This window comes from Ensifer sp. Root278 (assembly GCF_001429285.1).
In the GTDB taxonomy this organism is placed as follows: domain Bacteria; phylum Pseudomonadota; class Alphaproteobacteria; order Rhizobiales; family Rhizobiaceae; genus Ensifer.
In genome coordinates, this window is record NZ_LMJJ01000011.1 from 1 (window position 1) to 57,671 (window position 57,671).

The window sequence follows — 57,671 nt, forward strand, 5'->3', positions numbered from 1 at the left end:
TACCGCCGTCATGCGAAAGCTCATCATCATCGCAAACGCATTGCTCAGGGATGGCCGCATATGGGAACCAACCCGTACTTGACCAACACGGATACTCTAGCGAAAGTGCTTGTAGTAGGAGGAAATCTGCGCCGCCGTGTTGGACGACAGATTGAGCTTGATGCCGATCTTGTCGCCGCGGTACCAGCGTACCATGCCGGTCAGGAAGCCCAGTTCCTCGCTCCTGATCGTCACTTCCTGCCCCGTCTTGGCGCCGATGTCGAAATAGAGCTGGAAACAGATGCCTTCGTCCGAAAGGTCCTTGACGACGCCGTTGCTGGACCCGGTCTTGCAGGTGACCATGCCAGTGATCTTCGTCTGTGTGCGTGCTCCCGCACGCTCCGTGCTGTCCTTGTAGGCCATGTGATCCTCGAACCTGAATTGACAGGCCCGGATCGTCACACACGATCACTGAATATCGCGCTAAAAGAAATGCCCGCATTTGAGCGATGTGCGCCAAATGCGGGCATATTCATGAGGTGCAACGCGGGCGTGTGACCCGCGCACTGTCAGGCTCAGCCGAAGACGCGCTTGAAAATCGTGTCGACGTGCTTGGTGTGGTAGCCAAGATCGAACTTCTCGCGGATGTCTTCCTCGGAAAGCGCCGCACGGACTTCCGTATCGGCCAGCAGTTCCTCAAGGAAGTCCTTGCCCTGTTCCCAGACCTTCATGGCGTTGCGCTGCACGAGGCGGTAGGCATCCTCACGCGATACCCCTGCCTGGGTCAGCGCCAGCAGCACGCGCTGCGAATGAACCAGACCGCGGAACTTGTTCATGTTCTTGATCATGTTCTCGGGGTAGACGAGCAACTTGTCGATCACGCCGGTCAGGCGGGCAAGCGCGAAGTCGAGCGTCACCGTCGCATCCGGTCCGATCATGCGCTCGACAGAGGAGTGCGAGATGTCGCGCTCGTGCCAGAGGGCAACGTTTTCCATTGCCGGTACCGAGAAGGCGCGGACCATGCGGGCGAGACCCGTCAGGTTCTCGGTCAGAACAGGGTTGCGCTTGTGCGGCATTGCCGACGAGCCCTTCTGGCCCGGCGAGAAATACTCTTCGGCTTCGAGCACTTCGGTGCGCTGCAGGTGACGGATTTCCGTCGCCAGGCGCTCGATCGACGAGGCGATGACGCCGAGGGTGGCGAAGTACATGGCATGACGGTCGCGCGGGATGACCTGTGTCGAAACCGGTTCCGGCTTCAGGCCAAGCGCCTTGGCGACATGTTCTTCCACGCGCGGATCGATGTTGGCGAAGGTGCCGACGGCGCCGGAGATCGCGCAGGTGGCGACTTCCTCACGTGCGGCCAGCAGGCGTTGCTTGCAGCGGTCGAACTCGGCATAGGCAAGCGCCAGCTTGACGCCGAACGTCGTCGGTTCGGCGTGGATACCGTGCGAACGGCCGATCGTCACCGTGTCCTTGTGTTCAAAAGCGCGGCGCTTCAGAGCTTCGAGCAGATGGTCGAGATCCGCGAGCAGCAGATCGGTCGCGCGGACGAGCTGGACGTTGAAGCAGGTGTCGAGCACGTCGGACGAGGTCATGCCCTGGTGGATGAAGCGGCTGTCCGGGCCGACGAATTCGGCAAGATGCGTCAGGAAGGCGATGACGTCATGCTTGGTGACGGCTTCGATCTCATCGATGCGCGCGACGTCGAAGGTGGCAGCGCCGCCCTTCTCCCAGATCGTGCGGGCCGCATCCTTCGGGATCACACCGATTTCGGCAAGCGCATCGCAGGCATGAGCCTCGATCTCGAACCAGATGCGGAACTTGGTTTCCGGCGACCAGATGGCCACCATTTCCGGACGGGAGTAGCGCGGGATCATGGGCTTTAGCTTTCGTCGTCAGTGGAGGATGGCCGTGCCTCTAGCAAAGATAGCCGTGAAGCTCAACGCGTTTGGCTCGTGCGCTCGCTCGCCAGCCACAGGCTGACGCCGACGAGTATAGCACCACCGAGGGGCAGATAGAGGCGAAGCCCCATCACCAGAAACTGGTAGAACGCGATGAGCGAGGTGAAGGCGAGCTGGAAAAACCAGGTCCTGGTGCCGGCAGGCGCGTGCCATTGGGCGTAAAACTGCCGGTAGTCGAGAGCATAGAGCATCGCCGTCATCGCGACGGTGCCTAGCGAAAGGAAGAAGAAGTAAGCCGCAAAACGCGTTTCCGGCCGACGCCCCGAGGCTGCAAGTCGAGCCAGGAACAGCGATGGCGCCCAGGCCAGAAGCGCCCCGAAGCCGAAGATCAGAAGCAGCTCGGACAGATGAAAGGTGAGAGCACGCTCGCGAAGCCAGAGGCCACACCAGGCCGAAAGCACCATCGCGCCGCCCCAGAGCGGCGCACCGATGACAAGCGCCCGCATCGTCGGAAGGGATCGGGCGAACCGTCGTCGATGCAGGGCGCCTACTGGCGCCAGATCTGCTTTTGCCTCGACGCCGGCCGCCGCGTCGTTCATTTCGCGATCCGGGTCGGGATCGCGATCCAGCGTCCATCGGTTGTGCCTTCGAAGCCGAGCGACTTGACGAGAACCATGATGACGTGGGTTTCGGAGCCGTCGTCATTCCGATGGGTGACGGCGCCACCGACCTGATAGCCGGTGGGGCAGCGGCGGCTCTCGGGCAAGCGGCTATCGTCCTGCAGGATGTCTGTTGCCGGCTTGCCGGCCTTCATCGTCATCGACAGACGAAAGCCTTTGACCTCCTTCAGGAAGTCCTTGCAGATGCCTTCCGGCTCGAAGGTTTTCTCTTCGAGCGTTACCGAATAGGTCTCGCGGAACCCTTCGTCGGCCGCAAAGGAATCGTAGGTCAGCGCCAGCGGCTTGGCGTTCGCCTCGGTGATCGGATTATAGGCGGCAAGCAGCCCGGGCGCATCAGCCAGGCGATAGGCGTCGATCAAGGGTGCCGCACGGCGGCGTGCCTCGTGACGCGCCTTGGAGAGCGGGCTGCCATCCTCGCGGCTGACGGCGCGCACCGGCGCGCCGGGCAAGAAACTGTCATTGCGCGTATCGATCACATAGATGGTCGAATAGGGAAAGCCGGAGCCATCCTGAACGCCGTATTCCTCGAAGGCGAAGACATTGCCGTCGGCCGAAAAGCCGATCGGCTGGAGCGCGGCATAGTCGCCCGCCGAGGCCGGCGCTGCGGCTGCCGCAGCGCCCAGCAAAAGCACGCCGGGCAGTGCCGCGCGCGGCGTCATCGATAGGCCTTCTCTGCCGGCGTGCGGATCGCCTCGATCGCCGTGCGATAGGCTTCGACGGAGCCGCCCTTGAAGATCGCCGAACCGGCGACGAGAACGTTGGCGCCGGCGCCGGTTGCGAAAGCCGCCGTGTCGGGCGTAATGCCGCCGTCGACTTCGATCTCGATCGGACGATCGCCGATCATCGCCTTGATGCGGCGAATCTTTTCCGCCGTAGCTTCGATGAACTTCTGTCCGCCAAAGCCCGGGTTCACGGTCATGACCAGGATGAGATCAACCTGATCGAGCACGTATTCGATGGCGCTTTCCGGCGTTGCCGGGTTGAGCGAGACACCGGCCTTCTTGCCGAGCGACCGGACGGTCTGCAGCGAACGGTGAAGGTGCGGACCGGCTTCGGCATGCACGGTGAGGATATCGCAGCCGGCTTTCGCAAAGGCTTCGAGGAACGGATCGGCGGGCGAAATCATCAGGTGGCAATCGAACGTCGCATCGGTGTAGCGGCGCAACGACTTGATCACGTCGGGGCCGAAGGTGATGTTCGGCACGAAGTGCCCGTCCATGACATCGAGATGGATCCAGTCGGCGCCGGCATCGACGACGTCGCGGACTTCCTGTCCGAGCTTGGAGAAATCGGCCGCCAGGATCGACGGAGCAATGCGGATAGGATGGGTCATGGCGCACTCCAGCGTGTTTTCCGCGCAATAGCACCGGCTGGCCGCGCAAACAACATGCCTGCGATCAAAGCTGCGTCAGCTGAGCTGCGACCAACACGGCATGAGGTCGTTTTCGGCCGGGGCCGCGTCATGAACGCCACGGGCGATGGCGCGTGCCATCGTCGATGCCGCCACCGCGCCGAGGTCGATGAAATCCTCAAGTGTGGGGGTCTTGCCGCTGGCGCCGGTGGCAAGCGCAAAGATGAGATCGCCGTCGAGCGGCGTGTGCGCCGGCCAGAGCGCTCGGGAAAAACCGTCATGGGCGGCGATTGCCAGGCGCTTCGCTTCGGCCTTTGTGAGCACTGCATCCGTCGCGATGACGGCGATCGTCGTGTTGGCGGCTGCGGACTGCCGGTCGCGGAACTTGATGCGGATATCGGCGGCGTCAGCGGGCAGGGGATGCGGCAGGCCGAGCGCACCGAACTCGCCATCAAGCTCGAAGGGTGCGGACCAGAAATGCCTGCTATCTCCAACGGTCGCCGAGCCGAGCGCGTTGACCGCGACGAGCGCGCCGATGGTGATGCCGCTTGGCAGAACGGTCGATGCCGAGCCGAGGCCGCCCTTGAAGGCGGCGGTCAGAGCGCCGGTACCGGCGCCGGCGGTTCCGGTCGCGAACGACGGGCCGGCGCGACGAACCGCCTCGAAGCCGAGTTCGCGATAGGGCGGGTAACGTCCCCAGTCCTTGTCGCCGCCGTTGATCAGGTCGAACAGGATGGCGGTGGGCACGATCGGTATCCGGTGCGGACCGACGGCAAAGCCGCGGCCCATTTCTCTTAGCGCGGCCTGGGCTCCGGACGCAGCATCGAGGCCAAAGGCCGAACCGCCGGAAAGCACCAGGGCGTCGACTGTCTGCACCGTATTGTGCGGGTCGAGCAGATCGGTTTCCCGCGTTCCGGGCGCGCCGCCCAGCACCTGAACCGCAGCGGTTGCCGGGGGATCGCAGAGGATGGCGGTGACGCCGGATTTCAGCCGGTGATCCTCGGCATTGCCGACCGTCAGGCCCTCAACGTCGGTAATCAGGTTCAGCGGTCCGGTGCGCATCATTGGGCGGTTCCTTCGGCAGGCGCGGGCACGAAGCGGCTGCCTTGCCACTGCATCAGGCGATAGGGATTTTCGGCGCGCTCGTGCTGCGCGTTGAAGGCAATGGGGCCGAGCACGGTCGGATAGGGTCCTTTGGCGAATGCGTCGAGAAGGGGCTTGTCGTCCTTTTCCGCCTGGTCCTTGGCTTGCTCGAGCAGGGAGACCGCCGCAAAGGCGGACAATACGTAGCCATCCGGTTCGGTTCCGGCGGCGCGCAAGGCATCCGCGACCGGTTTGCCCTCGGGCGATTGCGATGCGTCCGGCAAGGTGACCGCGAAAACGCCATCGGCGAGCGGCACGGTGAGATCGGCGGCATTCAGCGCATCGCCGCCGAGCAAGGCGAGGCTCGCGCCTTCGCCTTGCGCATCGCGCGCGATCACCGCCGTGTCCTGCCTGTCGCCGCCGGTAAAGACATGGGTCGCGCCGCTCTTCACCAGTCGCCGCACCAGGTTGACCTGCTGCTCCTGGGCGGGCCGATAGGTGTCGGTGAAGACCGGTGTCAGCCCAATTTCGCCGAGGGCGGAGCGTACGCTTTCAACCAGTTCCCGGCTGTGGATGGTTCCATCGTCGATCAACGCGATCGGCTTGTCCTTCCAGCGCTGGACGATGGTGTCGACGATGCTGGCAGCCTCGGCGTTACCGCTCGGCGCAAGACGGAAGAGCGGCCACTTCTTCTTCAGCGCATCTTCCATCAGGACATCGGAACGCACACTGAGGGTGATGGCGGGAAGGCCCGCTTCGGCAAGTGCCGGAAGTGTGGCGTCCAGGCTTTCGGTGCAGAGAAACCCGATCGCTGCCTCGGCGCCGGCCGCAAGCAGCGCCTTGGTCAGCGCTTCATTGCCGGCCGTATCGCAACTCTCTGGAATGACGACGATCTCACTGCCGCGATCGCCGGCCTGGAACGCGGCGCCATCGATGATCTGCTTGCCGAGAGGTGCAAACGGGCCTTCGACCGGCGCGACGACGGCCACCTTGATGCCGGCTGCCGCGGCGGGTGCGGCCTGTACCAGTCCGGCCACGACAAGGCTGGCGACGATCGATCGAAGCATTCATTTTCTCCGCTGCCGCATTTTCCCCGGATCAGGAGGGATCCTGACCCTGCGGCGAGCCCAAACATTGCCTTATCCGTGCCGGTCGCGACGGGCGCGCGGCACGGTAGTGGCCGCATGTTTTAAGGATGTGCCCTGCCGCGTCAAAGGAAAAGATGTGACTTCGGCCGCGGATGGTTCTATCCGCGTCGCTGCCGTGTCGCAGATCTGCAAGATTCTCCTTGCAGCGGGTTTCATATTTCCCGGTACTGTCTATGTATGTGGCTGACTTCGCTCGGAGAAAGAATTGTTGGACAAGAGCCGGCTGGACCCCATCAGTTACCGCGACGCCATGAGTCGCCTGGCCGGTCACGTGCAGATCATCACCGTGGCCGATGGTGTCGAGCGGCGCGGTGTCACGGTCACCGCATCCTGCTCCGTGTCCGACAGTCCGCCGACGATTCTGGCCTGCCTCAACGGCGCCAATCCGCGCAATGAGATCTTCACGCGCAGCGACAGTTTCGCGCTCAATCTGCTTGGCGATGAACATCGCGCCATGGCACACGCTTTTTCCGGCCGCGATCAGCTCGACATGGATCTGCGCTTTGCCCTTGGCAAGTGGACCAAGCTGACGACAGGCTCTCCGATCCTCACCAACGCGATCGCTTCGTTCGATTGCCGGCTCATCGAGGTGAAGACGATCGCCACGCATCTGGTGCTTTTCGGCGAAGTCGTCGATGTCGCCATCGGACCGGCGCGGCCGCCACTCATTTATGTGGACCGCGGATACCACTCGCTATAAGTTTTACGTGGCGAGATTTCGTGCCCATCGAGACATGAGAAGATCGCCGTAAGCCTTTGAGTTGGAAGGGTGAGTTCATTCGCTTTTCAACATCAAGTTATCGATTCGAGCCGTGGCGGAGGAGACATGGCGACACAGGCGACCACAGCCCTGCCGCAGTCCATCGAGGAGACGATGGCGCTGCTGGAGGCGCATGACTATCTCGCGGGAACGGCGCTGGCGACGGTGCTGTTTCTGGCGCTCAGGATGAAGCGCCCGCTCTTTCTCGAGGGCGAAGCAGGCGTCGGCAAGACCGAGATCGCCAAGGTTCTGGCAAAGGCGCTCGATCGGCCTCTGATCCGGCTGCAATGTTATGAGGGCCTCGACGTCGCCTCGGCCGTCTACGAATGGAACTATCCGGCACAGATGCTGGAAATCCGCCTATCGGAAGCAGCCGGCAAGGTCGATCGCAAACGGATCGAAAGCGATATCTTTTCCGAACGCTTCCTGATCCGCCGCCCGGTCCTGCAGGCAATTTCTTCCAGTGCGGGCCGCGCGCCTGTCTTCCTGATCGACGAGCTGGACCGGACAGATGAGGCCTTCGAGGCGTTCCTGCTCGAAGTTTTGTCCGATTTTCAGGTCACGATACCGGAACTTGGAACAATCCGGGCGGACGAACCGCCAATCGTCATCATCACCACCAACCGCACCCGTGAGATCCATGACGCGCTCAAGCGACGCTGCCTCTATCACTGGGTCGATTATCCCAAGGCGGCGCAGGAGCTGGAAATTATCCGCCGCAAGGTGCCCGGCTGCAACGCGACGCTGTCGCGCGAGGTCATCGCCTATGTGCAGCGGCTGCGGACGGTCGACCTCTTCAAGAACCCGGGCGTTGCCGAAACGATCGACTGGGCAACGGCGCTGACGGAACTCGACCGACTGGCGCTCGATCCGGAAACGATCGCCGATACGCTCGGAACATTGCTCAAGTACCAAGACGACATCGCCAGGATAGAGGGTGCCGAGGGGCGCAAGCTGCTCGCCGAAGTCAAGGCGGAACTGCTGGCAGCGGGCTGACGATGGAGGTGCGGGAGCAGCACAGGGATGGTGCCATTGTCCCGCCGCCAGGGGAAAGCGACGGCCGGCTTGCCGACAACATCGTCTTCTTCGCACGCGCCCTGCGTCGCGCCGGCATCAAGATCGGGCCCGGGGCGATTGCCGATGCCATCGATGCGGTGGCGCTGATCGGGATCGGCGGCCGGGATGCGTTTTACGCCGCACTGCAATGCGTCTTCGTGAAGCGCCATGAGGACCAGCCGGTGTTCGACGAAGCTTTTCGGCTGTTCTGGCGCTCGCGCGGCCTCGTCGAGAAGATGATCGCGATGATGTCGCCGCTGGCGCCGGAGCGCGAAAGCGAGCGGCAACAGCGGCGGGCCGGCGAGACACGCGTCAGCGATGCGTTGCTTTCCGGGCACGAAGCGGATCGACCGCCACGTGAGGAACCCGAGATCGATATCGATGCGCGCTTCACGGTTTCGGGCCGCGAGCTCCTGCGTCGGGCCGATTTCGCGCAGATGAGTGCTGCCGAACTTGCCGAGGCGAAACGCGCCCTTGCCGCGCTGACGCTGCCGATGGACCGTGTCGTAACCCGTCGCTTCCGCCCATCGAAGAGGCAGATCCGCATCGACCCGCGCGCCACCGTGCGTGACGCGATGCGTTTCGGCGGGGAACTGATCCTGCCGCGGTTCCGGGAGCGGCGTGTGGTGCATCCGCCGCTCGTCGTGCTTGCCGACATCTCGGGCTCGATGAGCCAGTACACCCGCATCTTTCTGCATTTCCTGCATGCGTTGACCGAGGAGCGGCGGCGCGTGCACACCTTCCTGTTCGGCACACGGCTGACCAATGTCTCCCGCCAGTTGCGCAATCGCGATCCGGATGCCGCGATCGACGACTGCGTGGCTGCAGTGAAGGACTGGTCCGGCGGTACGCGCATTGGCGAAACGCTGCATGAATTCAACAGACGCTGGTCGCGGCGCGTGCTCGGACAAGGCGCCATCGTGCTGATGATCACCGATGGCCTGGAGCGTGACGATGTGGGCGATCTTGAAATCGAAATCGATCGACTGCACCGGTCCTGCCGCCGGCTGATCTGGCTCAACCCGCTGCTGCGCTTCGACGGCTTCGAGGCGCGTGCGCGCGGCGTCAGAGCGATGCTGCCGCATGTTGACGAATTCCGGGCGGTGCACAATCTTGAATCGATTGGGGAACTGGTGAAGGCGCTTTCCGGGCAGGGATCCCGGCAGGCTGACCCGCGGCGGTTCCTCGGATCTTGATCTGTCCGGCGGGAGGGTGGCAACATGCTGGAAGCTGCAAATGTTCTGGATCCGCTCGACATCGCCCAAGCCTGGATGAAGGAAGGGCGTAAGGTGGCGATTGCCACTGTGATCGAAACCTGGGGCTCGGCGCCGCGCCCCGTCGGCAGCCATCTGGTGATCGACGGCGACGGCAATTTTCAGGGCTCGGTTTCCGGCGGCTGCGTCGAAGGCGCCGTCATCACCGAAGCGGCAGATGTCATCGCTTCGGGCGCGCCAAGGATCCTCGATTTCGGCGTTGCGGACGAAACCGCCTGGCGCGTCGGGCTTTCCTGCGGCGGCAGGATTCGGGTCTTTGTTGAACGGGTCGAAGGCTAGCGATGGAACGGAGCATTCTTGAAGCACTCAATGCGGCGCGTTCGGCGCGTCGGGCGGTTGTCACTGTCAGCGCTCTCGCCGGCAGCAGCAGCCAGCTCTATTTTGAGGGCGATGACTGTCCCGACGCCTGGCGCGTTCCGGTCGCGCGAGCCCTGCAATCCGGCAAGGCCGGGATCGTGGAGACGGAGCAGGGCGCTTTCTTCCTCAATGTCTACTTGCCGCCGCCACGCATTCTCGTCATCGGCGCCGTGCATATTTCACAGGCTTTGGCCCAGCTGGCGCCCGTTGCCGGTTTCGACATGACGATCATCGATCCGCGTACGGCCTTCGCAACGCTGGAACGTTTCGCTGGCGTCGAGCTCATCGCCGAATGGCCCGAGGATGCCTTGAAACAAAGGCCGCTCGATCGCTTCACCGCCGTGGTGGCCGTCACCCATGATCCGAAGATCGACGACGAACCGATCCGCGTCGCCCTTGCAGCTGGCTGTTTCTACGTCGGCGCGCTCGGCAGCCGGAAAACCCATGCGACACGGGTCGAGCGGTTGCGACAGGCCGGTGTTTCCGATGCCGACATAGCCCGAATCCGCGCGCCGATCGGCCTCGATATCGGTGCGGCGAGCCCGGCCGAGATCGCCGTCGCCATCCTGGCCGAAATCATCGAGGCGCTACGGCGCCGCGATACCAGCCATGTCAAAGGAGTGATTGCGTGAGGTTCGGTCCAGTCAAGACCAGCGAAGCGGAGGGCGCCATGCTGGCGCATGCGGTCAAGACGGATGAGTTCCGGCTGCCGAAGGGTCACCGGCTTTCGCCCGCCGATATCGCCGCCTTGATCGCCTGCGGCACGCTGGAGGTGGTTGTTGCGCGCCTTGACCCCGGCGATCTCATGGAAGACGAGGCCGCAACGCGCATTGCTGCGGCAATCGCACCCGATCACCTGCGCTTCTCCCAGGCAGCAACCGGCCGGGTGAACGTCTATTCTCGGGTTGCCGGTCTCTTCGTCGCGACGCGCGACACTGTCAACCGATTGAACCGCATCGATCCGGCGATCACGCTCGCCTGCCTTGCCGACCATGTGCCTGTGCAGGCCGGCGACATGGTCGCAACGATCAAGATCATTCCACTTGCCGTGGCCGGTCAATTCGTCGAGGAAGCACAGAAGCTGCTCCGGAGCCATGCCGCCTTCGAAGTGAAACCCTTTTCCGCGCGACGCGCAGCGCTAATAGCAACTCAGTTGCCGACACTGAAGCCCCAGGTCATGGACAAGACGAGAACCATCCTGGCGGCCCGCCTGCGGCAGTCGGGAAGCGAGCTTGTGACCGAGCGACGCGTCGCACACACGGAAGGCGCGGTCGCCGCAGCAATCGACGACCTCCAAGCCGCCCATGACCTGCTGGTGGTCTTCGGGGCTTCCGCTGTCGCCGATCCGGATGATGTCATTCCTGCGGCTGTCCGGCGGGCGGGCGGCGTCGTCGATCATGTCGGCATGCCTGTCGATCCCGGCAATCTCCTCGTTCTTGGCCGTGTCGGCGAGATCCCCGTGATCGGGGCTCCCGGATGCGCCCGCAGCCCGCGCGAGAACGGATTCGACTGGATCCTCGACCGTATCCTCGCCGGCGAGTGGCCGAGCTTCGACGATATAACCGGCCTTGGCGTCGGCGGTTTGCTCGGTGAAATCCCGACCCGGCCGCAGCCGCGCGAAAAAGCAACGGCGTTGCCGTCGGGCCCGGTGGAGATCGTGGTTCTGGCCGCCGGCCGCGCCAGCCGGATGGGACCGGACGGCGGACACAAGCTGCTGGCGACCTTTGACGGCGTGCCGCTGGTTCGCCGCAGCGTCGAGGCGGCGATCGCAGCAGCGCCCGGCAGGGTTGTCGTGGTCACCGGCCACCGCGAGACCGATATCCGCGCTGCGCTGGAGGGCCTGCCGGCGGAGCTCGTCTCGAATCCAGACTACATGTCCGGAATGGCCTCATCTCTGACGACTGGACTTTCGGCCATCAACGAGCGATCCGCGGGCATGTTGGTCATGCTCGCCGACATGCCGGGCGTCAGCAGCGGCGATCTGCGCAGGTTGCTCGATCGTTTTGCGGCCGAAGGCGGCCGCGCCGTCATTCGGGCAACCGCCGATGGGCAACGCGGCAATCCGGTCATCCTGCCGCGGCAAACCTTTTCCGCTGTCCGTCTTTTGGTTGGAGACGTTGGCGCAAGGCACATCATCGAGAAGTGCGGACTGCCGGTCATCGATGTCGAGCTTGGTTCGGCGGCGCGGCTTGATCTCGACACGCCGGAGCAGATTGTGGCTGCCGGCGGTATCCTGGAGGAATGAACGCGTGGACAATGCTGCCATCGAGGAGATGTTCGAGACGCTGGGGCCGGTGACCATCAAGCGGATGTTCGGCGGCAAGGGGATCTATTGCCAGGGCATCATCTTCGCACTCGAGGTCGACGGAGAAATCCTCCTGAAGGGGGACGAGCAGACGGCGCCGACCTTCGAGGCGGCCGGCTCCCGGCAATGGGCCTATGATGGCAAGGGCAAGCCGGTGAAGATGCCCTATTGGAGCATACCGGACGACGCCTTTGACGACCCCGACGAGATGGCGCGCTGGGTGCGGCTTGCCTATCAAGCAGCGTTACGATCGAGAAAATAGAGGATAAACCCGCCAGCGGAGGCAATCCGCGACGACTGCGCCGCTAGAGCATCCCGCTCTCAAGTGGAATCACTGGAGGCGGAAAGATGCTCTATAATCAAAGTGCTAGAGCGTCCTTTGTGCCTTCGCTTGAACGCACGGCGCTCTTGTGCTCCAGCCTGCGCAACGCATCGACTGCGTCGGTCGTAAAACGTGACAGCGGCTGGGGCAGGGCATCGAGATCGAACCAGCCGAGAGCGGAAAGCTTGTCCGGCTCGGTGAGTTCAGGCTCACCGATAAAGTCCCGGGTCACATAGATCATCGAGATCCAGTGCTGGCGGTCAGCCTCGATCACCTGTTCGCTGAGGCAGAGGAACTCGCTCGAACGGATCTGGAGGCCGCTTTCCTCTTCGGCCTCGCGCCGCGCTGCGGCTTCCGAGCGTTCCATATGATCGACCTTGCCGCCGACGATGTTCCAGTGCTCGGCTTCAGGCGCGTTAACGCGCTTGTAGAGCAGGATCTTGCCGTCGCGCACGATTGCAAGTCCGCAGCCGAGACCCGGAAAATCGATGCCCGGCAGGCCCATAGGTTTAATCAGGCCTTGCCGGCAATCAGCATGAAAGCGGGGATTTCGTCGCCGAAGCCAACGGGCGTCGGGCCGTCATCATAGTCGCGGCGGTGACGGTTGCGGCGATCGCGATTGTCATCGTTGGCCGGGTTCGATGCGCGCACCGGACGATCGGCGCGGTTGTTCTGTCCCTGCTTGTTTTCTGCGCTGCGTGCCGGTTTCACCGATTCCGCCCTTTCCACGACTGTTTCAACTTCGGCCTCACTATCGACACGCACGGTATCGGATTTATGATCGGCGCGAGCCCTCGGGCCGCGTTCCCCATCTTTTTTCCGGTCCTTGCGGCCATCGCGATCGCGACCGCGATCGCGGCGACCGCTGTCGTGGCTTTCCATCGGCTCGGGCAAATTGGAAAGGTCGCCGTTCAGCCATTCGACCTTCTGGCCGATCAGCTTCTCGATCGCATCGGAGAACTTCGTGTCGCGCTTGGTCACAAGCGTGAAGGAGGCGCCAGAGCGACCGGCACGGCCGGTGCGGCCGATCCGGTGAACATAGTCTTCCGCATGGATCGGAACGTCGAAGTTGAAGACATGGCTGACATCGGGGATGTCGAGGCCGCGGGCAGCAACATCGGATGCAACGAGCAGCGTGATATTGTTGTCCTTGAAGCCGGCAAGCATGGCCATGCGCGAGCGCTGGTCCATGTCACCATGCAGGGCGCCGACCGAGAAGCCATGACGCTCGAGCGACCGAAAGAGGTCGGCGACATCCTTCTTGCGGTTGCAGAAGATGATGGCGTTCTTCAGATCGTCCTGGGCGCGAATCAGATCGCGCAGCACCGCGCGCTTTTCGTAATCCTTGGCGTGCGCCGCGACGAAGCGCTGTGTCACCGTCTGTGCCGTGGAGGCCGGGCGGGCGACTTCGACGCGCTCCGGGTTCTGCAGGAAGCGATCAGCGAGCTTCTGGATTTCCGGCGGCATGGTCGCCGAGAAGAACAGAGTCTGACGCGTGAACGGGATCATCTTGGCGATGCGTTCGATGTCGGGAATGAAGCCCATGTCGAGCATGCGGTCGGCTTCGTCGATGACCAGGATCTCGACGCCGGTCATCAGCAGCTTGCCGCGCTCGAAGTGATCAAGCAGGCGGCCGGGCGTGCAGATCAGAACGTCTGCGCCGCGCTCGAGCTTGCGATCCTGCTCATCGAACGAAACGCCGCCGATCAGAAGCGCGATGTTGAGCTTGTGGTTCTTGCCGTACTTGTCGAAGTTCTCCGCGACCTGGGCGGCGAGTTCGCGCGTCGGCTCCAGGATGAGCGTGCGCGGCATGCGGGCGCGGGCGCGGCCCTTTTCCAGCAGCGTCAACATCGGCAGCACGAACGAAGCTGTCTTGCCCGTACCTGTCTGGGCGATGCCCAGAATGTCACGACGCTGCAGGGCCGGCGGAATGGCGCCAGCCTGGATCGGGGTCGGGATTGTGTAGCCCGCATCGGTGACAGCGGAGAGAACTTTTTGGCTCAGGCCAAGGTCAGCAAAATTGGTCAAAGGGAAATCTGTTTCCGTTCCGGTTCAATAGAACACTGATCGATCGATGGAAAACGCACGAGACGTGGCCGCGCTCATAAGCTGAACGTCGCTGAAAGTCAAGAAATCCAGCACGTTGAAGCAGCAAAAGGTAAATAGTGGCGAATCTGTCGCATTTCTTGTCAAGCCGCGCAAGACCTGGAGACAACGAAACGACCCGTCAGTTCATGTAGGAGGCGAGCTTCCGGCTGGCATCGAGAAAGCGCATGGGATCCACCGCCTCGCCATTCAGGCGGATTTCATAATGAAGGTGCGGACCGGTGGAACGACCCGTATTGCCGGACTTGGCAATGACTTCACCATCCGTCACCTGGTCGCCGACCTTCACCAGAACGGCGGAGAGGTGGGCGTATCGGCTCGACACGCCGTTTCCGTGGTCGATTTCGACCATGTTCCCGTAGCCGCCGGTCAAGCCGGCATTCGTCACGGTGCCGGGAGCGGCCGCGCGAATGCGCGTGCCGACCGTCGCGCGGAAGTCGATGCCGGCATGGAGCGCCAGGCGACCGAGGAAGGGATCGAGACGGTTGCCGAAGTCGCTGGTGATGTCGCTCGCCGGAGACGGGTTGCCGAACGGTAGCGCGCGGACCTGCGCCCGCGTCCGTTCGAGTTCCAGAAGAGCCGAATCGAGAGCTGCCAGCGACTGGCCGAACTCGTCATCATTCGCCGGTTCGACGAACGGGCCGCCAATCGCGCTATCGGCAGAGTCCGAAGTCGCGGCGGGGACCATTGCTGCGACATCGCCGACCGACAGATCGACGCCGGTCCGACCGACGATCGAGCGAATCGCACCCGACGTCTTTGCAGCACCATCCGTCAGTTGCTTCAGTCGCGCCATTTGTTCGAGTTCGACGTCCTTCAGCGACAGCGTCACTTTGGAGAATATCCGGTCGGCACGGTCCGAGGTCGATTCGGCCGCATCGGGTGCGGCATAGGCGAGGGGAGCGGGACGAATTGCACCGGTGACCGACGCGCCGCTCAGGCCCATCAATTTCTCGATCGCCTTTACGCCGCCGCTGCTGGCGTCGGCCCGTTTCTCAAAGGCGAGGGGTTCAATCTCCGGGGTCCCGTTGCTTTCCGTCGTCAGGCCGGAACTTTCGGCCCTTTCGACCAGGGCGCCGAGCTTTCCGTTGCGCGAGGTCAGCGCCATCTGCTGGCGCAGCAGCTTCTCGACCTTTTCTTCGACCACCTGCTGGTCGAGCAGTTGCCGGCTGGTGACGCGATCGACCTGCGCTCTCAATGCCGTGATTCGATCCTCGTATTCGTGCTGCATTCGCGCCTGGCGGGCGATCGTGCCGCCGATGAGATCGTCGCGCAGGACCAGATAGGATGTGGCCGCGAGATAGCCGATGCTGCAGACGCCGGCGAAGGATACGGCGATTGCCGCCATCCAGGGACGAACCGTCATGTGTCGAACCTTGTCGCCACTTGCCAGTATCAGAACGTGATTTTCCTTACGTTTTCCGAAGGCACGATTTGCCGAACGTCCAGACACCCGTTCTCTCCCGCCATGTGCGCGTTGCCTCGCATCACCTGCGGATCATTACACTTCGTTAGGGTTAACAATTGGTAAGGATGATTGCGGTTGCGTGATGCGGCTATCGGTTGGTCGAGGCAGTCATCGAGCGATAGAAGGACGGCGTCAGTCCGGCCTCGGCGCGGGCAATGTCGTTGAACGGTGCCTTCAATGGTCCGCGAAAATTGGCGCGCACCAGCGCCTGGAAGGTCGCTGCGGGATCCTTCTTCTCGCGGGCGCAGAGAAAACGGAACCATTTGGCGCCGACGGCAACATGGCCTTTCTCGTCTTCGTAGATCACATCCAGAACGGCGGCGCTCTCGACGTCGCCGGTTTCGCGCATCTTGGCCTGAAGGGCCGGCGTCACATCGAGACCGCGCGCTTCGAGAATGAGCGGCACCACGGCAAGGCGGGCCGTCAGGTCGTTGCGGGTATCGTGCGCCGCCTGCCAGAGCCCGTCATGGGCAGGCAGGTCGCCATAGTCTGCACCGAGATCGTTCAGCCGCTGCCGGACCAGCCGGAAGTGCTTGGCCTCCTCGAAGGCGACACGCATCCAGCCGTCGAAGAAGGAATTGGGCACCGGCTCGGTCGCAAAGCGGGCGACGATATCGAGGGCCAGGTCGACGGCGTTCAACTCGATATGGGCGATCGAGTGCAGCAAGGCGATGCGTCCCTTGAGGGAACCGAGCGACCGCCGCTTCACGTGCGTCGGCGGTGTCAGTACCGGCTTGTCCGGCCGCCCGGGGCGAACCGGAACGGGTCGGTCGAGCGGCGAGCGCAGCGACAGCGTGCGGCGCTGCCAGCGCCTTGCCGTTTCTTGCGCAAGCGCCGTCTTGACCTCGAGGTCGGCGGCGCGAATCGCTTCGACTGCGCCGCCCCGCAGGCTGTGAAACACGGGCAATTCGGTCATGGGGTTCCTCAGAGGGCCTTCGCGGCGGCCAGGACCTCCTGGGCATGACCGTCGACCTTCACCTTTTCCCATACCCTGACGACGACGCCGTCGGCGCCGATCAGGAAGGTGCTGCGTTCGACGCCCATGTACTTGCGGCCGTACATCATTTTCTCGACCCAGACGCCGTAGGCAGTCACCACAGCCTTTTCCTCGTCGGCGGCGAGCGTCACTGTGAGGTTGTGCTTCTTGGCGAAGCGATCGTGTTTCTTCACTGAATCGGGTGACAGGCCGATCAGCGTTATGCCGGCTGCGACAAACTCTTCGGCAAGTTCGGAGAACGAGATCGCCTCCAGCGTGCAGGCCTGCGTATCGTCCTTCGGATAGAAAAACAGCACGACGGGGCGGCCGCGAAAGGCGGAAAGCGAGATCGTGCCGCCGCCATCGCGCGGCAGCGTGAAATCGGGAGCGACATCTCCGGGAACGGGTCTTGCCATGATTAAACCTTCCTTCTGCCAAGTTTTGCAGACAATCGGACGCTACTGCATGTCGCCCTTGATCGTTGCCGATCAATGCGAAATCTGCGGCAACTCAAAGTTCTACAGCGACTTTTGCGCGCCTCTAAAGGCACGCGGCGCTGTAGGGCATATCGAAATTCGTCGACTGCCGTCCAGCGCATTTGTGCTAGATTCGACAGGTTTCGGACGGCGTCAGCCGCTACGAAGCGTTGCAGTCGCTCGCCCGCGCGATTCCCGTTGAGGGTGGTGGCTTTCCACAGCATGGTCCAGCGTCTCATGGTGACTCTGCACGACGACATGTGGTCTACAGGAAACGAGAAACAGCCGTCCGCAACGATTGAAAAGAAGGCGCGGCGAAAGAGCTCGTATCGAACGGAGGACGTCCGCGCTGATGAGTGAGATCCGCGGCGAAAAAGTCGGCTTTCGCAAGAAAGACATCGTCGCGCTGCATGCGTTGCCTTCGGCGCAGGCTCACGATCCCATGATCGTGCACGCACCACGCAAGCGCGCCCTGCTGCGTCTCTGTGCCAAGATTGCCCTGTCCATATCCCTGCTCGCCCTCATCATAGGGGCGATCCTCGTGACCGTGATCGAAAGCGGCATGATGGACAGCACGCTGAACGCGCGTGCCCGGACGGCCCTCAATGCTGCGCTCGGAGACGCCTACCGCGCCGACGTCGGCAGCACGGTCGTGCGCGTGACGGCAAGCGGCGCGATTGCGCTCAAGGCCCGCGAGGTGGCGCTCAGCGAAGCGGCATCCGGCCAACCCGTCGCGAAGCTTCGCTCGATCTCGATCGCACTCGACCCATTGGCGCTGATGACCGGCCGCATCGCCGTCTCCAGCCTTGAAGCGGAAGGCGGCGATTTCGATACCGGGCTCCTTCCTCGGGGCGAGCCGCTCGATCTCACCAAGATCCGTATCGCCGATGTCGGCGATGCGCTCGAGGCCCTGTTCTCCCATGTCGACCGCATGTCGCAGATGGCGGCCGGGCGGGGCAGCCAGACCGTAACACTCTCCGACTTCAGTTTTTCCGTCGTCGGCGCCCGCAACCGCGTCGTTCCGGTCGTCGCCTCCGCACTCGAATTCAACCGGGATGCCAGCGGTTCGATGAGCGTCAAGGGCAGCGCCACCGTCGATGGTGTCGAGGTCGATATCACCGCCGACGCGCTTGGCCAGAGAGGGCACGTGACCGGCTTTGATGCGGCGATCACCAATCTGCCTCTCGCGCCGTTCTTCTACCACGGCAAGTCGGGTGCGGAGCAGGCCTTTGGCATCGACGCGACGGCAGGGCTGACGTTGAACGCGACGCGGGCAGTCGGGGAGGCGAAGCCGGATCTGCGCGTGGCAGTGCGCACCTCCAAGGGCACCTTCCATGCCGGCGGCCTCGTCTCGACGCTCAATCCGTCGCAAATGGACATCGCCTATGATTTCGGGCGCTCCGCGGTCGAGATCCTGCCATCGGTCGTCAAGATCGGCCGCTCGACCTTTCCGTTCACCGGCGCGGTCATCGACCTCGACAAACTTGCCGGCGCCACGGACAATGGCTTCGCGATCGATCTCCTCCTGAAGAACGCAAGCTCGGCCCCGGAAGACGTCACCGATCAGCCGCTGACCTTCGATGCCAAGGCAAGCGGCCGGTTCACCGCAGACACCCACCGGTTGATCTTCGATCAGCTCGCCGTGTCGAGCCCGCTTGGCTCGATGTATGGCTCGCTTTCGGTCGCCTTCGGCAAGACCTCGCCGCAGATCAGCTTTGCCGCCGTCAGCGACCGCATGGAGGCGACGGCCGTCAAGCAGTTGTGGCCGTGGTGGATCGCCAAGGGCGCTCGCCGTTGGGCGATCGGCAACCTCTTCGGCGGCATAGTCACCAATGCGCGCATCGAAGTGTCAGTTGCCGAAGGCCGGATTGCCAACAACGAAGGGGAGTTGAAGCTCAACGAACAGGAGCTCAACATCAACTTCGACATCGACGACACCCGCATCAACATAACCGGCGAGATACCGCCGCTGCGCGACACCTCCGGCAAGTTCAAGCTGAGCGGCCAGCGCATGACGGTTGAGATCGGGCAGGGCACCGCCTATTTCCCGTCGGGACGGTCCGTGGCGCTCAACGGCGGCGACTTCATCCTCCCCGATGTCTACACCAAGCCGCTGATGGCGGAGATGAAGATCGAGGTTGGAGGTGCTGCGGATGCGATTGCCGAACTCGTCACCTACAAACCGATCCAGGCACTGCAAAAGACGTCGCTGCTGCCGGAGGACTTCAGCGGTCCTCTCACCGCGCTTGTCGGTGCGCGCTTCGGCCTGATCTCGGACCAGCGCCCGCCCAAGCCGCTGTGGCAGGTGGAGATGCAACTGGACAAGGTCAGCGTCAACAGGGCGTTCTATGGCCGGCCGGTATCCGACCTCGTCGGAACGTTCCGGGTCGACAATCAGCAGGCCGTGCTCGATGCCGACGCGCAACTGGAGGGCGCCAAGGTCAGCATTGCGTTGACGGAACCGGTCGATAGCGATTCGAAGGTCAAGCGCTCGCGTGAGATTTCAGGCACCTTGGACCAGGGTGTCTGGCAGAAGCTGGCGCCGGGCCTGTCGAAGATCGTCTCCGGACCGATCAGTGCCGACGTGACGATTGGCGATCAGGATCGGGTAGAGGCGAAGATCGGGCTCGCAAAGGCCGCTCTGTCCTTGCCGTGGATCGGCTGGAGCAAAGGAGCCGGCATTCCGGCGGAGGCGCGTTTCACGGCGAGCAAGTCTAATGACACCGTCGTCATCTCCGATTTTGCCGTCGCCGGAGACGGTTTCGGTGCACGGGGTGATCTGCAGGTGGACGGTGGCGGACTGGTCTCCGCCCGCCTCGACAACGTCCGACTGGCCCAGGGCGACGACTTCAAGGTTTCGGTCGACCGCGGCAAGGGGGGCTATACGGCCACGCTCAGCGGCGCCGCTGCAGACATCAGGCCGATCCTCGCGCAGATGAAGGCGGGAAGCGACCAGAGCCAGGGCGGCGGCGACGACATCACCATCAAGGCACAGCTCGATCGCGTCACTGGCTTCAACGGCGAATCCCTGTCGAATGTGAACCTGGTCTATGCCGAACGCGGCAGCCAGATCGAGGACGTCAATCTTTCGGCTGTCACCGGCAGCGGTCAGGCACTTGTCGCCCGGATTGCCAAGGCCGGCGCCGATAATACGCTTGAGCTGACCACAGGCGACGCCGGCGCGCTGGCACGCTTTGCCGATATCTACCAGAACATGCGCGGCGGCCTGCTCAATCTCAAACTGCGCGATCGTGGCGGGCGTTCCTGGCGCGGGAGCGTCGACATCCGCAAGTTCCAGCTCGTCGGCGAACAACGCCTGCAATCGATGGTGTCGACGCCAACAGGCGCCGACGGGCGAAGCCTCAACCAGGCCGTCCGCCGCGACATCGACGTGAGCTCGGCCCGCTTCGAGCGCGGTTTCGCCCAGCTCGCGCTCGACCGCGGCGCGATCCGCGTCGATGGCGGCGTGTTGCGCGGCACCGACGTCGGCGCGACCTTCCAGGGGACGGTGCGCGATAACAACGGCATCATGGATATGACCGGCACCTTCATGCCGGCCTATGGCTTGAACCGTATCTTTGGCGAACTGCCGCTGATCGGCGTTCTGCTCGGCAATGGCCGCGACCGCGGCCTGCTCGGCATCACTTTCAAGCTCAACGGTCCCTTCAATCAGCCGAAGTTGACGGTCAATCCCCTGTCGATCATCGCGCCGGGCGTCTTCCGCAGCATCTTCGAGTTCCAATGAAAAAGGCCGGCGTGGTGGCCGGCCTCAGTCATCTATTCGTTGTGGCTCGGCTCAAGCCGGGCGCACGAGGATGTGCTTCTTCTTGCCGAGCGACAGCTTGACGACATTATCGGCGGTGACGTCACCGGTGCCGATCAGACGACGCTCGTCGCTGACCGCCTCGTCGTTGATCCTGACGGCACCGCCTTGCACGTGGCGACGGGCTTCGCCGTTGGAGACGGCGAGGCCGGCGCGCACGATCAGCGTCAAAAGCCCGAGGCCGGCTTCGAGCTCGGCGGTCGGGATTTCGACCGAAGGCAGGTTGTCGGCGAGCGCGCCTTCCTCGAAGGTCTTGCGCGCGGTTTCCGCCGCCTGCTCGGCGGCCGATCGGCCGTGCAGCATGGCGGTGATTTCCGTCGCCAGGATCTTCTTGACCTCGTTGATCTCCGATCCGCCGAGCTTTGACAACCGCTCGATCTCCGCCATCGGCAGCGTCGTATAGAGCTTCAGGAAGCGGGTGACGTCGGCGTCCTCGGTGTTGCGCCAGTACTGCCAGAAGTCATAGGCCGACAGCATATCCGGGTTGAGCCAGATCGCGCCGTTGACCGACTTGCCCATCTTGGCGCCCGACGCCGTCGTCAAAAGCGGCGAGGTCAGCGCGTAAAGCTGCGGCGTGCCCATGCGGTGGCCGAGGTCGATGCCGTTGATGATGTTGCCCCACTGGTCCGATCCGCCCATCTGCAGGCGGCAGCCGGTGCGCTTGTGCAGTTCCACGAAGTCGTAGGCCTGCAGGATCATGTAGTTGAACTCAAGGAACGACAGCGATTGCTCGCGATCGAGCCGCGTCTTGACGCTGTCGAAGGACAGCATGCGGTTGACCGAGAAGTGACGGCCGACGTCGCGCAGGAACTCGAGGTAGTTGATGCCGAGCAGCCAGTCGGCGTTGTTGATCATCAACGCGTCCTTGGGGCCGTCGCCATAGGTGAGATAGTTGGAGAAGACCGTCTTGATGCTGGCGATATTGGCTTCGATCGTCGCCGGCGTCATCAGTTGGCGCGCCTCGTCCTTGAAGGACGGATCGCCCACCATGCCGGTGCCGCCGCCCATCAGCGAGATCGGCTGATGGCCGGTCGCCTGCATCCAGTGCAGCATCATGATCTGAATGAGACCGCCGGCATGCAGGCTCGGTGCGGTCGGGTCGAAGCCGATATAGGCCGTCACGATTTCCTTCCGGAACAGTTCATCCAGGCCAGACTCGTCGGAGATCTGGTGGATGAAACCACGCTCGCTGAGGGTGTGAAGGAAATCGGACTTGAAACCGGACATGATCTGTCTCTCTTGCGGGGAAGTTTTTGAACGAACGGGCGTTTAGCACTGTTTCCGCGCATAATCACTTCAAAAGTGATTCTGGAAATGTTGACGGCATGACACGGACAAGAACGGCAATCGGCCTGATGAGCGGCACGAGCATGGACGGCATCGACGTCGCCATGCTGAGGACCGACGGCGAAGACATCGTCGAGCGCGGCCCCTCCGCCGGCTTTGCCTATGACGCCCGCTTTCGCGACCGGCTGAAGCAGGGACTGGTCGACGCAAAGACGATCACGCAACGGGATCAAAGGCCCGGCGCGCTGTCGCAGCTTGAGCGCGACCTGACGCTGCGGCATGCCGAAGCAGTCAAAGCCTTCCTGCAGCAAAACGACCTGTCGCCGACGGCTATCGACGTGATCGGCTTCCACGGGCAGACCGTGCTGCACCGTCCCGACGAGGCCTTGACGGTGCAGATCGGCGACGGCCCGCTGCTTGCCGGCGAAACCGACATCGACGTCGTCTACGACATGCGCGCCAACGACATGGTGCATGGCGGGCAGGGTGCACCGCTGATCCCCGCCTATCACGCCGCTCTGGCGCGGGGCGCCGCCGGCCTTTCGGCGCCGGTCGTCTTCGTCAATATCGGCGGCATCTCCAACCTGACCTTCATCGGCGCGGGCGAAACGCTCGTTGCCTATGACAGCGGCCCGGGCAATACGCTGATCGATCAATGGGTCGAGGCGCATGCCGGCATTCCCTTTGACCAGGGCGGCATGATCGCCAGCGAGGGCGCCGTTCTTCCCGATCTCGCGGAGCGCTACCTCGCCAATCCCTTTTTCACCGCGAAGCAGCGCCGGTCGCTCGACCGAAACGATTTTGCGCCGCCGACGGGGAGTGACGCCGGTCTTGCCGACGGCGCCCGCACGCTTGCGCATGTGTCCGCGGCAGCAATCCTCAAGTCGGCCGGACACCTGCCGCAGCGGCCATCGACCTACATCATCTGCGGCGGCGGCCGCCTCAATCCGGTGATCATGCGCGACCTCGCGGCGCTCGCCAAGGAAGAGGGTGCAGCGGTGCTGCCGGCGGAGGACGCCGGCTTTAACGGCGATTCCATGGAGGCCGAGGCCTGGGCCTATCTCGCCGTAAGATCGCTGCAGGGCTTGCCGCTGACCTATCCGGGAACGACCGGGGTCCGGCGGCCTGTCACGGGCGGAAAACAAGCCGCCAGACCTGCTCGCTGATAGGCCCGAAACGGTATATGCTATCCACCGAATGGATTAATCAATTTTTCGCATCGGCCAATTAGGATCGGCCTCCGCGACCACCGGAGGTGGCGAAAGGCGGCTAGCCGCAGGACGAAGGTTTCGGGTTCTTCGATGGGTGGTGCGATCTCTCTGCTGGCTGTGAACTTTATCATTGCGCAGATTTTCACGGTCGCATTCCTCACCATTGCCGTAAAGAGCCGACAGCGCCGCGCGGCGCTGTGGTGCGCGGCCGGTTTTACCGTCGCGTCGCTTGCTGCCGTTTGCGAAGCGATCGTTCCCTTCTCGTCGACACCGCGGCTCTTTGCCATCGGCGCCTTCGCCTGCGTGCTCGGCGGCTTCTGTCTCCTGCGGTTTGGCCTCGGCCTCTTCTATCAGGTTCCGGTGCGTTGGCCGGTGCTTGCCGCGTGTTTCGTCGTGGGCGTTGCGCTCGACATGGAGATCTACGATTTGCCGCGCGGCACCTGGCAGCACGCCATCCCTTACCAGATGCCTTTCTTCCTGATCCAGGTGTGGACCGCGTCCGTGGTGCTGCGCTCGGGGCGACGCTCGTTCTCCGACTGGCTGCTTTTCGGTCTTCTGGCGCTCTGCTCGCTCTATTATCTCGTGAAAATCTATGCCGCCGTTGCGGCCGGCTCGGGCGTCACCGCCCAGGACTACGTCTCGAGCCCATTCGCGCTCATTTCCCAGGCACTCGGCGCGATGCTGATCGTCGGGGCAGGGCTTGCCATGCTCGGCGTGATGGTGAAGGACATCGTTGACGATGTGCAGGCCCGTTCGGAAATCGACCTGCTTTCGGGGCTCTACAATCGCCGTGGCTTCATGGATCGCGTCATGCCGCTCTTGCATGCGCGTGCGACCCAGACGCCGGGCACGCTTGTCCTCGCCGACCTCGATCGCTTCAAGTTGGTCAACGACACCTATGGCCACCTCGCCGGCGACGAGGTGATCCGTCGTTTTGCGCGGGTGCTGATGGACGTCATGCCAAACCGTGCTGTGGCAGGCCGCCTTGGCGGTGAGGAATTCGCGGTGTTTCTGCCCTGCACGGACTTGTCAGAAGCGCGCGTCGTCGCGCACGGCATGCGCGCTGCCATCATGTCCCAGCAAATCGCCGGCCTGCCGGAAGCAGCGCGCGTGACGGCGAGCTTCGGCGTCACAGCCGTCGGCAGCGGCGAGGCCTTGGATCCCGTCATGCAGCGCGCCGACATGGCGCTCTACTCGGCCAAGGCAAACGGGCGCAATCGGGTCGAATGCACGGAGACGCCGACCACGGTCGTCAATCCGACCGTGCCGCAGTGGGTCGGTCGCCCCTAGGGGCCGCGGGCTCAAGCATAGATTGGACGGGCGTCCGCAAGCGCGCCGGATGTCTTGCCGATACCCTTCGCCTGCAGAAAGCGAAGAATGTCCAGAGTGAACTGGTCAGGATCCTGCAAGAGGGAGAAGTGACTGACTTCCGGTTGGATCAGCAAACCGGAGTTCGGAATGTTGTCGGCGATGAACAGTGTATCCGTTCGCTTGATGACTTCCTCGTGATCGCCATCCACGACCCAGACGGGAACCCGGATTCCCTGGAGATCGCGGTCCGTCATGTTTGGCTGTGAGGTCCACATCTTCAGCATCTGATCATAGAAGGCAGCGTATCCGCCGGGAGTGCGGGACAACCGCTCGTACTCGACGCGGGCCCGGGCCTCGTATGCGTTGAACATGGCGCTATTGGTTAGATCGAAGGTTCCGGACGGGTTGCTGTTTGCCCCGAAGGCGAATACGCCGCTGACCCGCTCGGGATGCAGCATCGCCAGCTTGAGGCCGGTAATGGCACCGTCGCTCCAGCCGACAATGGCACTTCTGGGTATGTTCAGCTGTTCCATCACCCCGACGACGTCGGAAACCATGAGGTCGTAACCGACAAGGTTGTCCCAGGTGCTGCGGCCGTGGCCGCGGCTGTCGAGAACGATGACTTGGTAGAACTTGGCGAGTTCAGGAACCTGGCGCCCCCAATAGTCGGAATTGGCCAGGCCTCCATGCAACATGATGATGGGCTCGCCTGTGCCGTAGACCGAGTACCAGATTTCCGCACCCGATACCGGTACGAACCCGTTCTGCGTGGCCGCTGGAAGCGCCGGAGTGTCCGGAAGGGTCTGCCATTTCGGTTCGCCAAATGAAACGCCCAACATTCCCGTCATCGCGATCCCCCAAAAAAGCGCCTGGCGTGACGCGCACGCCAGCACGGACAAACGGATCAACTCCAAATAACCCTGCCGTCCTTTAAACAGCTCAGACTTGCACCATACGCCGTTTGCGCGGCTCTGAAATCACCCCACCGGGTGAAGGACGACCGGACTTCGGAGTTAAATGAGGGTAACAGCGACGCGGCGCAGCGCTCAAACGTACGCAAAGCTCGCCGCAAACGAAAAGAGCCGTGCGGTCCGAAGAACGCACGGCTCTACTGCTCAATCTACCAAACGGTCAGCGAATGCGCTTGGCGGCCGGCTCCGGCGTCAGTTCGCCGTTCAGGCGACGGTCGAGATAGTCCTCGCATTCGCCCATCAGTCCGTCGACCTGACCATTGAAGAAGTGGTTGGCGCCGGGCACCGTGCGGTGGGTGATGAGAATGCCCTTCTGCGCCTTCAGCTTCTCGACGAGACCGTTCACGTCCTTCTCCGGCGCGACCTTGTCGGAATCTCCGTTGATGATCAGGCCGGAGGACGGGCAGGGCGCCAGGAACGAAAAGTCGTAGATGTTCGGCTGCGGTGCCACGGCCATGAAGCCTTCGATCTCCGGACGGCGCATCAGGAGCTGCATGCCGATCCAGGCGCCGAAGGAATAGCCGGCAACCCAGCAGCTCTTGGAATCCGGATGCAGGCTCTGCACCCAATCGAGCGCGGACGCCGCATCCGACAATTCGCCGGCGCCGTGGTCGAACTCACCCTGGCTGCGACCGATGCCACGGAAATTGAAACGGAGCGTGGTGAAGCCGCGCTTCTGGAACATATAGAAGAGCTGGTAGACAATCTGATTGTTCATCGTGCCGCCGAACTGCGGATGCGGGTGCAGGATGATGGCGATCGGGGCGCTCTTCTGCTTCGAAGGCTGATAACGGCCTTCGAGGCGGCCGGCGGGTCCGTTGAAAATGATTTCGGGCATTGGCTCTCCGGGAGTGTTCCTGGTTCGAATCTTGGGTTCAGATCGCGATCAGTCTTGACGAAAGCAGTCAGCTTTTCTAAAACCTAGTTTAGAACCGTTCAAAACTTCTGTGCGGGCATTCCGCCTTGTGCTTCGTCTCTTAAGGCAAGCGACGCGGAAAATTCAAGGAAAATGCATCGCCAGAGGTTGCCGGCTTGCGGCCTGTTGGTCTAGCGAAGGAAATCATGTCGGGTTCGCGCATCTACATGGACTGGAATGCCACGGCGCCGCTTCTGAGCGAAGCGCGCGAGGCCTGCCTGTTCGCGCTCGACCTCGTCGGCAACCCTTCTTCCGTCCACGGCGAGGGCCGTGCGCTGCGCACGCTCATCGAAAATGCCCGCCGTGATGTGGCCGCCCTTTGCGGTGCGAAAGCTGCCAGCGTCATCTTTACCAGCGGGGCGACGGAAGCGGCCAATCTGGTGCTGACGCCAGATTTCCGCATGGGCCGCACACCGCTCAAGATCAGCCGGCTATACGCGTCGGCGATCGAACACCCTGCGATACGCGAAGGCGGACGCTTTGCGCGCGAAGCCGTTTGCGAAATCCCGGTGACCTCGGCGGGTGTCGTCGATCTTCAGGTGCTTCGCGAGCTGCTCGCAGCGCATGACCGTGAACTTGGCTTGCCGATGGTCGCCGTCATGCTGGTCAACAACGAGACCGGCATCATTCAGCCAATTGCCGAGATTGCCGAAATCGTTCGCGCCAAAGGTGGTATACTTGTCGTCGACGCGGTGCAGGCCGCGGGCCGGCTGCCGCTGGCGATCGAAGAGCTGAACGCCGATTTTCTCATTCTCTCCTCGCACAAGATCGGTGGCCCGAAAGGCGCAGGCGCGCTGGTGGCGCGCGGCGAGGTGTTGATGCCCGCACCGCTGATCCGCGGCGGCGGGCAGGAGAAGGGGCATCGTTCCGGGACTGAAAATCCTGTGGCGATTGCCGGCTTTGCCGCCGCCGCCAGAAAGGTCGGCGAAGGCGTTGGCCAGCGGATGAGCGCCGTTGGAGCGTTGCGCGACAAGCTCGAAGGCGAGATGCTGAAAGCGGCAGCGGATGTGGTCATACACGGCCGCGACGTTTCGCGCGTTGGCAACACGACATTCTTCACGCTCCCTGGCCTGAAAGCCGAGACGGGACAGATCGCCTTCGATCTCGAAGGCGTCGCGCTTTCGGCCGGATCGGCCTGTTCGTCCGGCAAGGTGGGACAGAGTCACGTGCTGACGGCGATGGGCTACGATCCGCGTCAGGGTGCGCTGCGGATCTCGATCGGTGAGGGAACGACCGCAGCTGACATCGAGCGTTGCGCCGCCGCCTTCGCGAAGGTAGCAGCACGACGCCGTGCGCCGGGGCAGGCCGCCTGACGCGGGCGATGGGACGAAATTGCGGAAAAGCAATTTTCCGCTTGGCAAACAGGGTGAAAAGCGCCTTTTAGCCATTACATAAGCGGTGCGCTCAGTCGCATCGTGTTGACAAGCTACCGGACCTTGGATCCGGAAAGATTGGAGAACGACATGCCTGCCGTGCAGGAGACCATTGATCAGGTCCGTCAGATCGACGTCGACCAGTACAAATACGGCTTCGAAACGACCATTGAAGTCGAGAAGGCCCCGAAGGGCCTGTCGGAAGACATCATCCGCTTCATTTCGGCCAAGAAGAACGAGCCGGAATGGATGCTCGAGTGGCGCCTTGGCGCCTATCGCCGCTGGTTGACGCTCGACGAGCCGACCTGGGCCCGCGTCAGCTATCCGAAGATCGACTTCAACGACATCTACTACTATGCAGCGCCGAAGGGCCTCACCGGTCCGACGTCGCTCGACGAGGTCGACCCCGAAATCCTCAAGGTCTACGAAAAGCTCGGCATTCCGCTGAAGGAACAGGAAATCCTCGCCGGCGTGCAGAAGTCGAGGATCGCCGTCGATGCCGTGTTCGACAGCGTCTCGGTCGTCACCACCTTCAAGGAAGAGCTGAAGAAGGCCGGCGTGATCTTCATGTCGATCTCCGAGGCGATCCGCGAACATCCCGAGCTGGTGCAGAAGTATCTCGGCTCCGTCGTTCCGACGACCGACAACTACTATGCGACGCTGAACTCCGCGGTCTTCACCGACGGTTCCTTCGTCTACGTGCCGAAGGGCGTTCGTTGCCCGATGGAGCTTTCCACCTATTTCCGCATCAACGAGAAGAACACCGGCCAGTTCGAGCGTACGCTGATCATCGCCGAGGAGGGCGCCTACGTGTCCTATCTCGAAGGCTGCACGGCGCCGCAGCGCGACGAGAACCAGCTTCACGCTGCCGTCGTCGAGCTCGTCGCCCTCGATGAGGCAGAGATCAAGTACTCGACGGTGCAGAACTGGTATCCGGGCGACAAGGAAGGCAAGGGCGGCATCTACAACTTCGTCACCAAGCGTGGCGATTGCCGTGGCAAGAACTCCAAGATCTCCTGGACGCAGGTAGAAACCGGTTCGGCGATCACCTGGAAGTATCCATCCTGCATCCTGCGCGGCGACGGTTCGCGCGGCGAGTTCTATTCGATCGCGGTCTCGAACGGCCACCAGCAGATCGACTCGGGCACCAAGATGATCCACCTCGGCAAGAACACGTCGAGCCGCATCGTCTCCAAGGGCATCGCTGCCGGCGTTTCGGAAAACACCTATCGCGGCCAGGTCTCGGCCCACCGCAAGGCCGAGAACGCCCGCAACTTCACCCAGTGCGATTCGCTTTTGATCGGCGACAAGTGCGGCGCGCACACCGTGCCCTATATCGAGGCGAAGAACTCGACGGCGCAGTTCGAGCATGAAGCCACGACGTCCAAGATCTCCGAGGACCAGCTGTTCTACTGCCTGCAGCGCGGCATCCCGACCGAAGCGGCGATCGCGCTGATCGTCAACGGCTTCGTCAAGGAAGTCATCCAGGAACTGCCGATGGAATTCGCCGTCGAAGCGCAGAAGCTGATTGGCATCTCGCTGGAAGGCTCCGTCGGCTAAGGCGCTGAACTGAATATTGAATGGCGCGCACGTCGTGTTTGCGCGCGAACAAACGTTCGTTTCCCAAGAGGACGATAGAAATGCTTGAAATCAAGAACCTGCATGCCCGCATCGCCGAAGATGGCACCGAAATCATCCGTGGCCTGAACCTCACGGTGAAGGCAGGCGAAGTTGCTGCCATCATGGGCCCGAACGGCTCCGGCAAGTCGACGCTCTCCTACATCCTCTCGGGCCGTGAAGACTACGAAGTCACCGAAGGCGACATCCTCTACAACGGCGAGAGCATCCTGGAGCTCGACGCTTCCGAGCGTGCGGCCAAGGGCATCTTCCTCGCCTTCCAGTATCCGGTCGAAATCCCCGGCGTCGCCACGATGCAGTTCCTGAAGGTGGCAATGAACGAGCAGCGCAAGTATCGCGGCGAAGACGAACTGACGACGCCGGAATTCATGCGCCGCGTCAAGGAAGCTGCAGCCGAGCTGAAGATCGCTCCGGAAATGCTGCGTCGCCCGCTGAACGTCGGCTTCTCCGGCGGTGAGAAGAAGCGCGCCGAAATCCTGCAGATGTCGCTGCTCCAGCCGAAGCTGTGCGTGCTCGACGAGACAGACTCGGGCCTCGACATCGACGCGCTGAAGATCGTTGCAGACGGCGTCAACGCGCTGCGCTCGCCGGACCGCGCCGTCGTCGTCATCACCCACTACCAGCGCCTGCTCGATTATATCGTTCCGGACACGGTGCACGTCCTCTACAAGGGCCAAGTGATCAAGTCGGGCGACAAGATGCTGGCGCACGAACTCGAAGCCAACGGCTACGCCGACATCATCGATGCCGCGGCTTGACGCCTGTTGAAGGAGTGTTCGAATGAATATGCAACAGGCAATCAAGATGACGGCCGCCGAGACGGCGCTCGTCGATGCCTATACCGCGCAGATCGGCGATTTGCCGGGTGATGGTTCGGTTCTCTCGGTCCGCGACACGCTGGTGCACGAACTGAAGACGGCTGGCCTGCCGACCCGCCGCGTCGAATCCTGGCACTATACCGACCTGCGCACCCTGCTGCGCGCAGTGCCGGCCGCCGACCCGACGGCCTTTGCCGATCGCGTCGATGCGCTGGTTCCGGGCTCGACAGTACTTTCCGTCCGCAACGGCCAGGCTGAGGTCAAGGCCAGCCTGCCTGATGGCGTGACCGTCCGTTCCTATGTCGACAGCCTGCTCGACGGTTCGGCGGCCGCCGGCCTCGCCGTGCTCGGCTTTGACGACGCGATCGGCCGCATCAATGGCGGTCTTGTCCGCGGCGGTCTCGAAATCGACGTGGCTGCTGAAACTGCTCTGGAAGATCCGCTGGAAATCCAGCTGGTGCAGAGCCTCGGCCAGGCGCATACGCGCTTCCCGGTCGCCTTCGGCGCCAACACCAAGGCAACCGTGATCGAGCGGCATCTTTCGACCGATGCCGGCGAGAGCTTCGTCTCGTCTGTCAGCGACGTGACGCTTGCGGAAGGTTCCGAGATCATCTGGATCATCCTGCAGCAGCAGGGCATTTCCGATACCCATCTCGGCCAGCTCCGCTTCGACCTCGGCAAGAACGCCAAGCTGCATCTCTTCGTGATCAATGCCGGCGGCAAGCTGGTGCGCCAGGAGATCCACGGCAAGACGAGCGGCGAGGGCGCGGATTTCAAGCTGCGCGGCATCAACCTGCTCGGTGGTGAAAGCCACACGGACGTGACCTTCACGCTCGGCCACAACGTGCCGCACACGACCTCGACGGAGGTCATCCGCAACGTCGTGTTCGACCGCGCCAAGGGCGTCTTCCAGGGCAAGATCCTGGTCGCCAAGGACGCCCAGAAGACCGACGCGAAGATGGCGTGCAACACGCTGCTCTTGTCCGACGATGCCGACCTGTCGGCGAAACCGGAACTGGAGATCTTCGCGGACGACGTGCAGTGCGGTCACGGTGCGACAGTTACCGACATCGACCACACCCAGCTCTTCTACCTGATGGCGCGCGGCGTCCCGGAGAACAAGGCGCGGGGAATGCTCGTCAACGCCTTCGTCGCTGAGATCGTCGAAGAACTGGAAGAGCACGAAGCGCTGGTCGAGGCACTCGAAGACGTCATCTCGACCTGGCTCGAAAAGCACGCCTAAGGCTATTGCGTAATTCCTTATTTCGGAAGCGATTTAGGGATAGAATTATGCAGCAGTTCAACATGTTACAGCGACCTTAGCGCGAGTTGAATGACGCGCGGCGCTGTAGCGAAATTGGATTGAAAGACATGGAACACTCCGTACCGGTGCCTGCCTACGACGTCGAAGCGATCCGCAAGGATTTCCCGATCCTGTCGCGAACCGTTTATGGCAAGCCGCTTGTCTATCTCGACAACGGCGCATCGGCGCAGAAACCACAGGTCGTGATCGACGCGGTGGCCCATGCCTATTCCAACGAATATGCCAACGTCCATCGCGGCCTGCATTTCCTGTCGAATGCCGCGACGGAAGCCTATGAGGCGGCGCGCGATAAGGTGCGCCGCTTCCTGAACGCCCCTTCGCCCGACAACATCATCTTCACCAAATCCTCGACCGAAGCGATCAACACGGTCGCCTATGGCTACGGCATGCCGAAGCTCGGCGAGGGTGACGAGATCGTGCTGTCGATCATGGAGCACCACTCCAACATCGTTCCCTGGCACTTCATCCGTGAGCGTCAGGGCGCCAAGCTTGTCTGGGCGCCGGTGGACGAGAACGGCGCGTTCCACGTCGAAGACTTCGTCAAATGCCTGACGGACCGCACCAAGCTCATCGCCATCACCCATATGTCGAATGCGCTGGGTACGGTGGTTCCGGTCAAGGAGATCTGCCGCATCGCTCGCGAACGCGGCATCCCGGTTCTGGTCGACGGCAGCCAGGGTGCCGTGCACATGCCGGTCGACGTCCAGGACATCGATTGCGACTGGTACGTGATGACCGGCCACAAGCTTTACGGCCCCTCCGGGGTCGGCGTGCTCTACGGCAAGATGGACCGACTGAAGGAGATGCGGCCGTTCCTCGGCGGCGGCGAGATGATCGAGGTGGTGACCGAAGATTACGTCACCTACAACGATCCGCCGCACCGCTTCGAGGCGGGCACGCCGCCGATCGTACAGGCGATCGGGCTTGGCTACGCGCTCGACTACATGGAAAAGCTCGGCCGCGCAGCGATCCAGGCGCATGAGGCAGACCTGACGGCCTATGCGCGCGAGCGTCTTTCGGCGGTCAATTCGCTTCGGATTTTCGGCGACGCGCCCGATAAGGGCAGCATTTTTGCCTTCGAGATCGCCGGCATCCATTCCCACGACGTCTCGATGGTCATCGATCGCGCCGGGGTCGCTGTTCGCGCCGGCACGCATTGCGCTCAGCCGCTCTTGAAACGCTTCGGTGTTACCTCCACATGCCGTGCATCTTTCGGCCTCTATAATACCAGGGCCGAAGTGGACGCGCTGGCGGACGCGCTGGAGCATGCACGCAAGTTTTTCGCCTAAGAAATTGGTAAAAGGTTCAAAGAGTTCTCGTAGTCTTTTGAACCAAAAGAGAAAGTCCAGGAGGCCGATATGAGCCTTGATGCAACGGAAGAAAAGGTCGATGTCCGCGAGGGCATCGTGCATTCGGCGATCCCGACCGAGGAACTGGCGCGCCTCAGCGACGATATCATCGCCGCACTGAAGACCGTCTACGATCCGGAAATCCCGGCCGACATCTTTGAGCTTGGCCTCATCTACAAGATCGACATCGAAGACGACCGGATGGTCAAGATCGACATGACGCTGACTGCACCGGGCTGCCCGGTTGCCGGCGAAATGCCGGGGTGGGTCGAGAATGCCGTCGGCGCCGTCGAGGGCGTATCGGGCGTCGAAGTCTCGATGACCTTCGATCCGCCATGGACACCGGACCGCATGTCCGAGGAGGCGCAGGTCGCTGTCGGCTGGTATTGAGCCGGCGCCGCATATTGATCCGTTAAGGCACGGATACTACATTTGATTCTGTAAGGCGCCGGGCCTTTACCCCGGTGACGACAAGGAGAATGAGCCCATGGGCTTTGCCGTAATGAGCCTGACCGATTCTGCCGCCGACCGCGTCCGTTCGATCGTCGAAGGCGCCGGTGCCGATGCCAAGGGCATTCGCGTCGGCATCAAGAAGGGTGGCTGCGCCGGCATGGAGTATGCCGTCGACCTGGTGACCGAGCCCAACCCCAAGGACGACCTGATCGAACATCAGGGCGCCAGGGTCTGGGTGGCGCCCGAAGCCGTGCTCTACCTGCTTGGCACGCAGATGGATTTCGAAGTCACGACGCTGCGCTCCGGATTTACCTTCAACAATCCGAACCAGACGTCCGCCTGTGGCTGTGGCGAATCGGTCGAACTGAAGCCCGCCGACCTCGCGGCTCTGGCCGCACAGGGCGATGCGGTGGTGCGCGCCAACTAAATTTCCTCCATTCTTTCAAACGGATAGGTTGGCCCGGTTTTCGCCGGGCCATTTTTCTGCTGAGATGCTTGAACATGGAACGGGGGATTGGGCATGGCGGCGTTCAATGAGGATCTCGTCTTCAAGGCGCTCTACGAGACGTTTCCCGATCCGGTGATCATCATCGACGCCGAGCGCGTCATCCGCTCCGCAAACAATGCCGCCCTGCGCCAGTTCGGCTATCCCGCCGAAGAATTCATCGATCGCTCGGTGCGGCTGATCTACGCCAACGACGCGGAATACGAGAAGCGCCTGCGGAACCGCGCGGCACGCGTGGACGAAACCGCGGCCCGGACGTCGAACTATCTCTATGTCAGGCGCGACGGATCGACATTTTCCGGCCACCTTCGCACGACGCCGCTGCTCGACGATCAGGGCGCGGAACTGGCGCTCATCGGCATCATCCGCGACGTTTCCGATCTCACGGAGGCTGTGAGCGAGCGGCAGAAGGCTTCCGATATGCTCAAGGCAGCGCTGGAAGCGATGCCAGAGGGCTTTGCCATTTTCGACCGGCAAGAGCGGCTGGTCGTTTATAACAGGGCGTATCAGGCAATTTGCGGGCCGGCCGGCGCGGCGCTGAAGCCCGGCATCACGGCCGAGGAGATCCTGCTTCTGGCGCGACAGGGCGGTCATTATCCCGATGCCTTGCCGGGCACCCGCGAGGGCGACGAATGGATCGCTTCGCGCCTGCGCGATTTCCGTCACCCCGATGGTCGCCCCAGGATATACCGCTATGCCGACGATCGTTGGCTGCGCGTGGAGAATATCAAGGCGAAGGACGGTAACACCGTCGTCGCGCGCGTGGACGTCACCGATCTCAAGCGCGCCGAGCTCGCGCTTGAGCGCCAGCGGCAGGAACTCGAGCACAAGAACGAGGCCCTCGATCAATTCACCGCGACGGTCTCCCATGACCTCAAAGCGCCGCTCAGACACATCTCCATGTTCTCCGAAATGATCGAGGACGATCTGGCGGCAGGAAGCCAGGCTGAACTCGCCGAGAATGCGCGTCATCTGCGCGACAGCGTGAAACGCATGAACCGGGTGATCGACAGCCTGCTCGACTATGCGCAGATCGCGCACCGGATCACCCATTGGACGGAGGTGCGGCTCACAGACATTGTTGCCGAGACGCTGACCATACTTGCCAGCGACGTACAGGACGCGCAGGCAACCTTCGAGGTTGGCGACCTGCCGGAAGTGGAAGGGGACCCGGAGCTTCTGCGCCGCCTGGTCCAGAACCTGATCGGCAATGCGATCAAGTATCGGCATGCCGACCGCCAACCGGTGATCCGCATTCACGGCGGCGTCGCCGATCAGATTGTTGAGCTGGTGGTTGAAGACAATGGCATCGGCATCGACCCGCGCTTTTCGACGCGGATCTTCGAAGTGTTCCAGCGGCTGCACAAGGACGAGACCGTCTATGGCGGCACGGGAATCGGTCTGGCACTTGCCAAGCGCATAGCCGAAAGCCACGACGGCTCGATCCGCCTTGACACCACCTTCCGCGAAGGCGCACGTTTCATCGTGCTTCTTCCGAGGCGGCTACGGAAGGCAAACTAGGGCGGAACAGGTGGTCTCGACGCCAAAGCGACTGCTCTTGGTGGAGGACGACGCGCACGACGCGCGCTTCGTCATGCGTGCCTTCGCACAGGTCGACGAGACCATCGATCTGGTGCTGGCGGCGGATGCGGACGACGCGATCGCCCAGCTTGCCCGCACCCATTTCGACTTTGTGCTCCTGGATATCAAAATGCCCGGCAGCGACGGTATCGAGCTTCTGCGGCGCATCCGCAGGGGGCAGGCGACCGTCCTGATCCCGGTCATCGTGCTGACGTCATCCAGCAATCCGACCGACGTGCTCCATTGCTACCGCGCCGGCGCCAATGCCTATGTCGCCAAACCTGCTTCGGTCGCCGGCTACAGGCACTTTGCCGAGGCCTTCGTCCGCTTCTGGATTGAAAACACCATCCTGCCTCCCGGAATGACCACGCGTCGGTAAGTGCGCGCCTCCAAAAAACGCGGGCGGACGAACGCGTCACGTCCTGGTGTCGATCCTTGTAGATTTCGGGAATCAATCTGGATGAGGGCAGGCGCTGCGCGGTGCCACGGGCGCCAGAAGGCGCTGAGGAAACCGGCGGAGCGAGCGCCCCGCCGGCTTTATTGACGTTACTCTGCCGCTTCCGCGTAGCTTTCCAGCGGCGGGCAGGTGCAGACGAGATTGCGGTCGCCAAAGACGTTGTCGACACGGTTGACCGGCGACCAGTACTTGTCGACCCGGAAGGCGCCCGGCGGGTAGCAGGCCTGTTCGCGCGAGTAGGGACGATCCCATTCGCCGACCAGGTCTTCGACCGTGTGCGGGGCGTTCTTCAGCGGGTTGTTGACCTTGTCCATTCGGCCTTCCTCGATGGCGCGGGCTTCCTCGCGGATTGCCAGCATCGCATCGCAGAAGCGGTCGATCTCGGCCTTGGTTTCCGATTCCGTCGGCTCGATCATCAGCGTGCCGGCAACCGGCCAGCTCATGGTCGGCGCATGGAAACCGCAGTCGATCAGCCGCTTGGCCACATCGTCAACGGTGACGCCGGCGCTTTCGACCAGCGGACGGGTGTCGATGATGCACTCATGCGCCACGCGGCCCTTCGACGACTTGTAGAGCACTTCGTAGGCACCCTTCAGGCGGGCAGCGATGTAGTTGGCGTTGAGGATCGCCACCTTCGTCGCCTGGGTCAGGCCTTCGCCGCCCATCATCAGGCAGTAGCTCCAGGAGATCGGCAGGATCGAAGCCGAGCCGAAGGGAGCCGCCGAGACCGCACCCTCATGGCCGTCCGTTTCCGGATGGCCCGGCAGATAGGGTGCCAGATGCGCCTTGACGCCGATCGGGCCCATGCCGGGACCGCCGCCACCGTGCGGAATGCAGAAGGTCTTGTGCAGGTTCAGGTGGCTGACGTCGGAGCCGATGTCGCCGGGGCGGGCAAGGCCGACCATGGCGTTCATGTTGGCACCGTCCAAGTAGACCTGGCCGCCGTGCTTGTGCACGATCTCGCAGACCTCACGCACGTTCTCCTCGAACACGCCGTGGGTCGACGGATAGGTGATCATGCAGCACGAGAGGTTTTCCGCGTACTGCTCGGCTTTCGCACGGAAATCATCCATGTCAATGTCGCCGTTTTCGCTGACCTTGATGACGACCACCTTCATGCCGGCCATCTGCGCGGAGGCCGGGTTAGTGCCGTGCGCCGAGGTCGGGATCAGGCAGACGTCGCGATGCTCGTTGCCGTTGGCGATGTGATAGGCGCGGATCGTCAACAGACCGGCATATTCCCCTTGCGCACCCGAGTTCGGCTGCATCGAGATCGCGTCGTAGCCGGTGACGGCACAGAGCTTTTCCGACAGGTCCTCGATCATGTGCTGGTAGCCAGCCGCCTGATCCTTCGGCACGAAGGGATGGATCTCGGAGAATTCCGGCCAGGTGATCGGCAGCATCTCCGCGGTCGCATTCAGCTTCATCGTGCAGGAGCCGAGCGGGATCATCGCCCGGTCGAGCGCGAGGTCGCGGTCCGACAGACGGCGGATGTAGCGCGTCATCTCGCTTTCTGCGCGGTTCATGTGGAAGATCGGGTGCATCAGATACTCGCTTGTGCGCAGCAGCGGCTGCGGCAGGCGGTAACCCGGCTCGAACTGTTCAACCTTGAAGTCGCCGCCGAAGGCGCGCCAGACGGCTTCCAGCGTGACGGGGCGCGAGCGCTCGTCAAGGCTGATGCCGATCTTGGTCTCGCCGATCTTGCGCAGGTTCACTTCCTCGGCGACCGCGGTCTTGAGGATGATGCCCTGCAGCTTGCCGACTTCGACCGTGATCGTGTCGAAGAACACGTCTGGCTCGACGGTATAGCCGAGCTTTTCAAGGCCCATGGCGAGACGCACGGTCTTCTGGTGAACGCTCTGGGCGATCGCCTTGATGCCCTTCGGTCCGTGGAACACCGCGTACATCGAGGCCATGACGGCGAGCAGCACCTGGGCGGTGCAGATGTTCGACGTCGCTTTCTCGCGGCGGATGTGCTGTTCGCGGGTCTGCAGAGACAGGCGATAGGCGCGGTTGCCGCGCGCATCGACCGATACGCCGACGAGGCGGCCGGGCATGGAGCGCTTGTGCGCGTCCTTGACCGCCATATAGGCCGCATGCGGACCACCGTAGCCGACCGGCACGCCGAAGCGCTGGGTACAGCCGATAGCGATATCGGCGCCCATCTCTCCGGGCGACTTCAACAGCGCCAGCGCCAGCGGATCGGCGGCGACGGTGGCGATCGCGCCGGTCTGGTGCAGACGGGCGATCAGGCCGGTGAAATCGTTCACGTGGCCATAGGTGCCCGGATACTGGAAGATCGCGCCGAAGACGTCGACCGGATCGAGATCGGTGAAGGGATTGCCGATGACGATCTGCCAGCCGAGCGGCTCGGCGCGGGTCTTCAGGAGAGCGATCGTCTGAGGGTGGCAGTTCTCGTCGACGAAGAAGGTCTTGGCCTTCGACTTCGAGACGCGCTCGGCCATCGCCATGGCTTCGGCGGCAGCCGTGGCCTCGTCAAGCAGAGAGGCGTTGGCAACGTCGAGGCCGGTCAGGTCGCAGACCATGGTCTGGTAGTTGAGCAGCGCCTCGAGGCGGCCCTGGCTGATTTCCGGCTGGTAGGGCGTGTAGGCCGTGTACCAGGCCGGGTTTTCCAGGATGTTGCGCTGGATCACCGGCGGCGTGATCGTGCCATAATAGCCCTGGCCGATCAGCGACACGAGCTTCTGGTTGCGGTTGGCCGTTTCGCGCATCTTGTCGAGCGCCTCGCGCTCGGTCATCGGCGCGGCCCAGGCGAGCGGCGTCTTCTGGCGGATCGACGGTGGCACGGTATCGTCGATGAGCGCGTCGAGTGACGGGTAACCGACGACCTTCAGCATCTCGTCCATTTCGGCCGGCGACGGGCCGATATGACGCCGGTTGGCGAAGTCATACGGCTTGTAGTCGGTAAAGGTGAAATCCTTGGGCATGCTCATCAGGCGACGAGCTCCTTGTAGGCCGCTTCTTCGAGAAGGGCGTCGGCTTCGCTGGGATTGGCAAGCTTCAGCTTGAAGAACCAGGCAGCACCCTGCGGGTCGCTGTTGACGAGCGACGGGTCGTCGACGATCGCCTGGTTCACTTCGACGATTTCGCCGTCAAGCGGACAATAGACGTCGGAGGCTGCCTTGACGGATTCGACGGTGGCGGCGGTATCGCCCTTGGCGAAGGTCGAGCCGGTTTCCGGCAGCTCAACGAAGACGAGGTCGCCAAGCTGGCCGGCGGCGTGCTCGGTGATGCCGACGGTTGCGACACCAGCTTCGATCTTCAGCCACTCGTGTTCCTCAGTGAACTTCAACATGTGCGCTCTCTCCTGATCAGCGTTTGTAGGTTTGTTTGACAAAGGGCAGGGCGGCGACCGCTATGGGCAGGTACTTGCCGCGCACTTCCGCAAAGAGGGTGGTGCCGATTTCGATGTGGCCGGCATCGACGTAGCCCATGGCGACGGGGCCATCGACGGAGGGGCCGAAACCACCCGACGTCACCTGGCCGACAGGCGTCTTGCCCTCGGCATCGGCGAACAGATTTGCGCCGCCGCGCACGGGCGCGCGTCCTTCCGGCTTCAAACCAACGCGGCGGCGCGAAGCGCCATCGGCCAGCTGGCCGAGGATGCGATCGGCACCGGGGAAGCCTCCCTCACGGGCGCCGCCGGCCCGCCGGGCCTTCTGCATCGCCCACTCGATGGCGCCCTCGACCGGCGTGGTCGTGGTGTCGATGTCGTTGCCATAAAGACAAAGACCCGCTTCCAGACGCAGCGAATCACGCGCGCCAAGGCCGATCGGCTTGACATCGGGATGCTCGAGCAGCCGCTGTGTGACATCCACTGCGGATGCGACGGGAATGGAGATTTCGAAACCGTCTTCGCCGGTGTAGCCGGAGCGGGAAATGATGCAGGCAACATCATGCAGATCGGCTTCGGCGACGTCCATGAAGCGCATGGCCGAGACATCGGCCCACAATTCGCCCAGCACGGCTTCGGCATGAGGACCCTGCAGCGCGATCAGCGCGCGGTCGTCGAGCATGGTGACTTCGCAGGTGTCGGCAAGCCCCTTTTTCAGATGCTCGAAATCCGCATCCTTGCAGGCGGCGTTGACGACGAGGAACAGGTGGTCGCCACGGTTGGCGATCATCAGGTCGTCGAGGATGCCGCCTTCGGCATTGGTGAAGATCGCATAACGCTGCCGGCCTTCGCCAAGGCCGAGCACATCGACCGGCACCAGCTTTTCAAGCGCAAGCGCTGCGTCTTCGATCTTGCCGGACTTCGGCCGGACAATGACCTGGCCCATATGCGAAACGTCGAAGAGACCGGCGGCAACACGGGTGTGCTGGTGCTCCTTCATCACGCCATCGGGGTACTGCACCGGCATGTCGTAACCGGCAAAGGGCACCATGCGCGCGCCGAGTGAAAGGTGCAGCGCATGCAGCGGCGTATGTTTCAAGTGGGGATTCTGTTCCAAATCCGGCCTCCAGGTCTGGCGCTCCCGCGCCGGCTCACACTTCCGGCGTCAATCGCCGTCGATTCGAGCCCCCTCTGTCCCTTTGCCTGAGATTGTTATCCCTTCGGCGAGCGTTGAAACGCTTCTCTCCAGAGTCCTACCGGCACCTTGCTGGTCCTTTGGCCTGAGAGTTTCCGGGGCGGTTGCTCCTTCGGCACCGGTTTGAACCGGCTTCTCCCAACAAGATCGTCTCCAGATAACGGCGAAGGCGGGAGCTTGGCAAGGGGGCGGTGTCGCGGTGAAACACATTTTTGTCGCACGACCAAAAGACGCAGCCAAGGCGGGTGCGGCAATTCTGTCTTTGCATTCTTCTCCGGTTGAGGATAACCCAAGTGAAATACCGGGGATGACCATGACAGGGCGCGAAGGCAAATTCGGGATAGCAGTGCGGCTGATCGCCGTATTCGCGCTCGTGTTTCTGACCTTTGCCCACAAGCCGCTCATCGCCAAAACGCTGACGCCGGACGAGATCGCCGCCTATCAGCTGCCTGACGGTTCGATCGCCGAAATCTGCTTCGGCATGAACGGCGTCGACCACCAGAGCGGCAAGGGCCAATCCATGGCCCCGGTTTGCGAAGCCTGCCGGCTCTCAGGTTCGATCCTCCTGCCAGTTCCGCCGACCGAGAGCGTTCGCGCCGGTGCCGGCGAATGGCAGTTATCGCCGGTTCTCGCTGAGAACGCCACGCCCCATCAGCATCTGCGCTTGCTGCCGCCTTCGCGCGGGCCGCCTGCGCATTCGTAATCCTCCTCTCGCATTCCCACTACAATTCGCCGCCTTCAAGCGGCTTGGACCACCGGAAACCGGGCAAAGGCCCGCGCGTGGTCAGGAGATTACGACATGAACACGACCAGACTGGCTTCGCTTTCGCTCGGCCTTACCCTTGCCGCAAGCGGCATTGCCCACGCGCACGCCACCTTCGAAAACGACACGGCGCCGGTGGAGAGCACCTTCAAGGCGGTGCTGCAGGTGCCACACGGCTGCGACGGCAAGCCGACGACGGAAGTGCAGATCAAGCTGCCCGAAGGCTTCGTCTTCGCCAAGCCGCAGCCGAAGCCCGGCTGGGAGCTCGAGGTGATCAAGGGCGATTACCAGAAAACCTATGACAATCATGGCGAGAAGGTCTCGTCCGGCCCGGTGGAAATCCGCTGGAAGGGCGGCAACCTCTCGGACGACTACTACGACACCTTTGTCGTACGCGGCAAACTCTCGGGCTTCGACAAGGAAACCGTGCTTGCGTTCCCGACCACGCAGCTTTGCGGAACCGAAGGCAAGGTCGTCTGGGATCAGGTTGCTGCCGAAGGCCAGAACGCGCATGACCTGAAGAGCCCGGCGCCGACCGTGACGGTAACCATGGCCGACGCTGCCGATCCTCATGCCGGCCATGGCGGGCACATGGCTGCTGCCGACGGGGCAGCGAAACTTGGCGACCTCGAGATATCAGGCGGCTCGGTTAAGGCCATGTTGCCGGGCGCCAAGGTCGGCGGCGGCTTCCTGACGATCAGGAATGGCGGGGCAGGCGAGGATCGGCTCGTGGCCGTCGAAAGCCCCGCGGCTGCTCGCGTCGAGATCCACGAGATGAAAATGGAAAACGACGTGATGAAGATGCGCAAGCTCGATGACGGCGTTGCAGTACCGGCCGGTGAAACGGTCGAGCTCAAGGCCGGCGGCCTGCATCTGATGTTCATGGACGTGAAGACGCCGTTCAAGGAAGGTGATGCCGTTCCCGTCACGCTCGTCTTCGAAAAGGCTGGCAAGGTCGATGCGGCATTCCCGGTTGGCTCGGCCAAGGGCGGCGAGGCGGCCGGCGGCCACAAGCATCACTGATTGAGATATTGCGACGCTCGCCTCAGGCGGCGTCGCTTTCATCCTCTTGGCCGGCCGGTTCATCCTGCCGGCCTTCGTTTTCGCGGCTCTCGGATCCGTCGTCGTCATCGCGCATGAATTCGAGATAGCGGCGCAGCGCTTCGGCTTCCGAACGTTCCGGCAACCGGCCATCGGCGCTCATGAGCATGAAGGAGAGGGGCAGGGCGCCCTTGGTCTTGGGGATCGAGACCGGCGTCAGTGCGGGCTCCTCGGCGCGCCGGATCGAAAGCAGCGTGATCGCTTCGTCGGTCGGACCGTCACCCCGCACGCGTGCAGACGGCTTCAGCGCTTCCGCTGCATAAGCCGCTGTCGTCGCGGATACTGTGACGACCTGTGTCACGTCTTTCCTGCTTTCCCGTCGTTCAATCCTTTCTTGTCGCTCAACTCCACTTGCAGGCGTGTAAAAGCCAGCACCTGCCTTTTAATAAAATCCTAACGACAGCCAGATTCGTGGCACTTGCGGTGAACGAATCCCGAAGCGCGAACCTGTACTTGCGATATCACTAAAGTTCGCGCACACTCGCCCAGATAGAAACGGGGAGGCTTCAAATGACCGAGCGAAGCGTGTTGGAAACCAGGATTCGGGCCCTCTACCTTGCCCGCAACGTCAACGACCTCGACACCATGATGGCGCAACTCGATCCAGACTTCAGCTTCCGCATCGTCGGAAACGGCAGGCTCGGCACGATGGCGCTCGGGGTCAACACGCCGGAAACGGTGCGCAGCAGTTTCCAGGCCCTCGTTGAGAACTGGGACCTGAGCGAGATGGAGATGGTTGGCGCTTACGCTGACGGCGATACTATCGTCGTCCACCGCGCCGGCGTCGTTTGCTTCATTCCATCGCAAACCCGTCAACGGACCGAAATCATCGACAAGTTCACGTTCCGTGACGGGTGGATCGTCGATCTGACGGAGTTCGTTGACACCTTGTTCGTCGCCGAAACGATCGGGCTACTGGACGCGCGGGACAGAGACTATTCGTCCTCAACTCTGGACAGGATGAGCCTTTGAACTTCCGGTTCCTGGGATCGGATGGCGTTCATCAACACGGCGAGGCGGCTGCGCAGGCCGTGGATCTGGTCGAGCAGCCGCATGGCGACATCAACGCCGTCGTCGTTGACGCCCATTGGACCTGTCAGATCCTGGATCAGACGGGCGCGGGCGAGGTCGGCGTCTTCGAAAAGCCAGCCGGAGTCGGCCTCGCGCGGCATCAGCCAACGCTGTTCGATCCAGATGCGCAAGACCTTCACCTCGATGTCGAGGTGTTCGCAGAATTCGCGGTCGTTCATGCTTGCCCTCCCATGCCTTTGCGCGGGTCTTCCGTCTTTCCGTCTGCCCAGCTTTCAACGAAGGCGGATAGCGCCGGATCGGGGGTCTGCGGCAGCACGATCTTCAGGCTGACATAGGCATCGCCATGGCCGCCGCCGGACTTGTGCAGGCCCTTGCCCTTCAAACGCAATGTCTTGCCGGTGTTGGAGTGCGGCGGGATCGTGACATTGACCGCCCCGTCGATCGTCGGAACCCGGATCTTGCCGCCGAGCACCGCTTCACTCAGTGAGATCGGCACCTCGTAGCGAACGTCGTCACCATCGGTTGCAAAAAGAGGATGCGGCCTGACGCGGATATCGATCAGCGCGTCGCCGGCCGGCGCACCGTTGAACCCGGGTTCGCCCTTGCCACGCAGCCGCAGCGTCTGGCCGTCGCGCGTGCCGGGCGGGATGGTGAGATCAAGCGCCGGTCCGCCGCCCGGCAGGCTGATCTCGGTCTTGGTGCCGTTGGCCGCGTCGAGAAAGCCGATCTCCATGGAAAAGTGCTGATCACGGCCGCGCTGGCGTTGCTGCTGGCCGCCGCTGCGACGGGAAAAGAAACTCGAGAATATATCGTCCGCATCCGCGAAATCCGAAAAGCCATGTGCGCTCTCGTAGCGTCCCGCCGTATCTCCAGACGAGGCATAGTCGCGGTAGTAGTGGCGGGGTGCAGTCTCCGCACCCGTCTCGTCAATTTCGCCGCGATCGTATTTGCCGCGTTTCTCCTCGTCACTGAGGAGGGCGTAGGCCGCCGAAACAGCCTTGAAGCGGTCCTCCGCTCCTTTGTCTCCCGGGTTAAGATCCGGGTGCAATTTCTTGGCGAGCTTGCGATAGGCGCTCTGGATGTCCTTTTGTGTCGCTTCGCGGCTGACGCCGAGCGTTTCGTATGGGCTCGTCATGCGGTCTCCCTCAGGCGGCATCGATTGAGGTCGCATCGCCGACGCTCTGCGTGCGTTGCGATCATGCGTCTTCAATCACTCGCCTAAGAGCATAGGGCGGATTTTCGCGCGCGACAGGGGCGGCGCACCATGCGTGACGCATTGTCGCCGGCGCGGCCGGTTGCGGCTCTGCACCTTCGACCATTTCGCGAATTCGCGATCTCTGATACAATCAACGCCGGGAAGTTTTCTTTGGGGTGCAACGTTGCCTCGAAGCTCGGGGAGGTCGAAATGTCCGTCCGCCTGCAACTCGCCATCATGGTCGGCCTGATGATCAATGCCATCCTGTTCGGGATCGGCATCGTAACGGTTTTGTCGATCCCGGTTCTCGCCGACAACGCGAAGTATTCGATCCCGGCCCTGGTCGTCGCCTGTTTTGTCACGACGCCGTTCGTCGCCTGGTTCATGGCGCCGCGGCTTCGCCTCAGATACTGGCAGGAGCGGGAGCAGGGGAACAAGCAGCAGCCGATCTAGCCCGCGCGCTCATCGATCATTGACCAAGATTTACACAAATTCATGGAGATTCTGGATGCGCGAGCGGCCAAGTGGTCGCCGGTACAAATTACATCTTCAACGATCAAGCGTTTTGCTATACCACCGGCCAGATGCCCCTTGTCCTGTAGGCTAATCCTTATATATCCACTAGACTCAAGGACATAGCCGCTGTTAAGGCCCGAAAGGAACCGACTTCATGAGAACGATCGTATTGCTGTTCGCACTCGTCACTCTGGCCGCCTGCTCGCAGACCGGCGGCGGTGGCACGCACTATGTTGGCGGTGACGGCGATTACTACCAGGGCATCGTCGCCCCCCGGTAACAGCGGTCGTTTTCCATCGATCACTTGGCTGCCGCGAGCGCGCCTTCGCCAGAGGGAAAAGGCTCGGCTAGTCTGGTGGGCCAGCGGCCGCCGGGCCCAAAGTGACAGGCTTTGGCCGCCCCTGCATCGCGCTTGATGTCGTCCCGAGCAAGGAGTGCGGTGCGAGGCGAAGCGGTCATGCTCGGCGATGGGTCCATGTCCAACGGCCATCCTCCTGACAATCCAGCACGGCTTCGTAGAGATCACGCGCGTCGCCTTCTTCGCCATTGTTGATGCAGGTAATCGCGTTCTTGGAGAGCAGGTTCAGCACCTTCCGAAACGTTTCATGACCGAGGGTTGCTTCAAGCCGGTCAAGAAAGACATATCGCGGTCTGGCGAGAAGCACCTTGGCGACAGCCAGGAGCTGTTGCTCGCCTAAGGACATCTCCCGGTCCTGTTCCTTCTCGAGCCCGAGCGCGTCGTGAACAAGGCCGTCGAGGCCAACGCTGCGCACGACCTCGAGCATTTGACTGTCGGAGGCATCGCCCGGGTTATCCGGAGGCAGAAGAATTTGCCGAAGCGACCCCGGCGGCAGATATGGGCGCTGCGGAAGAAACATCAGGTCGTTCGGGCGCAGGATCCGCCCGGCGCCGGCGGTCGGAATTCCGGCGGTTGCCCTGAAGAGCGCTGCACCTGCAGCCCCATGCGATCCCGATATCAACACCGGTGTTCCCGGCGGGATCGTTACCGACAGATCATGTAGCAATGCGTGGCCGCCAGCCGAGCCCAACGTCACGTGGTCGAAGGCCAAATCGCCATCTTGCTTGACCAGTTCGATGCCGGTCCCACCACCCCTTGTTCGGCTCTTTTCAATGGCTTCGAGCAGGGAACTCAGCCGGGAAACCACTGCAGCGAAATTTGAGATCGAATTGAATTGCCGAACGATCAAGGAGAACGCGCCCACGAGCATGGCAAAGGCCGCGCCTGATTGGGTGATCACTCCGAATTCGATTTCCCCCCGCATGAAAGCCGGAGCAATGATCAAGTCCGGGATGATCTGAATCATCCAATTGTAGCCGCTCGTAAAATAGGCCAGGTTCCGGTTGACCGCGGTAATGGTGAGGATGTTGGCGATCAGATCATCTAGGCGCTGCATCAATCGCGTTTTTTGCTGGCCTTCAACGCTGGCCACCATCACCGATTCAGCGTTTTCGCGCACATGCATGAGGCTGGACCTGAAGCTCGCTTCCTTGTCGAGTCGCTCATAGTTCAGGCCGATGAGAGGGCGCCCCAAAACGATCGTCATGTAGGAGCCGCAAGCCGCATATAGCACGGCTACGACAAACAGCAGGGGACTTATGGACCAAAGCACGCCTGAGAACGTCACCACCGTCAGTGTACTGCTGAACAACATGATGATGTAGGAGAGGGTGGTGACCGTGAATGCCTGGATGTCTTCGGATATCCGCTGGTCCGGGTGGCTCAGCGTCCCTGAGACCTCCAGGCGATAGTAGGCCTCATTCTCCAGATAGAGATCGACGGCGCGTCTCGTCAGGAACCCGCGCCAAAGCAGCGCCAGCCGTTCTTCGACAAAGCGCGCGATGACGCCGACAACGGTGAGGACGGCAAAGACGCAGACGTAAAAGACCGCTTGCCGAACGAACTCATCCATCTGGCGCTCGGCGATCGCAGTCATGAAATTGCGGCCGACGTAATTGTTCACCACGTTGAGGCCATTCAAGCCGAAGAGCAGAGCCATGAGCCCGGCAAACATCCACCTGGCCCTGCCGCCGACTTCGGATGTCAGGAAAAATCGGACAGCTCTTGCGAAACGAAATGCGGTCGTTCTGATCGGTACTGGCTGGCTGTCCATCTGAGTACCTTTTGTTGGTTTGGCCCTCAGAGCCAGCCGCCGGAAAAACCTGCACGCCTCAATCCCACCACCACAGGCGCGCACCGGCGCATGATGTTCCACAGCAAGCCTGTTCGGTAGTTCTCGATCATCAGGACGACCGGGCCCTGGTCGATGCCGAAGTGGTAGGGGCTGACCCACCAACCGGCTTCGGTTCCTTCCACCGGAAAGCTTCGGTTGAACGATGGCTTGAAGCCGTAAAGCCTGGTCATGCCGAGCTTCATGCGGGCGCAGTTCCAGATTGTCGGGATGACGATCTCCGGCGCGAACGGCAGCGAGGCGACGACGGCCCAGGGCGACACGGTTCCGTCATCCGGGCCGAAGGGCGCGCCGCGGGCGAGATAATCGAAAAACTCCCTTTCGCTGCCGTTCACGGTACGCTTGGTCCAACCCGGACCGTCGCTCGCCGTGAAGCCCCAGCAATGCTCGCCGTAGCCGACGAAATTCTGCGGATTGCGGATGGCATATTCCTGCTGGACGAATGTCGCGTGCCGGCTGTTCTGGAAATAGTCGCTGTTGTGCTCGCGCATGAACTCGTCACGGATCCCACGGAAATCGATCCACATATGCGAGAGCTGGTGGGTGAAGAGAGGGCCCGAATAGAGCAGCTCGCGACCATAAAGGTTCCGCCAGTCGTAGCTTTCGGTATAGGCGGCATAGGCTTCCGCCGGCAGCGGATGGGTCGGCGAGCCGAGACCGAGTATGTAGAGAAGCAGGCCCTCGTCGTAGCCGCGCCAGCGATAGGGAATGAAGCCGTTCTCCGGACGCCAGCCATGGGTCAGCGTAAGTCCATGATCGCAGGCCCAGTTCCAGTCGGCACGCTCATAGAGCGCATTTGCCGACCGTCGAATTTCAATTTCATCCGGCGTATCGCCATCAAAATAGGCGGCCACCGTCAGTGCACCAGCGAAAAGGAAGGCGGAATCGATCGTCGACAGCTCGCATTCCCAAACGCGCCTGCCGGTCTCGATATCCAGGAAGTGATAGAAGAAGCCTTTGTAGCCGGAAGCGTCCGGCTCCGGCCCCTGCGGACATTGCAGAAGAAACTGCAGCCGTCGACGCGCGATCTTTGCGGCGAACTTGCGAATGACAATGCCCCGCTCGATAAGCACGGGTATCGTCGCGAGCGCCATACCGATCGCCGCAATACTTGCGGGTGCATCTTCCTGTGTCTTGTCGCGCACCAGGCCGTTATCGGGATTGGTGCAATGCAGATAGTACAGAAGCGTCGTGAACTGGAGCCGGGCAAGATCCTGCTCGGTCGGCATCCGGTTCAGTTCGGGATCTGTCGACAACAATCCCGACATGGCTAGGCCACCACGAGGCGGACGTCGTGATCTCGTCCGTCGTCCACGAGTGGAACACTTCGGTCAGCGACCTTCCTGCCATCAAGGCTCAGCGAATAGTGCTTCTGTCCTCGTTTGGAATCTCGGCTCACCTTGATACGGTATGTTGATCTCCCATGCCGAAAATCAACATCGTATGTCGACCACCCGGTGGGAATGCACGGCTCGACAAAAAGCCGGGGCCCCTGACGGCGAATGCCGAGAATGGCCTCAAGACCAACGCGGTACAGCCAGCCCGCCGATCCCGTATACCAGGTCCAGCCACCGCGGCCGGTGTGAGGAGCGGCGCCATAGACGTCGGCGCTGACAACATATGGCTCGACCATGTAGCGGTCGGTGTCTTTGGGTGACAGGGCATGGTTGATGGGATTGAGCATGCTCCAGAGCTGAAACGCCCGATCGCCATCCCCCAGCAATGCTGTCGCCAGCGCCACCCACGTGGCCGCGTGGGTGTACTGGCCGCCATTCTCCCGAATTCCGGGCACATAGCCCTTTATGTAGCCGGGCTGCAGCGCGCCCTTGTCGAACGGCGGATCGAAAAGCTGTATCAAGCCGCTGTCGGTACGAACGAGCCGCTCCCAAACCGCGCGCATTGCCTGCGCGGCGCGCTCGGCATCTGCAGCACCCGAGATAACTGCCCAGGCCTGCGGGATCGCGTCGATCTGACACTCGTCGTTCGACTGGGACCCGAGGGGAGTGCCATCGTCGAAGTAGGCACGGCGATACCAGGCGCCATCCCAGGCGTGGGTCTCCAGGGATATGCGCAGGGTCTCGGCGCGCTCCTTGCACCATTTGGCCCGTTCGTCATCTGCCATCGCCGATGCGATGGCGGCAAAGGATCCAAGGACGGTCAGAAAGAACCATCCGTTCCATACGCTCTCGCCTTTGCCTTCCGCGCCGACCCGGTTCATGCCGTCGTTCCAATCGCCCGTTCCCATAAGCGGAAGCCCGTGGCTGCCTAGCCGCAAACCTCGGTCAAGTGCCAGACAGCAGTGCTCATAGACGGTCCCGCTCTCCTGGCTGGCCGGAGGCACCTCGTAGCGCTCCTCCTCCTCGTCCTCTAGAGGCGGCGAGACGATGAAAGGAACCTGTTCGCTGAGGACCCCGTAGTCTCCGGAGACCGATACATAGTGATGGACGACGTAGGGCAGAAAGTAGAGGTCATCCGTCATGCGTGTGCGCACGCCGGCACCCGATGGCGGATGCCACCAATGTTGAACGTCTCCCTCGGCAAACTGGCGCGAGGCAGCGCGAAGGATGTGCGTTCGCGCTTCATCGGGCGCGCAATGGACGAGGGCTGCGACGTCCTGGAGCTGGTCGCGAAATCCATAGGCGCCGCCGGATTGGTAGAACCCTGTTCGCGCCCAGATACGGCAAGCCAACACCTGATAGAGCAACCAGCGGTTCATCATGAGGTTGAAGGCCGTATCTGGCGTTCGGACCGTGACGGCGTTCAGCAAATGATCCCACTGTTGTGAAACGGCTGCCAGCGCGTTCCTGGCGCCCCTCGGTTCGGCATGTTCGCGGACGAGCCTGCGCATTTCCTCGCGGCTTTCGGCCTGCCCGAGCACGAATACCAGCTCGACGGTCACCGCCGGCGGGATTGAAACGCTGACCATGAGGGCTGCGCAGGGGTCGAGCAGAGAACCGGTTTGTCCCCCGAGATCGAAGCCTTCCAATCCCACCGGCTGAGCGATGAAACCGTTTCTGCCGAGGAACGCGCGCCGATCGCATGTGAACGATCGGACAGGCGCGCTTGAGGCGGCGAATGCGAGCGTTCCGGAAAAATCCCCTTCCCAGACGTTCCGGGCAACGATAGCACCGATCTCGCTGTCAAATTCGCATTCAACCCGGGAGCATGCGCTTTCGCGCAGCGTGCCGAGGACCCATTCAACGAAGTAGGTGGCGGTAAGGCGGCGAAGTCGTTTTCCGTCGTTGCGAATAGCAAGGCGGACAACCTTGATCGCTCCCGAGGCCGGCACGTGGACAGTCATTTCATGATGCAATGGTCCGCGACTGCTTTCGTAGCACGTGTAACCTTGACCATGCTTCGTCCTCGTCGTCGATGTCTGGCCGAGAGGCAAAGGCGTCGGCGTCCATAGCTCCGCCGTCTGCTCATCGCGCAAGTAGATAACTTCACTCGGCGGGTCCGAGACCGGGTCGTTAGACCAGGGCGTGAGCCTGTTCAGTTGGCTGTTGCCCGCCCAAGTGTACCCAAGACCGCTGTCGCTCGTCAGGCAGCCAAACGCGCTATTGGCAAGGACGTTACACCACGGCGTTGGCGTCGCATCCGCTCCGATCACATATTCGCGCCCGTCTTTGGTAAACCCTCCACGGCCATTCCAAAAAAGCAGGCCATCTCGTGGTGCCTCGTGACGCCTTTCGTGCGCGGCGGAAACATTCGTCCTGGTCTCGTTCAGCGTCGGAAAAGTGGTGGCCGATCTCGCCGAAAGTTGATCTGAAAGGGATCCTTGACTGCAGCAAAGGACGAGGCGCGCGGCGGCCGTGATCGCATTTTCTGCACTGGCCGAAACACTGGCCCTCGGTGGGAAATGAATACCCCCGGCTTTGCCGAGGGTTTGCTCCACATGGGCCGTCGCCTTGGCGCTCAACTGCAAGCTTTCGCTGGCTTCCCTTTCATCGAGGACCGCGAGATCGAAGGGAAATCCGCGACTGGCAAGGAATGCGTGGGCCTTGATGACATTGTCGACGAGAGAGTCCTCGCCTGTTTTGTCGATACGCAGCAGGAGAATTGGGATGGCTCCCGATAGTCCCGCCGATCCCAAGTCGTCGCGGTTCAGCCGCCTCGTGTCGGGCGTGCTGCCTTCCCTTAAGCCGGGAACAGAAAATGCCAGATGTGCTACGAGCCGATTGTAGACGGCCAACTCTTGAGGAGAGGGTGACCGGGGCGGGCCTTCATTGTTTTTCTCGGCATCCACCAACGTTTGGCGCGCGGCGTCGATATTGGCGAAGCGTCTTGCTATTGCGGCAGCGTCTACATCACTATCGGCTGCGCCCGTTACGAACGCGATCACTTCCGCTCCGGAGGGTTCCAGATCGACTGTCCGGCGCAGGCTGAAGATAGGGTCGAGCACGGGACCCGTCGTCCCTGATAGACGGCTCCCCGGCGCCAGGGCGTCAGGGTTTGACGCCGTCCGCCGCCGGCCAAGAAATCTGTAGCGGTCCGTTTCATATTCCACCGCATGGCCCTGGCGGCTTGACGCAGACACGTGCACCGCCCAGACGGGGCGCTCCGATGCACTGCGCGGCCGGCGCCGCGCGAACAAAGCGGTTGTTTCGGTGTCGAACCAGGTTTCGATGAAAAGCTTGGCAAATGCCGGATGTGCGCTATCGGCGCTTCGGCCATTCAGGCAGACTTCGGAATAGCTTGTCAGCTCAAGCTTTCTCGCTTTCTTACCCTTGTTGCAGAGTTTCAGCAAACGCACCTCGGCATCGCAATCCAGTGCGACCGACACGTCCCATCGAATATCGATGTCTCCGAGCAAACAGCGGTACTCGGCACGATCGCCGCGAAACGTGTGTTCGTAGATCGCATCCGGATGGCAGATCGGCTGCCGGCCAATCGACCAGACCTCACCGCTCTCAAGGTCGCGGATGTAGCAGAACTGGCCCCAGCAATCGCGTGTGCCGTCCTCACGCCAACGCGTGATATCGAGGCCGTGCCAGGTTTCATACCCGGCGCCGGCCTCGGTCAGAAGCACGTTGTAGTGCCCATTCGAAAGCAGGATCGTGTCAGGAGGCACGCCTGCCTGATGTGTCGCACTGACGTCAACCTTGCCAACTGGCCGGACCATCAGACCGATCCTTCATTGCGGGCTACACGTTGTCACCCTCGGTCGACGTCCTCGGCTTCGCCTGTTGCGCACCCTGAACGCCCCATTTCCAACCGCTGATCGACGGCATGTCGTCGCCATGCTTCTCGATATATTCCCGATGCTCGATCAGCTTGGCTTGAATTGCCTGCTTGAAATAGGCGGCGCGCGCCCCGAGTTGGGGCAGGCGGTCGATGACATCGCCGGCGAGATGGAAACGATCGAGCTCGTTGAGCACCACCATGTCGAACGGCGTCGTCGTCGTGCCTTCCTCCTTGTAGCCACGAACGTGCAGGTTGCCGTGGTTGGTGCGGCGGTAGGTGAGGCGATGGATCAGCCACGGATAGCCGTGGAAGGCGAAGATGATCGGCTTGTCCCTGGTGAAGATACCATCGAAATCACGGTCCGTGAGGCCGTGGGGATGTTCTTCCGCCGGTTGCAGTTTCATCAGGTTGACGACATTGACGACCCGCACTTTCACTTCCGGAAGATGCTCGCGCAACAATTGCACCGCGGCCAGCGTTTCGAGCGTCGGAGTGTCGCCGCAGCAGGCCATGACGACATCCGGTTCGCTGTCGGCATCGTTGCTCGCCCAATCCCAGATGCTGACGCCCATGCTGCAATGGCGCACGGCCTGTTCCATCGTCAGCCATTGCGGCCCGGGTTGCTTTCCCGCCACGACGACGTTGATGTAGTTGCGGCTGCGCAGGCAATGGTCGGTGACGGACAGCAGCGTGTTGGCGTCCGGTGGCAGGTAGACGCGGATGACGTCGGCCTTCTTGTTGACGACGTGATCGATGAAGCCGGGATCCTGATGGCTGAAGCCGTTGTGGTCCTGCCGCCAGACATGGGAACTCAGGAAGTAGTTTAGCGACCCCACCGGCCGGCGCCAGGGGATCTCGTTGCAGACTTTCAGCCACTTGGCATGCTGGTTGAACATTGAATCGATGATGTGGATGAAGGCTTCGTAGCAGGAGAAGAAGCCGTGGCGGCCGGTCAGCAGATAGCCTTCGAGCCAGCCCTGGCACTGGTGTTCGCTCAGCACCTCCATGATGCGGCCATCCGGTGAGAGGTGGTCGTCCTCCGGATAGATTTCGGCCATGTAGCAGCGATTGGTGACCTCCAGCACGTCCTGCCAGCGGTTCGAGTTGTTTTCATCCGGACTGAACAGGCGGAAGTTCTTGGCGTCCATGTTGGATTTCATCACGTCGCGCAGGAACTTGCCCATGACGCGGGCCGCTTCCACATTGGTCCCGCCGGGACGGGGAACCTCGACGGCATAGTCGCGGAAGGCCGGCATCTTCAGATCGCGCAGCAACAGGCCGCCATTGGCGTGCGGATTGTCGCTCATGCGGCGATGTCCCCTTGGCGCAAGTGCTGCGATCTCCGGCTTCAGCCGGCCTTGATCGCTGAAAAGCTCCTCGGGGCGATAGCTCTTCATCCATTGCTCGAGGATGCGGATGTGCTCGGGCTTGTCCATCTCGCCCATCGGCACCTGATGCGCCCGCCAGTAGCCCTCGCATTTCTTGCCATCGATCTCCGGGGGGCAGGTCCAGCCCTTCGGCGTGCGGAAGACGATCATCGGCCATGCCGGCCGCTTCAGATTGCCCCTCACGCGGGCATCGTCCCAGATCTGCCGGATCTCGGCCATCGCCGTATCGAGCACAGCGGCGAGTTGCTGATGCACGTTTGCCGGATCATGCCCTTCGACGAAGTAGGGCTTGTAGCCCATGCCCTCGAAGAACTTCTGCAGCTCGTCGCGCGGAATGCGGGCGAGGAAGCACGGATTGGCGATCTTGTAGCCGTTCAGATGCAGGATCGGCAGCACGCAGCCGTCGCGGGCAGGGTTCAGGAACTTGTTGCTCTGCCAGCCGGTCGCAAGCGGCCCGGTCTCGGCCTCGCCATCGCCGACGATGCAGGCGACGACAAGGTCCGGGTTATCGAAGGCGGCGCCATAGGCGTGGCTCAACGCATAACCGAGTTCGCCGCCCTCATGGATGCTGCCGGGCGTTTCCGGCGCCACGTGGCTCGGGATGCCGCCTGGAAAACTGAACTGCTTGAAGAGCCGCTGCATACCCTCGGCATCTTCACCGATGTTCGGATAGAACTCGGTGTAGGTCCCTTCGAGATAGGCATGCGCCACTAGCGACGGCCCGCCGTGCCCCGGCCCGATGATATAGATCATGTTGAGATCGTCGCGCTTGATCACGCGGTTGAGATGCACATAGAGCATGTTGAGGCCGGGCGAGGTGCCCCAGTGGCCGAGCAGGCGCGGCTTGATGTGTTCGCGTTTCAGCGGCTCGCGCAGGAGCGGATTGTCGAGCAGATAGATCTGGCCGACAGAAAGGTAGTTCGACGCGCGCCAATAGGCGTCCATCAGTCGGAGTTCGTCTGCCGATAATGGCGTTGTTGAATGCGAGCTCCCGGATGCCGTCTCTTTCATCGATACCGTTTCAGGCGAAACCATCTGAACCTCCCGATCATTAGGACATTGCCTGGATTTCTCCGACTTGCAGTCGTGCAAGCCACTGCAGTCTCTTGAATTCGCTACGGTCGTTGCTGTTTGCCGGCGACGGGCAGAATGATGGAACACCTGTCTTCGGACGACAGCGGCTGGGATCGTCTTGCCAACTCGGTGTCGCGAACACCTGCGTGTCGCGGCACAATTAAAAGGGGCGCTATTGCGGATATGGTTCCGAGAAATGCTCGACCACGCCCCGAACGCCGCGGACATTTTCGGCAACGATCCGTGCGGCCCTCCGGCACTCGGCCGTCTCCACGTTGCCCCAGAGATGAACGATGCCATCGGTCACGGCGACCTTCACATCCAGACCTTCGAGGCCGGTGTTCTCGCCGAGGCGCACAAGAATGCTGCGCCGGATCGCTTCATCACCCGCGGCCGTCTCGTCCTGCTTTGCTGACAACACCGCCTGCAACAGATCGGCGCGGCTGACGATACCGACCAGCACGCCGTTCCTGAGAACGGGAAGGCGCTTGATGCCACGTTCCTGCATCAGCGCCGCCACCCGCGCGAGCGGCGCATCCTCGTCGATGGTAACGGGATCGGCTGTCATGGCGTCGCCCACCCTCCAGGAGGATCGGCGTATATAGGCGTGGGCCCTGTCATCGGCCGCAAGCGTCACGTCCGCCAGCGGTCCGCCGCCACCGAGTTCCGTCCGCCGGATCAAGTCGCCCTCGCTGATCAGCCCAATGAGACGGCCTTCATCGTCAACGACCGGAAGGCCGCTGACGTGGCTGTCGAACATGATCCGGGCTGCCTGTCTGACGCTGTTGTCAGGCGAAAGCCCGACGATCTTTGTCGTCATCACATCTTTGACGCGCATGTCGATCCAACTCCGAAAAGGACCTTGGTACCGTCATTAGCGGGCGTAAGGTAAACCTATCGCGGCGGTTCGACAACCTGTTCGTGGGGGAGATGTTCGAGTTGGGCGCTGGCGCTGGCAGAACCCATGCTGCAGCTTCTAGTCGAGCGCAAACACTCGTGCACAGCCCGATTGGATTTAACTAGCTCTCGACGCGCGCGGTTGTGTTCTGGTGGAGCCGAAGGGAGTCGAACCCTCGACCTCCGCAGTGCGATTGCGGCGCTCTCCCAACTGAGCTACGGCCCCATTACATCCAGTCAACACGACACGCGCCGAGCATGTCAATACACTTGAGACGACGCGCCTGGTTGGACATCATTGCGCGAAGCGACGCGCTCGATCGGTTCGTCGGGCGATCCGTTTCAAAACCGTTTCTTCGAAAGTAGCGGGCAGACGCGCCATTTCCGCTCGGGGCCCTCATCGACGCGCGCCGCTGTATGTTACAGTAGGTCACGCCCCCAAGCGCGGGGAGCCATTGTCGAACTATGCTCGCGGGTTTACGCTGATGCGTAACGAAAGCACCGCCCGAACCTCGGCCGCGAACGTCCATGGCGCCCGGATGAATGTGGAATTCTTCTGTATCCGACATGGGCGCCTGCCGGCTCCGCACTTCCCTTAATGGGCCTCTCCGTAGGCCCGGCGATTTGGAGGAGGATTAGCAATGGCCCAGACGATGAAGGCCGCCGTCGTTCGGCAGTTCCGCACGCCCCTTGTGATCGAGGAGGTGGCGGTGCCGACGCCGCAACCTGGGCAGATCCTCGTCAAATATGAAGCAACGGGCGTCTGCCACACCGACCTCCATGCAGCAAATGGAGACTGGCCGGTAAAGCCTAGCCCGCCGTTTATTCCGGGACACGAGGGCGTCGGCTATGTTTCGGCAGTGGGTGCCGGTGTCAAAAGAGTGAAAGAGGGGGACAGGGTCGGCGTTCCCTGGCTTCACAGCGCATGTGGTTACTGCCCGCATTGCCGCACCGGTTGGGAAACACTGTGCGCATCACAGTCGAACACCGGATATTCCGTCGACGGAACATTTGCCGAGTATGGACTGGCGGATCCCGACTTCGTCGGCAGCCTGCCCACCGGGCTGGAGTTCGGCCCTGCTGCGCCGGTTCTTTGCGCCGGAGTGACCGTTTACAAGGGATTGAAGGAAACGGAAGTCCGCCCCGGCGAATGGGTCGCCGTCTCCGGCATCGGTGGCCTTGGCCACATGGCTGTGCAGTACGCAAAGGCGATGGGCATGCATGTCGTCGCCGCGGACATCTTCGACGACAAGCTGGCACTTGCAAAGCAGCTAGGCGCCGACATTACAGTCAACGGCAAGGCGAAGGATGCCGTAGAGCAGGTAATCAAGGCGACCGGCGGCGTGCATGGGGCGCTCGTAACTGCGGTTTCACCTGCTGCAATGGAACAGGCGTTCGGATTCCTGCGATCACGGGGCACGATGGCGCTCGTCGGCCTTCCCCCTGGGATGATCTCCGTGCCGGTATTTGAAACGGTGCTCAAGCGCATAACGCTGCGCGGA

General features: G+C 62.2%; 51 protein-coding genes, 1 tRNA gene and 1 riboswitch (1 of these 53 running past the window's edge). Of the genes, 25 read left to right on the forward strand and 27 right to left on the reverse strand.

Annotation, left to right across the window (positions count from 1 at the left end; translation table 11 throughout):
* Positions 1–96 precede the first annotated feature (96 nt).
* The 7 genes from ASE60_RS10985 to ASE60_RS11015 form a co-directional block, all read right to left on the reverse strand.
* A complete protein-coding gene (locus ASE60_RS10985) occupies positions 97–402 on the reverse strand; it encodes a PilZ domain-containing protein (RefSeq protein WP_057250168.1) in 306 nt (101 codons plus the stop codon).
* A gap of 152 nt (positions 403–554) precedes the next feature.
* Complete coding sequence (gene purB, locus ASE60_RS10990; protein WP_057250170.1) at positions 555–1,856, reverse strand: adenylosuccinate lyase; 1,302 nt, start codon at positions 1,854–1,856, stop codon at positions 555–557.
* 62 nt (positions 1,857–1,918) lie between these two features.
* On the reverse strand, positions 1,919–2,386 hold the full coding sequence (locus tag ASE60_RS10995; protein WP_057250343.1) for a hypothetical protein: 468 nt from the start codon (positions 2,384–2,386) through the stop codon (positions 1,919–1,921).
* A gap of 89 nt (positions 2,387–2,475) precedes the next feature.
* Positions 2,476–3,219, reverse strand: a complete 744-nt coding sequence (locus ASE60_RS11000; RefSeq protein ID WP_057250172.1) for a DUF2259 domain-containing protein — start codon at positions 3,217–3,219, stop codon at positions 2,476–2,478.
* Positions 3,216–3,893, reverse strand: coding sequence for a ribulose-phosphate 3-epimerase (rpe, locus tag ASE60_RS11005; protein WP_057250174.1), 678 nt, complete (start codon positions 3,891–3,893; stop codon positions 3,216–3,218). The genes ASE60_RS11000 and rpe overlap by 4 nt, the downstream gene beginning before the upstream one ends.
* Positions 3,894–3,968: 75 nt before the next feature.
* Positions 3,969–4,976 (reverse strand): P1 family peptidase, encoded by a 1,008-nt coding sequence (locus ASE60_RS11010; RefSeq protein ID WP_057250176.1) that lies wholly within the window; start codon positions 4,974–4,976, stop codon positions 3,969–3,971.
* Positions 4,973–6,061, reverse strand: a complete 1,089-nt coding sequence (locus tag ASE60_RS11015; RefSeq protein ID WP_057250178.1) for a branched-chain amino acid ABC transporter substrate-binding protein — start codon at positions 6,059–6,061, stop codon at positions 4,973–4,975. Before ASE60_RS11015 ends, ASE60_RS11010 begins: the two co-directional genes overlap by 4 nt.
* 331 nt (positions 6,062–6,392) lie before the next feature.
* On the opposite strand from ASE60_RS11015, the gene ASE60_RS11020 reads away from it, so the two are divergent.
* From ASE60_RS11020 to ASE60_RS11050, 7 genes are all read left to right on the forward strand, one after another.
* Positions 6,393–6,842 (forward strand): flavin reductase family protein, encoded by a 450-nt coding sequence (locus ASE60_RS11020; protein ID WP_082615818.1) that lies wholly within the window; start codon positions 6,393–6,395, stop codon positions 6,840–6,842.
* A 126-nt stretch (positions 6,843–6,968) separates the two neighbouring features.
* A complete protein-coding gene (locus tag ASE60_RS11025; protein WP_057250181.1) occupies positions 6,969–7,898 on the forward strand; it encodes a MoxR family ATPase in 930 nt (309 codons plus the stop codon).
* Between the two features lie 2 nt (positions 7,899–7,900).
* Positions 7,901–9,154: a VWA domain-containing protein gene (locus tag ASE60_RS11030; protein ID WP_057250183.1), complete on the forward strand. Its 1,254-nt coding sequence runs from the start codon at positions 7,901–7,903 to the stop codon at positions 9,152–9,154.
* 24 nt (positions 9,155–9,178) lie between these two features.
* A complete protein-coding gene (locus ASE60_RS11035) occupies positions 9,179–9,511 on the forward strand; it encodes an XdhC family protein (RefSeq protein ID WP_057250185.1) in 333 nt (110 codons plus the stop codon).
* Positions 9,512–9,513: 2 nt separating this feature from the next.
* Positions 9,514–10,221: an XdhC family protein gene (locus ASE60_RS11040; RefSeq protein WP_057250188.1), complete on the forward strand. Its 708-nt coding sequence runs from the start codon at positions 9,514–9,516 to the stop codon at positions 10,219–10,221.
* Complete coding sequence (locus tag ASE60_RS11045) at positions 10,218–11,834, forward strand: molybdopterin-binding/glycosyltransferase family 2 protein (RefSeq protein ID WP_057250190.1); 1,617 nt, start codon at positions 10,218–10,220, stop codon at positions 11,832–11,834. Before ASE60_RS11040 ends, ASE60_RS11045 begins: the two co-directional genes overlap by 4 nt.
* Positions 11,835–11,838: 4 nt before the next feature.
* The gene (locus tag ASE60_RS11050) at positions 11,839–12,156 is read left to right on the forward strand and encodes a TfoX/Sxy family protein (RefSeq protein ID WP_057250192.1); all 318 of its coding nucleotides are present in this window, start codon (positions 11,839–11,841) and stop codon (positions 12,154–12,156) included.
* A gap of 97 nt (positions 12,157–12,253) precedes the next feature.
* Here ASE60_RS11050 and ASE60_RS11055 read toward each other — a convergent pair whose 3' ends face one another.
* The 5 genes from ASE60_RS11055 to ASE60_RS11075 all read right to left on the reverse strand — a co-directional run bounded on the left by ASE60_RS11055 (position 12,254) and on the right by ASE60_RS11075 (position 17,182).
* Complete coding sequence (locus tag ASE60_RS11055; protein ID WP_057250194.1) at positions 12,254–12,721, reverse strand: NUDIX domain-containing protein; 468 nt, start codon at positions 12,719–12,721, stop codon at positions 12,254–12,256.
* Positions 12,722–12,729: 8 nt separating this feature from the next.
* Positions 12,730–14,244, reverse strand: coding sequence for a DEAD/DEAH box helicase (locus ASE60_RS11060; protein WP_057250195.1), 1,515 nt, complete (start codon positions 14,242–14,244; stop codon positions 12,730–12,732).
* A gap of 199 nt (positions 14,245–14,443) precedes the next feature.
* On the reverse strand, positions 14,444–15,775 hold the full coding sequence (locus ASE60_RS11065) for a M23 family metallopeptidase (protein ID WP_057250197.1): 1,332 nt from the start codon (positions 15,773–15,775) through the stop codon (positions 14,444–14,446).
* Positions 15,776–15,878: 103 nt separating this feature from the next.
* A complete protein-coding gene (locus ASE60_RS11070; protein WP_057250198.1) occupies positions 15,879–16,706 on the reverse strand; it encodes a ferritin-like domain-containing protein in 828 nt (275 codons plus the stop codon).
* 8 nt (positions 16,707–16,714) lie between these two features.
* On the reverse strand, positions 16,715–17,182 hold the full coding sequence (locus ASE60_RS11075; protein ID WP_057250200.1) for a peroxiredoxin: 468 nt from the start codon (positions 17,180–17,182) through the stop codon (positions 16,715–16,717).
* Positions 17,183–17,594: 412 nt separating this feature from the next.
* On the opposite strand from ASE60_RS11075, the gene ASE60_RS11080 reads away from it, so the two are divergent.
* On the forward strand, positions 17,595–20,987 hold the full coding sequence (locus ASE60_RS11080) for an AsmA-like C-terminal region-containing protein (protein ID WP_057250202.1): 3,393 nt from the start codon (positions 17,595–17,597) through the stop codon (positions 20,985–20,987).
* A gap of 51 nt (positions 20,988–21,038) precedes the next feature.
* On the opposite strand, the gene tyrS is transcribed toward ASE60_RS11080, so the two are convergent.
* Entirely contained in the window at positions 21,039–22,292 is a 1,254-nt protein-coding gene (tyrS, locus tag ASE60_RS11085; RefSeq protein WP_057250204.1) for a tyrosine--tRNA ligase, read from the reverse strand.
* A gap of 98 nt (positions 22,293–22,390) precedes the next feature.
* On the opposite strand from tyrS, the gene ASE60_RS11090 reads away from it, so the two are divergent.
* A complete protein-coding gene (locus ASE60_RS11090; protein ID WP_057250206.1) occupies positions 22,391–23,518 on the forward strand; it encodes an anhydro-N-acetylmuramic acid kinase in 1,128 nt (375 codons plus the stop codon).
* 135 nt (positions 23,519–23,653) lie between these two features.
* Positions 23,654–24,853, forward strand: coding sequence for a GGDEF domain-containing protein (locus ASE60_RS11095; RefSeq protein WP_057250208.1), 1,200 nt, complete (start codon positions 23,654–23,656; stop codon positions 24,851–24,853).
* 11 nt (positions 24,854–24,864) lie between these two features.
* On the opposite strand, the gene ASE60_RS11100 is transcribed toward ASE60_RS11095, so the two are convergent.
* Positions 24,865–25,767 (reverse strand): alpha/beta hydrolase, encoded by a 903-nt coding sequence (locus ASE60_RS11100; RefSeq protein ID WP_348272226.1) that lies wholly within the window; start codon positions 25,765–25,767, stop codon positions 24,865–24,867.
* A 238-nt stretch (positions 25,768–26,005) separates the two neighbouring features.
* Positions 26,006–26,683: an alpha/beta hydrolase gene (locus ASE60_RS11105; protein WP_057250211.1), complete on the reverse strand. Its 678-nt coding sequence runs from the start codon at positions 26,681–26,683 to the stop codon at positions 26,006–26,008.
* Positions 26,684–26,907: 224 nt separating this feature from the next.
* Here ASE60_RS11105 and ASE60_RS11110 point away from each other — a divergent pair, with 224 nt between their 5' ends.
* From ASE60_RS11110 to ASE60_RS11150, 9 genes are all read left to right on the forward strand, one after another.
* Entirely contained in the window at positions 26,908–28,074 is a 1,167-nt protein-coding gene (locus ASE60_RS11110; protein WP_057250213.1) for a cysteine desulfurase family protein, read from the forward strand.
* 150 nt (positions 28,075–28,224) lie between these two features.
* Positions 28,225–29,694 carry a Fe-S cluster assembly protein SufB gene (gene sufB, locus ASE60_RS11115; RefSeq protein ID WP_057250215.1) on the forward strand — a complete coding sequence of 490 codons (1,470 nt, stop codon included), beginning with the start codon at positions 28,225–28,227 and terminating at the stop codon, positions 29,692–29,694.
* Positions 29,695–29,774: 80 nt separating this feature from the next.
* Positions 29,775–30,530: a Fe-S cluster assembly ATPase SufC gene (sufC, locus tag ASE60_RS11120; protein ID WP_057250217.1), complete on the forward strand. Its 756-nt coding sequence runs from the start codon at positions 29,775–29,777 to the stop codon at positions 30,528–30,530.
* 22 nt (positions 30,531–30,552) lie between these two features.
* The gene (gene sufD, locus ASE60_RS11125; RefSeq protein WP_057250220.1) at positions 30,553–31,833 is read left to right on the forward strand and encodes a Fe-S cluster assembly protein SufD; all 1,281 of its coding nucleotides are present in this window, start codon (positions 30,553–30,555) and stop codon (positions 31,831–31,833) included.
* A 128-nt stretch (positions 31,834–31,961) separates the two neighbouring features.
* Entirely contained in the window at positions 31,962–33,203 is a 1,242-nt protein-coding gene (locus ASE60_RS11130) for a cysteine desulfurase (protein ID WP_057250222.1), read from the forward strand.
* Positions 33,204–33,272: 69 nt separating this feature from the next.
* Positions 33,273–33,653 (forward strand): SUF system Fe-S cluster assembly protein, encoded by a 381-nt coding sequence (locus ASE60_RS11135; RefSeq protein ID WP_057250224.1) that lies wholly within the window; start codon positions 33,273–33,275, stop codon positions 33,651–33,653.
* A gap of 97 nt (positions 33,654–33,750) precedes the next feature.
* The gene (gene sufA, locus ASE60_RS11140) at positions 33,751–34,143 is read left to right on the forward strand and encodes a Fe-S cluster assembly scaffold SufA (protein ID WP_057250226.1); all 393 of its coding nucleotides are present in this window, start codon (positions 33,751–33,753) and stop codon (positions 34,141–34,143) included.
* A 93-nt stretch (positions 34,144–34,236) separates the two neighbouring features.
* Positions 34,237–35,742: an ATP-binding protein gene (locus ASE60_RS11145; protein WP_057250228.1), complete on the forward strand. Its 1,506-nt coding sequence runs from the start codon at positions 34,237–34,239 to the stop codon at positions 35,740–35,742.
* 10 nt (positions 35,743–35,752) lie between these two features.
* Entirely contained in the window at positions 35,753–36,181 is a 429-nt protein-coding gene (locus ASE60_RS11150; RefSeq protein WP_057250231.1) for a response regulator, read from the forward strand.
* A gap of 167 nt (positions 36,182–36,348) precedes the next feature.
* On the opposite strand, the gene gcvP is transcribed toward ASE60_RS11150, so the two are convergent.
* From gcvP to gcvT, 3 genes are read right to left on the reverse strand one after another with little or no spacing between them, the layout of a single operon-like run.
* A complete protein-coding gene (gene gcvP / locus ASE60_RS11155; RefSeq protein ID WP_057250233.1) occupies positions 36,349–39,213 on the reverse strand; it encodes an aminomethyl-transferring glycine dehydrogenase in 2,865 nt (954 codons plus the stop codon).
* The gene (gene gcvH / locus ASE60_RS11160) at positions 39,213–39,575 is read right to left on the reverse strand and encodes a glycine cleavage system protein GcvH (RefSeq protein WP_057250234.1); all 363 of its coding nucleotides are present in this window, start codon (positions 39,573–39,575) and stop codon (positions 39,213–39,215) included. Before gcvH ends, gcvP begins: the two co-directional genes overlap by 1 nt.
* Positions 39,576–39,591: 16 nt before the next feature.
* Positions 39,592–40,731 carry a glycine cleavage system aminomethyltransferase GcvT gene (gene gcvT, locus ASE60_RS11165; RefSeq protein WP_057250236.1) on the reverse strand — a complete coding sequence of 380 codons (1,140 nt, stop codon included), beginning with the start codon at positions 40,729–40,731 and terminating at the stop codon, positions 39,592–39,594.
* A 141-nt stretch (positions 40,732–40,872) separates the two neighbouring features.
* Positions 40,873–40,960, reverse strand: a riboswitch (glycine riboswitch).
* A gap of 162 nt (positions 40,961–41,122) precedes the next feature.
* Between gcvT and ASE60_RS11170 the strand changes: the two genes are divergently transcribed.
* Entirely contained in the window at positions 41,123–41,512 is a 390-nt protein-coding gene (locus tag ASE60_RS11170) for a hypothetical protein (RefSeq protein ID WP_057250347.1), read from the forward strand.
* Positions 41,513–41,608: 96 nt separating this feature from the next.
* Entirely contained in the window at positions 41,609–42,595 is a 987-nt protein-coding gene (locus ASE60_RS11175; protein ID WP_057250238.1) for a DUF1775 domain-containing protein, read from the forward strand.
* Between the two features lie 22 nt (positions 42,596–42,617).
* On the opposite strand, the gene ASE60_RS11180 is transcribed toward ASE60_RS11175, so the two are convergent.
* Positions 42,618–42,974 carry a hypothetical protein gene (locus ASE60_RS11180; RefSeq protein WP_057250240.1) on the reverse strand — a complete coding sequence of 119 codons (357 nt, stop codon included), beginning with the start codon at positions 42,972–42,974 and terminating at the stop codon, positions 42,618–42,620.
* Between the two features lie 209 nt (positions 42,975–43,183).
* Between ASE60_RS11180 and ASE60_RS11185 the strand changes: the two genes are divergently transcribed.
* Positions 43,184–43,645: a nuclear transport factor 2 family protein gene (locus ASE60_RS11185; protein WP_057250242.1), complete on the forward strand. Its 462-nt coding sequence runs from the start codon at positions 43,184–43,186 to the stop codon at positions 43,643–43,645.
* Here the strand turns inward: ASE60_RS11185 and ASE60_RS11190 are convergent.
* Positions 43,609–43,923: a chaperone modulator CbpM gene (locus tag ASE60_RS11190; RefSeq protein ID WP_057250244.1), complete on the reverse strand. Its 315-nt coding sequence runs from the start codon at positions 43,921–43,923 to the stop codon at positions 43,609–43,611. The genes ASE60_RS11185 and ASE60_RS11190 overlap by 37 nt on opposite strands.
* Complete coding sequence (locus ASE60_RS11195) at positions 43,920–44,840, reverse strand: DnaJ C-terminal domain-containing protein (protein ID WP_057250246.1); 921 nt, start codon at positions 44,838–44,840, stop codon at positions 43,920–43,922. The genes ASE60_RS11190 and ASE60_RS11195 overlap by 4 nt, the downstream gene beginning before the upstream one ends.
* 270 nt (positions 44,841–45,110) lie before the next feature.
* Between ASE60_RS11195 and ASE60_RS11200 the strand changes: the two genes are divergently transcribed.
* Positions 45,111–45,353, forward strand: coding sequence for a hypothetical protein (locus tag ASE60_RS11200; RefSeq protein WP_057250349.1), 243 nt, complete (start codon positions 45,111–45,113; stop codon positions 45,351–45,353).
* Positions 45,354–45,570: 217 nt separating this feature from the next.
* Positions 45,571–45,696: a hypothetical protein gene (locus ASE60_RS36035; protein WP_255571446.1), complete on the forward strand. Its 126-nt coding sequence runs from the start codon at positions 45,571–45,573 to the stop codon at positions 45,694–45,696.
* 175 nt (positions 45,697–45,871) lie between these two features.
* Here the strand turns inward: ASE60_RS36035 and ASE60_RS11205 are convergent, their stop codons facing one another.
* The 6 genes from ASE60_RS11205 to ASE60_RS11230 form a co-directional block, all read right to left on the reverse strand.
* Positions 45,872–47,548, reverse strand: a complete 1,677-nt coding sequence (locus tag ASE60_RS11205; RefSeq protein ID WP_057250248.1) for an SbmA/BacA-like family transporter — start codon at positions 47,546–47,548, stop codon at positions 45,872–45,874.
* Between the two features lie 26 nt (positions 47,549–47,574).
* The gene (locus ASE60_RS11210; protein WP_057250250.1) at positions 47,575–48,894 is read right to left on the reverse strand and encodes a glucoamylase family protein; all 1,320 of its coding nucleotides are present in this window, start codon (positions 48,892–48,894) and stop codon (positions 47,575–47,577) included.
* Between the two features lie 2 nt (positions 48,895–48,896).
* Entirely contained in the window at positions 48,897–52,748 is a 3,852-nt protein-coding gene (locus ASE60_RS11215; RefSeq protein ID WP_057250252.1) for a glycosyl transferase, read from the reverse strand.
* Between the two features lie 22 nt (positions 52,749–52,770).
* Positions 52,771–55,233, reverse strand: a complete 2,463-nt coding sequence (locus tag ASE60_RS11220) for a phosphoketolase family protein (RefSeq protein WP_082615814.1) — start codon at positions 55,231–55,233, stop codon at positions 52,771–52,773.
* A 211-nt stretch (positions 55,234–55,444) separates the two neighbouring features.
* The gene (locus ASE60_RS11225; protein WP_057250254.1) at positions 55,445–56,110 is read right to left on the reverse strand and encodes a CBS domain-containing protein; all 666 of its coding nucleotides are present in this window, start codon (positions 56,108–56,110) and stop codon (positions 55,445–55,447) included.
* A 209-nt stretch (positions 56,111–56,319) separates the two neighbouring features.
* Positions 56,320–56,395, reverse strand: a tRNA-Ala gene (locus ASE60_RS11230).
* A 415-nt stretch (positions 56,396–56,810) separates the two neighbouring features.
* On the opposite strand from ASE60_RS11230, the gene adhP reads away from it, so the two are divergent.
* On the forward strand, positions 56,811–57,671 hold the 5' portion of the coding sequence (adhP, locus tag ASE60_RS11235; protein WP_057250256.1) for an alcohol dehydrogenase AdhP. It continues 165 nt past the right edge of the window; only the first 861 of its 1,026 coding nucleotides appear in the window; it begins with the start codon at positions 56,811–56,813; the stop codon falls past the right edge of the window.

Excerpts from the sequence above, each read along its gene's own strand:
- ASE60_RS11210 (WP_057250250.1), bottom strand. The coding sequence starts at position 48,894 with ATGTCGGGATTGTTGTCGACAGATCCCGAACTGAACCGGATGCCGACC.
- sufD (WP_057250220.1), top strand. The coding sequence starts at position 30,553 with ATGAATATGCAACAGGCAATCAAGATGACGGCCGCCGAGACGGCGCTC.
- ASE60_RS11025 (WP_057250181.1), top strand. The coding sequence starts at position 6,969 with ATGGCGACACAGGCGACCACAGCCCTGCCGCAGTCCATCGAGGAGACG.
- ASE60_RS11080 (WP_057250202.1), top strand. The coding sequence starts at position 17,595 with ATGAGTGAGATCCGCGGCGAAAAAGTCGGCTTTCGCAAGAAAGACATC.
- ASE60_RS11000 (WP_057250172.1), bottom strand. The coding sequence starts at position 3,219 with ATGACGCCGCGCGCGGCACTGCCCGGCGTGCTTTTGCTGGGCGCTGCG.
- sufB (WP_057250215.1), top strand. The coding sequence starts at position 28,225 with ATGCCTGCCGTGCAGGAGACCATTGATCAGGTCCGTCAGATCGACGTC.
- ASE60_RS11110 (WP_057250213.1), top strand. The coding sequence starts at position 26,908 with ATGTCGGGTTCGCGCATCTACATGGACTGGAATGCCACGGCGCCGCTT.
- ASE60_RS11185 (WP_057250242.1), top strand. The coding sequence starts at position 43,184 with ATGACCGAGCGAAGCGTGTTGGAAACCAGGATTCGGGCCCTCTACCTT.
- ASE60_RS11170 (WP_057250347.1), top strand. The coding sequence starts at position 41,123 with ATGACAGGGCGCGAAGGCAAATTCGGGATAGCAGTGCGGCTGATCGCC.
- ASE60_RS11205 (WP_057250248.1), bottom strand. The coding sequence starts at position 47,548 with ATGGACAGCCAGCCAGTACCGATCAGAACGACCGCATTTCGTTTCGCA.
- ASE60_RS11200 (WP_057250349.1), top strand. The coding sequence starts at position 45,111 with ATGTCCGTCCGCCTGCAACTCGCCATCATGGTCGGCCTGATGATCAAT.
- ASE60_RS11195 (WP_057250246.1), bottom strand. The coding sequence starts at position 44,840 with ATGACGAGCCCATACGAAACGCTCGGCGTCAGCCGCGAAGCGACACAA.
- ASE60_RS11215 (WP_057250252.1), bottom strand. The coding sequence starts at position 52,748 with ATGGTCCGGCCAGTTGGCAAGGTTGACGTCAGTGCGACACATCAGGCA.
- ASE60_RS11095 (WP_057250208.1), top strand. The coding sequence starts at position 23,654 with ATGGGTGGTGCGATCTCTCTGCTGGCTGTGAACTTTATCATTGCGCAG.
- ASE60_RS11220 (WP_082615814.1), bottom strand. The coding sequence starts at position 55,233 with ATGGTTTCGCCTGAAACGGTATCGATGAAAGAGACGGCATCCGGGAGC.
- gcvH (WP_057250234.1), bottom strand. The coding sequence starts at position 39,575 with ATGTTGAAGTTCACTGAGGAACACGAGTGGCTGAAGATCGAAGCTGGT.
- ASE60_RS11175 (WP_057250238.1), top strand. The coding sequence starts at position 41,609 with ATGAACACGACCAGACTGGCTTCGCTTTCGCTCGGCCTTACCCTTGCC.
- sufC (WP_057250217.1), top strand. The coding sequence starts at position 29,775 with ATGCTTGAAATCAAGAACCTGCATGCCCGCATCGCCGAAGATGGCACC.
- ASE60_RS11055 (WP_057250194.1), bottom strand. The coding sequence starts at position 12,721 with ATGGGCCTGCCGGGCATCGATTTTCCGGGTCTCGGCTGCGGACTTGCA.
- ASE60_RS11225 (WP_057250254.1), bottom strand. The coding sequence starts at position 56,110 with ATGCGCGTCAAAGATGTGATGACGACAAAGATCGTCGGGCTTTCGCCT.
- ASE60_RS11190 (WP_057250244.1), bottom strand. The coding sequence starts at position 43,923 with ATGAACGACCGCGAATTCTGCGAACACCTCGACATCGAGGTGAAGGTC.
- ASE60_RS11020 (WP_082615818.1), top strand. The coding sequence starts at position 6,393 with ATGAGTCGCCTGGCCGGTCACGTGCAGATCATCACCGTGGCCGATGGT.
- tyrS (WP_057250204.1), bottom strand. The coding sequence starts at position 22,292 with ATGTCCGGTTTCAAGTCCGATTTCCTTCACACCCTCAGCGAGCGTGGT.
- rpe (WP_057250174.1), bottom strand. The coding sequence starts at position 3,893 with ATGACCCATCCTATCCGCATTGCTCCGTCGATCCTGGCGGCCGATTTC.
- gcvP (WP_057250233.1), bottom strand. The coding sequence starts at position 39,213 with ATGAGCATGCCCAAGGATTTCACCTTTACCGACTACAAGCCGTATGAC.
- ASE60_RS11015 (WP_057250178.1), bottom strand. The coding sequence starts at position 6,061 with ATGCTTCGATCGATCGTCGCCAGCCTTGTCGTGGCCGGACTGGTACAG.
- ASE60_RS11040 (WP_057250188.1), top strand. The coding sequence starts at position 9,514 with ATGGAACGGAGCATTCTTGAAGCACTCAATGCGGCGCGTTCGGCGCGT.
- sufA (WP_057250226.1), top strand. The coding sequence starts at position 33,751 with ATGGGCTTTGCCGTAATGAGCCTGACCGATTCTGCCGCCGACCGCGTC.
- ASE60_RS11010 (WP_057250176.1), bottom strand. The coding sequence starts at position 4,976 with ATGATGCGCACCGGACCGCTGAACCTGATTACCGACGTTGAGGGCCTG.
- ASE60_RS11030 (WP_057250183.1), top strand. The coding sequence starts at position 7,901 with ATGGAGGTGCGGGAGCAGCACAGGGATGGTGCCATTGTCCCGCCGCCA.
- ASE60_RS11130 (WP_057250222.1), top strand. The coding sequence starts at position 31,962 with ATGGAACACTCCGTACCGGTGCCTGCCTACGACGTCGAAGCGATCCGC.
- ASE60_RS10985 (WP_057250168.1), bottom strand. The coding sequence starts at position 402 with ATGGCCTACAAGGACAGCACGGAGCGTGCGGGAGCACGCACACAGACG.
- ASE60_RS11135 (WP_057250224.1), top strand. The coding sequence starts at position 33,273 with ATGAGCCTTGATGCAACGGAAGAAAAGGTCGATGTCCGCGAGGGCATC.
- ASE60_RS11090 (WP_057250206.1), top strand. The coding sequence starts at position 22,391 with ATGACACGGACAAGAACGGCAATCGGCCTGATGAGCGGCACGAGCATG.
- ASE60_RS11070 (WP_057250198.1), bottom strand. The coding sequence starts at position 16,706 with ATGACCGAATTGCCCGTGTTTCACAGCCTGCGGGGCGGCGCAGTCGAA.
- ASE60_RS11105 (WP_057250211.1), bottom strand. The coding sequence starts at position 26,683 with ATGCCCGAAATCATTTTCAACGGACCCGCCGGCCGCCTCGAAGGCCGT.
- purB (WP_057250170.1), bottom strand. The coding sequence starts at position 1,856 with ATGATCCCGCGCTACTCCCGTCCGGAAATGGTGGCCATCTGGTCGCCG.
- ASE60_RS10995 (WP_057250343.1), bottom strand. The coding sequence starts at position 2,386 with ATGCGGGCGCTTGTCATCGGTGCGCCGCTCTGGGGCGGCGCGATGGTG.
- ASE60_RS11145 (WP_057250228.1), top strand. The coding sequence starts at position 34,237 with ATGGCGGCGTTCAATGAGGATCTCGTCTTCAAGGCGCTCTACGAGACG.
- ASE60_RS36035 (WP_255571446.1), top strand. The coding sequence starts at position 45,571 with ATGAGAACGATCGTATTGCTGTTCGCACTCGTCACTCTGGCCGCCTGC.
- ASE60_RS11035 (WP_057250185.1), top strand. The coding sequence starts at position 9,179 with ATGCTGGAAGCTGCAAATGTTCTGGATCCGCTCGACATCGCCCAAGCC.
- ASE60_RS11075 (WP_057250200.1), bottom strand. The coding sequence starts at position 17,182 with ATGGCAAGACCCGTTCCCGGAGATGTCGCTCCCGATTTCACGCTGCCG.